Raw genomic sequence first — 57,671 nt, forward strand, 5'->3', positions numbered from 1 at the left:
AAGAGCAACTCTCTCTATTTAAAGCACTGACCAGTGTACTACCGAGTAAAAATCCGGCTTTTGGGATTTTTACGAAAGCAACAATCTATACGAGAACAGTCCTTATTTTTTATTCTACTTCCGTATCCATTTGGCCATGAGCCGTCAAAATAACAGCTTTGCCTCTAATTTTAACGGCAGAAGTATGCTCGGTGAATTGGGCAATCATAACTTCACCCTTGTCAAGTTTTTCTGAATGATGAAATCTTGTATCTGATCCTCTCGTTAATCCGATTACATTGACACCATTTTCCTTTGCTTTAATAACAAAGAAGTCGTTATTAGTTGTTTGCTCTTTCATCGTTAACTCCCCTTCACTCGCGAAGTAGTTTCGTTTACAATCTCTAAAAAAGTTATTGAATTATTGCTTTATAAAAGAGAGTACTTCTGCTCTTGCAGACATGTCATCAGCAAAAACTCCACGAACGGCAGATGTAATGGTAGAAGCACCTGGCTTTTTAACGCCTCTCATTGTCATACACATATGTTCTGCTTCAACAACAACCATTACTCCTAAAGGTTCAAGAGATTCCACAATTGAATCAGCAACTGTAGAAGTTATGCGTTCTTGCAGTTGAGGTCTCTTTGCAACGGCTTCAACGGCTCTTGCTAACTTACTAAGACCTGTTACTTTTCCACCTCTTGGAATGTAAGCTACATGGGCTTTCCCATAGAAGGGTACTAGATGATGCTCGCACATAGAAAAGAACGGAATGTCTTTAACTAGTACAAGCTCTTCATGATCCTCTCCAAAAATGGTTTTAAAATGTTCTTTAGGGTCTTCATTTAGTCCAGAAAATACTTCAGCGTACATTTTAGCCACACGTTTTGGAGTGTCTAATAGTCCCTCACGATTAGGATCTTCTCCAATAGCCTCAAGTATTAATTTCACTGCATGTTGAATTTGTTCATAATTTATATTAGACATGACAGGTTCCTCCTGTTGTTGTATGTATTCTATAAAGCAAATAAACAAGTGCTATGAAAAAATGTAATGTTCATGAGCAGTGTGTTTAAGTATAAAGTCTTATGTAATAATTTAGACAAGATATTTGATTAGAGCCTTGTCTAAGGAGATTTTAGCATAGTCGTGGTATAAAAGGCAAAAAAGAAGAGTCGCACAGTGTGCGACTCTCTCTCCCTAGTATGTAAGGATTATTTTACTGCATCTTTAAGAGCTTTTCCTGGTTTGAATGCAGGAACTTTGCTCGCAGCGATTTCGATTTCTTCACCAGTTTGTGGGTTACGTCCCTTACGAGCTGCACGCTCACGAACTTCAAAGTTACCAAAACCAATTAATTGAACCTTATCACCATTTTTAAGTGCTTCTAAAATTGAATCAAAAACAGCATCAACTGCTTTTGTAGCATCTTTCTTAGAAAGTTCACTAGCTTCTGCTACTGCGTTAATTAGATCTGTCTTGTTCATGCCATTCACCTCCTCCCAAATGGATATTCGGTGCATATAGTCTCACAAGAGATATACGTCACATTCATTTTCGTTTTACAAATGCGATATTACACATAAGTCAGTGATTGTGAAATAAACAACTTACTATCATTACTTCACAATTTTTCAAGTTTCTATACTTGTAAAAGCAAGCAAATCGCCTGCAAGCCTTATATTAAACGATATTTTGACATAATTCAATACATTTCCATAGAAATCTTTCAAATTTAGTCATATTTCTCCATTTAAGGAAACAATTATTTCCCCGCTGTCGTTTATATTATCTTCATTTGCTTGTTGTTTTTCCATAACCGCTGGTAACTTAGGACAATGTTGGATAATTCCCTGTCTTTTGAATTCTTCAGGAATCCAATGACATGTCGTTTTTTTTGAGTAGTTGGAACTCTTCTTGCGGGTTTATTCAGTTTTCTTGCCAGATCGTTATTCATACTTGCGATTTCATCTCACTTTCTTGCCGCAGCTCCATTTACTTGCGACTTCAAACTACATTCTTGCTAGTTTCTCTTTTTTCTTGCAAGTTCGTATTATTTTCTTGCGAATACACCATTCTTTAACATTGTAGTTGTGTTCGTAATCTTGTCTCCACGCAAATAACATCTTTTTAGATACAGTAGCCAAATGCATTCTTCTATACAAACAAAAAAAAGACCCCTTCTCGGAGTCAGGAGCCTATAGGATAATAGCGATTAAACCGCCAGATCCTTCGTTAATTATTCTCTCTAGTGTTTCTTTTAGTTTATATCTTGCATTTTCAGGCATTAGTGAAAGTTTAGCTTGAATACCTTCACGCACAATGGAGCTCAGTGATCTGCCAAAAATATCTGAATTCCAGATTGATAGTGGATCGTCCTCAAAGTCCTGCATGAGGTAACGTACTAACTCCTCACTTTGTTTCTCTGTACCGATAATTGGTGCAAACTCTGATTCAACATCCACCTTGATCATGTGAATAGATGGAGCAACAGCCTTAAGTCTTACACCAAATCGTGAACCTTGTCTGATGATTTCAGGCTCATCTAATGCCATGTCAGATAAAGCTGGAGCTGCAATACCATAACCAGTTTGCTTCACCATTTTTAAGGCATCAGCTACTTGGTCATACTCCGCTTTTGCATATGCAAAGTCTTGCATTAGTTGTAACAAGTGGTCTTTCCCTCGGATTTCTACTCCTACTACCTCTTTTAGGATTTGATCATATAATGCATCAGGTGCATATAGATCAATTTCCGCTACGCCTTGCCCCATTTCAATTCCCGCTAAGCCGGCATTTTCAATGAAGTCATACTCGCTGAATAGACCCACTACACGATCTACATCACGAAGACGTTTAATATCTTTCACTGTATCTTTTACAGCATCTTGGTAGCTTTCACGTAACCAGTGGTTATCACGAAGTACCATTACCCAGCTAGGTAGGTTAACATTAACTTCTAACACTGGGAATTCATAAAGTGCTTCACGAAGTACGTTATATACATCAGATTCTCTCATGCTTTCTACGCTCATCGCTAGAACCGGAATATCATACTGCTCAGACAACTTTTGACGAAGTTGCTCTGTTTCAGGGTGATGAGGGCGGACTGTATTGATAACCATGATGAATGGCTTTCCAACCTCTTTTAGTTCATTAATAACTCTTTCTTCTGATTGAACATAATCGTTACGAGGGATTTCACCAATCGATCCATCCGTCGTGATAACGACTCCAATCGTAGAATGTTCTTGAATTACTTTTCTTGTCCCGATTTCTGCTGCTTCATGGAATGGGATTGGCTCCTCATACCATGGCGTATTAATCATTCTTGGACCATTCTCATCTTCGTAACCTTTTGCACCAGGCACTGTGTATCCCACACAGTCTACTAGACGAATATTTACATCTAATCCATCTGAAACATGTAGCGACACAGCTTGATTCGGTACAAATTTTGGCTCAGTTGTCATAATTGTCTTTCCTGCTGCACTTTGAGGCAACTCATCTTGTGCGCGTGCTTTGTCAGCTTCATTTTGAATATTAGGTAAAACTACTAATTCCATGAACTTTTTAATAAAAGTAGATTTCCCTGTACGAACTGCACCTACAACTCCTAAATATATATCGCCACCAGTGCGCTCAGCGATATCCTTAAAAATATCTACCTTTTCCAAGTGATCCCCTCCCGATCTTCAAACTTCTTCTTGGGATAATAATCTATCCAAAAATGACTAATAATCTAGGACAATATATCTTATGATGTTGTCCTATTTAATTATGACTATTGTTGTAGAAATTTTTTTGAATTCTACTTGAATGTTTTGCTATGTTAAAGCCATCTGTGGAGTAGTAGGCTTACGTTTTTCTTTAACAAAGCATAAGTATAAAAGGGTATTTGCACCTGTAAAATGAAAGAGTCCCATTTTACAATTTGGTAGCTACTCTTGAAAGATTTACCTAGAAAACAAATAGTTTCGTTACTAGGTTCGTCTTTCAATGCAAATAAGAAAGTATTCACTTTCTTACTTACAAAACAAAAACCCTTCTGTAGAGTGTATTCTAATCAGAAGGGTTCATGACAAATTTAGTAAATTTTTTTTAAGAAGTGTTTTCGTATAAATTCTAATTGGCAAAGACTAATGTTTTTTGCTTTATATTTAGAGAGTTGAGATTCAGATAAAGCCATCTATATCGCTTTATACATATTAGTAGCCAATTTCTTACTCCAACTCATCTAAAAACACAGGTTCGTTGTTGTTAATGGTATAAGGTACTGAGAAGGCTGGTACAAATACTGAATCTAGTAAGAGTAGCGGCCGTATATCATCACCAGGCTGAAAATTGTGGTCAGATTCTTGTAGCAACTTATATAAATCTATAGAGTAATCAATATAAATTTCGCCTTCATTGCTCATAATAAACGGTAAGTTTTCACCTGTGAAGGGACTAACCACAAAAGGTGGTTCTTTATAACCTAATTTTTCATAATCAATTGTATAGATATGACTAGCTAACACTTGATCTAATGGAGCATATCCTCCATTTGTTTGTTTAAACATATTGATCCGTGTCTTTAAATCCCTTATTGCATCTGCTAGACGTAAATCAATCAGCTTGACGGTTGGATTTTCCTCCACGTCTACTAATACATACTGATAAATGCCTCCATTTTCATACGCAGTAGAAGGTGGTTCTGCCATATAACGAGGAACAACTTTCCCAAAATCAATCGGGTATTTTTGATAGATAGGTGTAGCCATATCACGATCTTTAATTGGCAATAACCCACCACTGTCCTCTTTAAATTGATTGACGGCAGACTGCACGGAAACAAGTTGTTCTTTATATGGGATTGTGTTTTGTGCTAATCTGTCATCCGGGTATAAACAGCCCGATAGAAGAACAGTACAAAGAATTAAAAGAAATGTATATTTTTTCATCACGATCCGCCTTATCTAAGTTATTTATTATGGCTGTTTTCAGCGGTCTAGGAATAAGACTTAATTACCCATTCACCGGTCCGCTAAATACAACAAATAATATGACAATTCCCGCAATAATCATCATACTATATGCTAATATGGCTGTAATCCACTTCAAAACACCTTTCAATTTATATCGACTTAGCATAATAGTCATAACTGATAAGAACATTAATCCCATAGCACCAAGGGCAAACCACATTTTTATAAGTCCATCTGACATACTCTCACTCCTTCTTAAATCGACAAATATTATACCATAAAACCACATCATTTTTGAAAGCTTATTTCACCTCATCCTATGTACAACCGAAAAATTAACAACAAAAAACTGAAGTAAAGGGGGCATCCTTACTTCAGCACGACTAGATATATCCATACAACAAAGCAGCTCATTACAAAGTTTGCTTCGTAGTATTCTATGCAACTCCTAGTATAATGGCATCAAACGGTAGCCTATTTATACTAAATTATTTTTTGAACATCTTACCGATTGTATTGATATCCATCGGCATGTTGTTATTAATAATAGCTTCCACAATTTTATCTTCTTTCTCTTTCGTAACTGGCTTTCCTGCAAGGGCAGAAACTTGCTTAATTAATTGACGAACTGTTTGTTCATCTTGAAAGTTAGCACCTTTGACAGAGTCAGCTAAACCAAAGATATCTTCTTTTTTTATGTTCGTTTTCTTTTCAATGTTATCAAATAAACTCATAAACAAAAATCCTCCTCCGCATAAGACTCACCATATCGTATGCAGGATAGAGGATTCTGTGATTAAATATTAGGCTTGATCTTAAATTTCGTCTAATTTTCTGCTCGGTCTAAGATTGAAGCAAGGTCTTCCATCTCATGAGTTTTACCACGAGCCATAAGGGTGTCTACAGCTTCTTTTGGTGTCTTGTTGTTGAACAATACATCATACAATGCATTTGTAATCGGCATACTGACTTCCATTTTTTGAGCTAGCTGGTAAGCCGCTTTAGTTGTCCGCACCCCTTCTACTACCATTCCCATGTTATCTAAGACTTCATTTAGGCTATGACCTTTTCCTAAAAGGTTCCCTGCTCTCCAATTTCGACTGTGAACACTTGTACACGTAACAATTAAGTCACCTATACCTGTAAGTCCAGCGAAAGTTAGAGGGTTTGCTCCCATAGCAACGCCAAGCCTTGCAATTTCGGCAAGTCCTCTCGTCATTAATGCCGCTTTTGCATTGTCACCGTATCCTAGTCCATCTGTAATACCAGCAGCAAGAGCAATGATGTTTTTAAGTGCTCCACCAATTTCAACCCCTATGACATCGGGATTCGTATAAACCCTTAAATGCTGATTGATAAACATGTCTTGTATTCTTTCAGCTGATTTCATATTCTCACAAGCAACCGTAACAGTGGTAGGCTGTCTTCTACTTACCTCTTCTGCATGACTTGGTCCAGAAAGTACCACCACATCTGCTAACAGCTCAGACGGCATTTCTTCACTAATGACTTCAGACACCCGTTTAAACGTTTCTGGTTCAATCCCTTTACTTACATGAACAATTGTTACAGGTGTTTGAAGTACACTTCGAATTTGGGCCATTACCTCACGAATCGCTTTTGTTGGTACCGCTAAAATAATAGTATCTATCTCTTGGAGAGCACCTTCTAAAGACGAATATCCCTTTATATTTTCCGGAAGCTCAATGCCCGGCAAATATTTCTCATTCGTTCGTTTCGTATTAATTTCTTCGATCTGTGATTCTTTATGACCCCATAATTGTACTTGGTACCCATTATCAGCAAGAACAATAGCTAATGCTGTTCCCCAGCTTCCGGCACCTACTACAGCTACATTCCCCATATTCATCCTCCCTCTCTTCTTATTTTCTAGCCCTCGCAAAAATCTTAATCGGAGTTCCTTCAAAACCAAAGGCTGCACGGATTTGATTATCTAAGAAGCGTTCATAAGAAAAGTGCATCAGTTCAGGTTCATTAACAAAAACAGCAAAGGTTGGTGGTTTTACAGCAACTTGAGTAGCATAATAAATCTTCAAGCGTTTCCCATTATCTGTCGGTGTTGGATTCATAGCTACAGCATCCATTACAACATCGTTAAGTACATTGGTTTGCACTCGTAAGTTATGATTTTCCGCTGCCATATTGATCATCGGAAGTAATGTATGAGTTCTACGTTTTGTCTTTGCCGATAAAAACACAATTGGTGCATAGTCAAGGAATTGGAAATGAGCTCTAATTTTCTTCTCATATTCCTGCATTGTTTTCTCATCTTTCTCAACAGCATCCCACTTGTTTACAACAATCACAACTGCACGTCCTGCTTCATGCGCATAGCCGGCAATCTTTTTGTCTTGTTCTATAATTCCTTCTTCTCCATCAAGAACGACAAGAACAACGTCTGAACGCTCAATCGCACGTAAAGCACGTAGCACACTATATTTTTCAGTGCTCTCATACACCTTTCCTTTTTTACGCATTCCTGCCGTATCAATAATGACGTAGTCCTGACCATCTTTTGTATAAGGAGTGTCAATAGCATCTCTTGTTGTCCCCGCAATATTACTTACAATTACTCGTTCCTCACCTAGTAGTGCATTAACAAGTGAGGATTTCCCTACATTTGGACGGCCAATTAAAGAGAATAAAATGGTTTCTTCATCATAGTTCTCTTCTTCTCGTTTTGGAAAGTGAGAAGCTGCTACATCTAATAAATCACCAATTCCTAGTCCATGCGAGCCAGAAACAGGAACGGGCTCTCCGAATCCTAAAGCATAAAAATCGTAAATATCTGTTCTCATCTCAGGATTATCTATCTTATTAACAGCAAGAACTACTGGCTTGTCTGAACGATAAAGAATCTTGGCAACCTCTTCATCGGCTGAAGTCACACCTTCTCGACCATTTACCATGAAGATAATGACATCTGCTTCATCAATGGCTACTTCAGCCTGCTGACGAATTTCTGCAAGAAACGGAGCATCTCCAATTTCAATACCACCTGTATCAATTATGTTAAAGTCATGGTTTAGCCATTCTGCTGAACTGTAAATACGATCTCTTGTAATACCAGGAATATCTTCTACTATTGATATTCTTTCTCCGACAATTCTATTAAAAATAGTTGATTTCCCTACATTTGGTCTTCCAACTATTGCTATTACTGGTTTTGGCATTGTTTACTTCCTTTCTATTCTTTCCACATAGGAATTTACACGTATATCAATTTAAGTAAAAGCTAGGAAATCCCTTCCATTTAAATAGAAGGGACTTAACCTGCTAATCCTTTTAATCCTACCAAAAATGTGTAGAGAGAACAATGTTTTCCTTAATGCTTCACCACGATATACACTTCGTCGTTCAATTTATGTGCAATTCCATCTGTGATTGCTTCAATATTTTTAGCAAACTCGTCCATCTCTTCTACTGAATCACATATGAAAATTGCTGTCCCACCAGTAGCTTTTTCCCTATTTGTTGTGATCACAGCTAGAATAAATTTTTCTAAATTCATTTTAATTTTTTCCCCTTTTGATTTGCTTTTGATTCAGTCGGCATTCGAATGGCATTTTCTAATGTTGGTACCTGTCCGATTACCTCAATAGCCTTTTCATAATCTTTTTCCTGTGGTAAGACAAAAACTCCTATACGACCATCATCTAAATCTCGTTTTGCCAAAGGAACTAACGCCGGAGTTCCTGAGTCACGATAAACTCCAAGAGCTGTAGAAACATCATGGAGAATAGCTTGTCTCTGACCTAAGTTTGCAATTGTTGACCTCGCATTAAAGTTTTTTGGCCGCAGAATAAATCCCATTCCATATTTTAGTACTTCTTTTTGACGTTCTGGAATACCGATATTCATAATATAAATGTTATCCACATATAACCCAGCACCATCAAACCTTGGTTCTACGTACTCAATATCCACAATATCTTTTAATTTCCCGCCACTCATAAGCTTCTTTGAAAGTAATAGACCAATTAAACCTGCTACAAGTCCTGCCCATATATTCCAAACAATATATGAAAATGTTGAAATGAAGGATGTAAAAATAACTAAATAGTTTCTCCCTTCGAACGCCACAGCGATTCCTTCTATATATGTATTACCTCTTGAAACGAGTTCAAAATCGTCTAATTGGGCCAGTGTGTTTCTTTCCATATTGCGTACTTCTCTAAATTGAGAGGCAGCTAAGGTTAAAAACGTTATGGCTGTAAAATCTTCCTCCATAATGGAAGGAACTGCGACAGTACCAAGACCTGCAGCAATAAAGCCGAGGGCTATATGAATGATTTTCCCATGTAAGTATGTCGGATATTGACGGTAATCTGTTCGTAACATATATAGACGTGTAAGGGTACCGACAACAACCCCGAACAGGATTGGATAGGTATATTCACTCATTAAATACCAGCCTTTCTCTTGTTTGTTTTTTTTATGCTTTGATTAATTGCAGCAGATAACTTTTCAAAACCGTTCCAACATGAAATACATGTAAGTCCAATCGCCGCAATATCAAAGAAGGATAAAGCTCCAAAAATGACTGGAAATGAAAAGTAGTCCATAATAATTCCATATAATAACTCACCTTGACATAAGCCAAATAGAAATATGATATACCGCTCCTTTTGATTCTTGACTAACAACAATGCTAAATAGGTTAGCAAGACCGCCACCATAAAGGAAGGATGGAACATGACCCAAACAGGATCATAAATTTTGAACAAATGGAAACTGACATAAGAAAACGACATGATGACTGTACTTATAAACAAGTAGAGAAGCTTCATGTAAGAATAATGAATAATGAGTACGAAATTACACGCAAATAAAAAAATGAAACCGATGGAGGCCTCCGTTTGCAAAATGTCAATATTTTTATGAGCGGTAATAATTAAAATAAGTAAACATGCAGTTAGTACTGTTCTCAACTTCCCTTTTGGCCAAAAAAAAGTAAGGATTACCCACCCTATCCAGGCTAGCCAATAAAACCATATACCTTCCAAAACCATCCCTCCTATCATTTCCATTATTGCTTCATTTATTAAAAAATAATCAAAATAACTTACTGAATGTGAATGTTGTCTACTGGAAACGATAAAAAGGAAACTGAGAAGGAGGGATGACAATGGGTAAAGATCGACAAGAAACTAAACTAAGAAAAGAAAAAAGAGTAGAGTCAGATCGTGACCAGAAACTGACATATCCTGGTTCAACTAGAATGGAAGGCCCTGAAGCAGCAAGGGAGCGAAACAGCTAAAATTAAATGTTAATAGAATTTTTTAATTAAACCGCAAAAAAAACAGCCAATGGCTGTTTTTTATTTACTATATAAAGATGTATTAATCCCGCGTTCATGCAACCAGTGGTGAGTCGGTCCTTTAATTACTATGGGAGCCGTTTTCAGATCGTTGAAATTCTCTTTTCCAAGGGCCGTCATAATGAACTTTATCTCGTTATGAAGCTTCTCTACTTCCTCTACAACCCCATTGACACCATTTTGAAGCAAAATCTTCAAAAGATAGCCTGCCATTCCTACACAATTTGCACCAAGCCTCATCGCTTTCACAATATCTAAAGCAGACATAATACCACCAGAAGCAATCACAGACAATTTAGGGATTTGCGTGGTCACTTCAATCAAAGAAGAAACAGTGGGAATTCCCCAATCATTAAAGAACTCAATAGATCGCTCTCTCCTTATGTTCTCTATTTTGGAAAAGTTTGTCCCCCCGAATCCCCCTATATCTACTATGTCCACACCGATTTCGTTTAATATTCTCGCAGTCTCATAGCTCATGCCATAACCGACTTCTTTCACAATTACTGGAACAGAAACGTTGTTTACAATGCTTTCAATTCTCTTCCAGGCGCCTATAAAATTCCGGTCGCCTTCTGGCATTACTAACTCTTGTACTACATTTAAGTGGATTTGAAGAGCATTCGCCTCAATCATATCAATAGCCTTTTGAGCTTGATCAACAGATGCCTCGCTTCCCAAGTTGGCAAATATAATCCCATTTGGGTTTTCTTTTCGAACAATTTCATATGTAGCTTGTTCCGTATGATCTTTAATAGCTGACATTTGAGAACCAACCGCTAAAGCTAAACCACATTCCTTTGCAACAATGGCAAGGCTCTGATTAATCTTTAGTGTTTGCTCGCCTCCACCACCTGTCATCGCATTGATAAGAATAGGCGAACTTAAGGAAAGTTCGCCTAACTTACAATTGTATTCGATGTCACTTACCGATATATTTGGTAAGCTTTGGTGAACAAACTGGAGGTCTTCAAATCCATGAGCACGGAGTTGACCTACTTCGACTGCGTGTTGAATATGATCAATTTTACGTTGTGCTCTTTTCACCGTAATCACCGTTATTTTAATTTTTTAAGTTGATCTCCAATCATATCACCAAGGCTGAATCCTGTTGATTCTTCTTTTTGTTGGTATTCGCGGTAGTCAACCTTGTCTTCTTCTTCTAGAAGCTCGCGAATACTTAAAGAGATACGTTGATCTGCTACATTCACATCAAGCACTTTAACTTTAACTTGTTGTCCCACTTCTAACGCCTCACCTGGTGTAGCAATGTGCTTGTTAGAAATTTGCGAGATATGAACTAGTCCTTCCACTCCAGGGAATAGTTCAACAAATGCTCCGAAAGACACTAATCTTCTAACAGTTCCTTCTAAGACAGAACCTACTTGAACCTTAGTTGCTACTTCATCCCATGGTCCAGCAAGAGTTTCTTTAATTGATAGTGAAATTCTTTCATTTTCAGTATCTACACTTAGGACTTTAACTTTTACTTGTTGTCCTTCTTCTACAACCTCTGATGGCTTACTTACATGCTCATGAGAAAGTTGTGAAATGTGAACTAACCCATCAATTCCACCGATATCTACAAAAGCCCCAAAATCCGTTAAACGTTGTACAGTTCCATCAAGAACTTGCCCAACCTTTAAGCTCGAAATAGTTTCTTTCTTTTTTGAACTTTGCTCCTCTTCTACCACTGCACGGTGAGAAAGGATTACTCGGTTCTTCTCTTTATCAAGTTCTACAACCTTCAGAGTAAGTTCTTTACCTTTGTAGTCAGTGAAATCTTCTACGAAGTGAGCCTCGACTAGAGAAGCTGGAATAAATCCTCTCACCCCAAGATCTACAACTAATCCGCCTTTAACAACGTCTTTCACCTCAGAAGTGAATACTTCACCAGATTGGAACTTTGCTTCTAAGTCTCCCCAAGCTTTATCAGCATCTACTGCTTTTTTAGAAAGAATAACAGCATCATCTTCAATTTTTGTTACTTTTAGTTCTAAAGCGTCTCCTTCAGATACTACTTCACTTGCGTTTTCCACATGTAAGCTTGATAATTCACTAATTGGCACAATTCCTTCAGATTTATAACCAATATTTACGAGAACTTGCTTTTCTTCCACTTTTGTTACTTGACCTGTAACAACACTTCCAACCTCTAAGTTCGCTAGTTCCAATACTTCTTGATTCATTTCTTCCATTTTTAAAGCGCCTCCTTATTCAACACAAGCGACAAACCTGTGCTAAAAATATTTTATTTTGAGTATGTATGAACCTTTTTAAAGAAACTCTTTTTTCTAACTTCTAATAAATACAAATATTTGTCAAGTGATATGATTGTTTATCTAGGTAGTTTTCGCATGGATTGAAGATTTCCTAAAGATCTCAAAAGACGTTTATCTATATTTTTGCAAAAGCTCTGCAATTGTATCCATAATTAAATCTGTTGCATCTTCAGCAGACCCTTTTTGTTCTTTTACCTGTTCGAAATCAATAGGTTTTCCAAATACTACTTTTAGAGGCTTAAATGGTTGATAGGGTCCAACAATGGCGCAAGGTACAACCTTTGCCTCCGTACGAAGAGCAAAGAAACCAGCGCCTGCTAAACCTTTACCAAGCTCTCCAGTTTTACTTCTCGTTCCCTCAGGAAAGAGACCCAACACCTTACCGTCTTTTAATAATTGCAACCCTGTCCGAAGAGCTTGTTTATCACTCATACCTCTTTTGACTGGGAATGCATTTATTTTTGGTAAGATATTTTTTAATACTGGTACTCTAAACAATTCATCCTTTGCCATAAAATGTATCGGTCTTGGAGAAGAAATTCCAACCACCGGTGGATCTAAGTTATCAATATGATTAGAGCATATTAAAACCCCTCCACTTGTAGGAATATTTTCTGCCCCAATAACTTCAATTCTATAGATGGGTTTTAAGACCGTACATATTGCTTTCCCAATATTATAGAGATTCAATTCCATCAATCCTTTCATGAACAATTGTCATGATTGTATCAACTACTTGAGCGATTGATAATGAAGTCGTATCAATTTCAACCGCATCTTGAGCCTTGATCAATGGTGAAACTTCTCGTTCTGAATCTAGTTTGTCACGCTGTGCTATTTCAACCATTAATTGTTCTAAATCGGCTTCAATGCCTTTTTTTATGTTTTCATCATACCTTCTTTTTGCACGTTCCTCTACAGATGCAAGCAAGAAAACCTTCACCTCTGCATGCGGAAGTACCTGGGTTCCAATATCTCTACCATCCATGACTACTCCACCGTGTTCGGCCATGTTCTTTTGCCTTTGTACCATTTCCTCGCGGACAAGACGATGTGAAGCGACATGCGACACATTATTTGTAACCTCATTGGACCTAATCTCATCTGTTACATTGACTCCATCTAGGAATACTAGCTGTCCTTCACTAGAGGGGTGAAGTTCAATAGATGTATCATTTAGCATAGATGAGAGACTCTCTTCATTGTGTACATCTGTATTCCCTTGCAAAGCCTTGTATGTTAGAGAACGATACATAGCACCTGTATCAATATAAATGTATGTTAATTGCTCTGCTATTCTTTTTGCTACCGTACTTTTTCCTGCAGCTGCAGGTCCATCAATGGCAATCGAAATCTTATTCTTCATTCTTCCTCCTGAAAACACAACAAGTTAAATTTTAATTTTTTCTGTAAATATACTAATTAACCAAAGAAAAAAGCAGGCTCTACCTGCTGTTAGTTATGTATGAAATACAGATAGCTACTCTTATTTTATCATAGCTTATTTTACTGGTCGAATGTTTCTACCACTTTACTATAAGAATCCTTTGTTACCCCTTCATATTGGATAACCTTTGATAAATATGGAGAAATTTGATGATTCGTCATCATTACTTGCGCTGCAACTAAGCAAATAATTTGAATGAACACAATTTTGATCAGAATACGCTCTATATTTTTCATAGAAAAATCCCCTCTAATTAGATAGTACTACTAGTTTTAGGGGGATTTGATGTTTTTATACTAGTTAATCCCTTTTCTCTTTAAATTTATTTGACACTCAAAGGAGAAACGGATGAGTAACTGACGATCAGTACCACTTATATCTACAAATTCTATCGGCATTTTATTACGTTCACCATTTTTTCCTGGTATTGTTCGTATGGCCTTAGAACGAAGATTTAAATAATGATAATCTCCGGATTGCATCGGTAACACAACCCAACAGTTAAAAAGCGTGCCTGGCTGTATGTTTGCTTTAACAGGTAAGATTAAAGCAGCTCCGCCAGCACTAACATCACTTGTAATTGTCACAAAAGGTTCAAATTCACCTCGAATAGGATGTGCCGCAACGTCAACTGCTGTGTCCACTCGAACAAACTGCCTTCTTTGAATTTTAACTAGTTGTTCTTCTTCTGGAAAGGAGATGATAATCATCGGGATGTTCTGTTTCGTCCTCCCCTTCACTTCTGTTTCGAACATATAAACCGTGTTATCCTTGCCTACAAAAGAACCCTTCAGCTGAGATCCATCAAGTAAGAATACCGTTCTCCCTGTATCCATACTAACTGGATAATCTATATATAACTGATCACCTTTTTTCTCTACTAGCTTACATCTATATCTCTCATTCACTATAGAATTCTTAGGCTCTAGTATGATGGTGTCTCCGATGTTAATCATGAAAATCCCTCGCTTAATTTCCAAATACTAGTTTTATTATCTCATGGAATGAAAAAAAGGAAAAGCCAAATTGACCTTTCCTTTTCTAAAATAAATTACACTTCGTTTTGGTAAAGCTGTTCAGAAGAATTTAGTTTTTCAACCTTTTCCTCGTAACCTGTTTCTGCATTAATTAAAATTCGGTAGGTATCATCATTAATTGTTCCTAAGAATTCATAACAAAGTACTTCCTCATCTAAATCATTTCTAATGACAGCCAAACGATCTTCCATGACCTCGACACCCGGATTTAGTTTACCTCTTGCTTCTTCTAGTGATAACGATGCTTTTGGTATCTCACGATCATGGTGAGCCATTAAGTAAGCTCTTGCTGTAAAGCCAACAATGTTACCATCATCTAGAGCCACTTTTATGGTGATAGCATCAGGGAAAATGCGAACATTATCTTTTACGGATACAAAAGTGAATACCCCAATATTATCGTATTGAGCACTTTCATACATTTCCAAGTCCTCAAACTGATGATCCTTTAAATAAGTAACGGCATTTTCCATTGCTTCATTCAAACCAATTTTCCGTTCTTTTACATCTCTGCTACGCAATACCCATATTGGATAGCCACCTTTTTTAGTAACATCCATATAGATCTGTGTATCAGCTTTAGGGTCGTCAATTTCTAGACTATAGAACCCAAAATCGGAGCCTTCACCATTTTCACTAACTCGAATTTCTTCGTTCCCTTCAAGTCCAAGAAAATCTTTGGCTATTTCTTTCGCTTCATCTTGACTAATTTGCTTACCTTTTAAGTACTTAAACTCATTTTTCATGTCCATGTTCATACTAGTAAACGTCGGACCGAAATCAGCCTCTGAATATGCCTCAACATTTTTCTCAACAGTCTTAAATCCGTCAATAATTGTATTGTCCTGCTGGTTATCTGTCGCTAATGCCATTTGCACGTCCATCCAGCGAAGATTATTTTCAAGAACTAAATGCTGTACCTTTCTTAGCTCCTGTTGAATGTCACCCGATTTTTCATATAAAGATTGTAATGTTTTATACTCTTCTTCAGACAAAGGTTCATTATCTAAGTCGCGTACAGCTGTCCGATAACTGAATTCACCAATTTTCGCCAAAAATTCTTCCGTTTTATTAAACGGTAAAAGAGTTAAAGGCAATTGTCCTACATCAGAATGAGCTTCTGATGTTATTCTCCAAACTTCAGCTAGGGAAGGAGATAATTGCTGTCTTGAGTTCATTGCTAATGTTGAACCAATTTTATCGTTTAATAAATCAATTTGATACGTTAAATCATGAAAGGCTCTTTGATAATTATTTTCTGCATGAATTAGAATCGCATTTTTCTCAATATGTTCTTGATAACCCCAATAGGCTGTTCCCGTAATAGCTACGGCAAGAACTCCAATGATTATTCCTCTTAACATTCTTTCACCCCTCTATCTACAGAAGATGTGCTTACCAATTCGCTTAATTTGCGGTCTACCCCAAATCCAACCACTAGTAGCTGTGTCAGGATTGAAATAGTAAATTGCATTTTCTGTTGGATCAAAACCGTTAATTGCATCAAGAACAGCCTTTTTGGCCTTTTCATTTGGTGTTAGCCAAATTTGCCCATCCGCTACAGCGGTAAAAGCACGTGGCTCAAAAATAACGCCAGATACTGTATTAGGAAATGTCGGACTGTTTACTCGATTTAAAATTACAGCCGCTACAGCAACCTGACCAATGTATGGTTCGCCTCTTGCTTCTCCGTATACTGCATTTGCCATCAGCTGTATATCATTTTGTGAGAAGCCATTTGGCATATTTACTGCTGTTTCCTTAGGTGCTGGTGCCTCTTCTTGTTCAGGCTTTTCTGCTGGTTGTTCCTGTTGTGTTTCTTGTTGTTCAGCAGGTTGCTGTTGCGCTGGTTGATTTTCTTGTGGGTTAGCGGGTTGCTGTTGCCCCTGTTGATTTCTTTGTGGGTTAGCAGGTTGCTGACCACCTTGTTGATTTCCTTGTTCGTTAGCAGGTTGCTGCGCTTGTTGGTTAGCTGGCTGCTGCGCTTGTTGGTTACCTTGTGGGTTAGCTGGCTGCTGACCACCTTGTTGATTTCCTTGTTCGTTAGCAGGTTGCTGACCTTGTTGGTTAGCTGGCTGCTGCGCTTGTTGGTTTCCTTGTTTATTAGCTGGCTGTTGTGCTTGCCCACCTTGTCGACCCTGGAATTGCTTCATCTGAGTCGCACGTTTTTGTTCAGCTGCTTTTTTTGCCTGTTCAATGACTTGTGGACTTGGAGCTGTTTGTTTGTCTAATGGCATACCACCATAATGTGTAAAACGATTCCCCTGTTCGATTTGCTTATAAACAAAGTCTTTATAATACTTTGTTGCCCTTATTAACATTTCTTTAGTTTTCTGTCCTACAAAACCATCAACCTCGGTTAGACCAAATTCTTTTTGAAAATTTCTAACTGACCAATATGTTGACCAACCAAAAACCCCGTTAATTGGTCCATGATAAAAACCGTTATATTGTAAACGGGCTTGTAGTTCAATTACATCATCTCCAGTTGCTCCTCGTTGGATGATTTGGTCACTAAATGCATAACTTGTTTGAACCGGGATGATTGATACAATTATACTGAAACAAATCATGATGCAAAGAGGAATTCTCCAGATTAATTGGTGCCTCATCTTTTTACCTCCTTAACCATTTTCTTAGGTGTCTAGAAGTATTTTCTGTAGTGTTTTAAATTTTATACAAAAACTTGGATGGATAAGAATATAATAGGGGTTTTCCCATGGAACGAGTTGAGGAAGTATGAGAAAAAAAGGAAGAAGGCGATGCTTGGTGGCAAGAAAAGAGGTGAAATTTGCAAGTAAAAATGAAAAGTTGTAAGAATGTTGCTTATAGTCGCAAGTAAAAAATCTTTACGCAAATATTTTGATCCAAAACGCAAGTAAATTTCTAAAGTCGCAAGAATGTTGCCTGAACCTGCAAGTAAAATGTCTTTCCGCAAGATTTTAACCCCAACTCGCAAGTAAAATCGAAAAGTCGCAAGAATGTTGCCTGAACCCGCAAGTAAAATGTCTTTCCGCAAGTATTTACCGCAAACTCGCAAGTAAAATCGAAAAGTCGCAAGAATTTTGCCTGAACCCGCAAGTAAAATGTCTTTCCTCAAGATTTTAGACCCAGCTCGCAAGTAAATTTAAAAAGTCGCAAGAATTTTGCCTGAACCCGCAAGTAAAATGTCTTTCCGCAAGATTTTAACCCCAACTTGCAAGTAAATTTAAAAAGTCGCAAGAATTTTGCCTGAACCTGCAAGTAAAATGTCTTTCCGTAAGATTTTAGACCCAACTCGCAAGTAAATTTAAAAAGTCGCAAAAATAAGGCCTAAACTCGCAAGTTATCAAGAAGCATGCGCAAGCATACTGCAAGGCACATGTGAACAACACAATGGTTACTCCTTTTCACGAAACACCTACAAGAAAACAGCACAAAAAAACAACTGACTCATTGAGACAGCTGTTTCACACTTGGATTTTGAACGATTCTTGCAAGTCTTGCCTTTCTCAAGCCAAGCCACCACAAAAAAATCATGAACGGAACCATAAAAATAACCCATTTTTCAATAGAATAGATTATAAAGTTGTATGAACCATGAAGTAGAAATGGTACGAAAAGAGAGTATGAAAACAATCTTTTTCTTGTGTTCCCTAAAGAAAATTTTGTTTTCCCGAGGTAATACCCCATTATGACACCGAACAGTGCATGACTAGATACGGGTAAGAGGGCTCTACCAAACGCCACATCCACACCGTGAGCGAATAGATAAAGTATATTCTCTGCACTTGCAAAACCCAGAGAGACGGACGCTCCATAAACAATTCCATCATATATTTCATCAAACTCTACATGCTTATAGGCAACGAAAAAAAGGATAAACCACTTAAAGAACTCCTCAAGTAGTCCTGAAACTAAAAAGGACTTAAGAAGGTTAGATTGAACAATTCCCTCTTCTGTTAATACATATTGAATAAACATAATTGGGAATACGAGGATCGCTCCAAACACAAACGTTCTGAATACCATTGATATAGGTTCTGCTTCATATTGATCTTTTAAGTAAAAATAACTGAGCAAGGCAACACCGGGGGCAATACCCGCTGTAATAATTCCCAGCATCATGTGTTCCTCATTTCTGTTCGACTACTAATAGTCTATATTCTTTAATTACTGCTTTTTGTGAATGTATATTTAATGTTAAAATCTTTAGTAGAACAACCCTTCTTTACATTCATTATTACTTTCTTATCGTAACATGTTAGAAGATAATTGAGAATGAACATTTTATGATCTATGGAGGACTTATGAAGAATATTTTATTACTACATACAGGTGGAACCATTGCAATGAAGGAAGACAAAGAAAGTGGTGCGGTTGGACAAGTAGGAAATCATCCACTTAACGAAGCTCTCTCTTCTCTATCAGAATATGGAAATATTATGACTGAAGATGTATTTAATTTACCATCACCTCACATCACCTCAAAAGAAATGCTTATATTAAAAAATAGAATAGAGAAGGCTGCCAACAATGACAATATTGAGGGCGTCGTCATCACACACGGGACGGATACGCTAGAAGAAACGGCCTACTTTCTCGATCTTACAATCCAATCTACCATACCAGTGGTTTTAACTGGTGCCATGCGATCTAGTAATGAAGTAGGCTCGGATGGTCCTTATAATTTACTCTCTTCAATAAAGGTCGCAGCTAGTGACGATGCTGTTGGTAAGGGCGTTCTTGTAGTTCTTAATGATGAAATACATACTGCTAAGAACGTAACAAAAACCCATACCAGTAATGTTGCAACTTTCCAAAGTCCTCAATATGGGCCAGTAGGAATTGTAACGAAACGTGGGGTATCTTTTCATCACGCTCCGATACATCGTGAAAATTTTGTTATCACAAATGTTTCAAAGAAAGTTATGCTATTAAAAGCTTATGCAGGGATGGATTCCACCCTGTTAACTACTCTTTTGGATATGGATATTGATGGAGTTGTAATTGAAGCACTTGGACAGGGAAATCTCCCACCTGCGATGATTAATGGGATTACAGCTCTCCTAAAGCAGAACATCCCTGTTGTCTTAGTATCACGTTGTTTTAACGGTATTGTACAAGACATATATGGATATGAAGGTGGCGGTCGCCAATTAAAGGATCTCGGTTGTATTTTTTCTAACGGATTAAGTGGACAGAAGGCAAGAATTAAATTAATGATCGCCCTAGAACAAACAGTTGATTTCAAAGAACTTCAAGAAGCTTTTTTAAACTAAGACTTTATTCGTATAATTATTTCTTTCTTAAAAATCCTAGAAGCCATATTTTTACTTACTAGTATAAAGTCATCTACCCTTCATCTAGAAAGCCGCTCTTTTCTATAACAATAAATACATCTTTTATCGTTTAGAATATGCTAATCTCAGATAAAGTAGGCTAAAAAGCAACCCCTAACATTAGTTAGGGGTTTTTCCTACTATAGACGCTGCAATTAATCCACCATGAAAACGTCCATTTTCAATGAAGATTTCATTCGCATTATTACCAGCGGCAATGACTCCGGCAATGTAAACTCCATTGACATTGGTTTCCATCGTAGTAGGATCAAAAAATGGACGCCCTGATGAATCGTCAATGTTCACACCTATTCCCTTCAAGAAGGTATGATCCGGATGATATCCTGTCATCGCAAACACAAAATCATTCTTCATCCTGTATTCTTGACCTTCTTTTTCAAAGAACACTTCATGTTCTGTAATTTTAGTGATGGTTGACTGAAAATGCATCGAAATTTTCTCCTGTCGAACTAAAGATTCAAATTCTGGCAGAATCCAAGGTTTAATACTTGGTGAATACGTTTCGCCACGATAAAGGACAGTCACTCGCGCCCCTACTTTTTCAAGCTCAAGCGCAGCATCAATTGCAGAATTTTTCCCTCCAACTACGACTATATCTTTATCAAAATAGGGGTGTGCTTCTTTAAAATAATGGAACACCTTATCTAGCTTTTCACCCGGAATTTCTAAGAAGTTTGGGTGATCATAATATCCCGTTGCAATAACGACGTACTTTGCTTGATATTCGTTCTTAGCCCCATCATTCTTAATTGATTCTACCGAGAATAAACCTTCTTCTTTAGGATGTACATGAACAACTTGTTCAAATGAATGAATGCGTAGCTCCTTTTTCTGTACGACTCTTCTATAATAAGCTAGAGCCTGACTCCTAACAGGTTTTCGATTCTCGGTGATAAATGAGACATCTCCAATTTCTAGTTTCTCACTTGTACTAAAAAAGGTTTGGTGAGTGGGATAATGGTAAATAGCGTTTACAATATTCCCCTTTTCAATAATTAACGGATTATATCCTTTTTCTTTAATTGCAATGGCAGCTGCCAATCCACAAGGACCACCACCGATAATAATGACATCTTCTTTTAACATTTACTTCCCCCCATTTTTTATAGGGTCAATCGAATATCAACTTGGCTTACTATTTGTTTGAACCCTTAAACTTTAATCATACCTTCATGGAAAGAGCCTCTAAACATATAAAATCCCCTTATCATATGTAATGATAGGGGATTTTATAGGTGTATGCAATCTTTTAGCAAGTGAAAATAAGGATCTTACTTCCACCTAGTATTATTCATGAGTGTTTATTAAATCCAACCTCTAAATCTTGAGGCTTCTGCCATCTTACGCACACCCACCATATAGGCTGCAAGGCGCATATCTACTCGACGTGATTGTGCAGTATCATAAATATTATTAAACGACTTCACCATCACTTTTTCGAGCTTTTCTTCTACTTCTTCTTCAGACCAGTAATAACCTTGGTTATTTTGTACCCACTCAAAGTATGAAACCGTAACTCCACCAGCACTAGCTAAAACATCCGGTACAAGAAGTATTCCACGCTCTGATAAAATTCTTGTTCCTTCAAGAGTTGTTGGTCCATTTGCAGCTTCAACTACAATGCTCGCTCTAATATTATGAGCATTTTCTTCAGTAATTTGATTTTCAATCGCAGCTGGTACAAGAATATCGCAGTCCAGTTCGAGTAATTCTTTATTCGAGATTGTATTGTTAAATAGCTTTGTCACCGTACCAAAGCTGTCTCTACGGTCTAGTAAATAATCAATATCTAATCCTTTTGGATCATATAGTCCACCGTAAGCGTCAGAAATACCTATAACCTTTGCACCTGCATCATGCATAAATTTAGACAGGAAGCTTCCTGCATTTCCAAATCCTTGCACTACTACTCGTGCACCTTCTAAGTTAATGCCACGTTTTTTTGCAGCTTCTCGAATACAAATTGTTACACCCTTTGCAGTTGCAGATTCACGCCCGTGTGATCCGCCCAGTACTAAAGGTTTTCCTGTAATGAATCCAGGGTTATTAAATTCATCAATTCGGCTATATTCATCCATCATCCAGGCCATAATTTGTGAGTTTGTAAATACATCTGGTGCTGGAATGTCTTTCGTTGGTCCAACAATCTGGCTAATTGCGCGTACATACCCACGACTTAAACGCTCTAATTCTCTAAAAGACATTTCACGAGGATCGCAGACAATTCCTCCTTTTCCTCCGCCGTAAGGAAGATCCACAATACCACATTTTAAACTCATCCAAATCGATAAAGCCTTTACTTCTTTCTCTGTTACATTTGGGTGGAATCTAATTCCTCCCTTTGTCGGTCCAACAGCATCATTATGTTGTGCACGATACCCCGTAAAGATTTTGACAGATCCATCGTCCATTCGAACCGGAATTTTTACAGTCATTAATCGAATAGGTTCCTTTAATAACTCATACACTTCTTCAGGGTACCCAAGTTTCTCTAACGCGTTATGTATGACAGTTTGAGTAGATTTTAAGACATCTAATTTATCACTTTCATGAGAGTGCTCTGTGTTCTTTTCGGCTACCATCTGTAAACCTCCCAAAAATTTTACCTTAAGTATTGTTTCCATTCGGTAATTAGTATACACCTTCATTTAGTTTATGCAAATAAGAAAAATAACATTTTCTTGTTTTCACTCGATTTTTTTGAAAACGATTACATATTGTGTTTGTTAATATATTTCTATATCATTTTTCCCGTTAATCCTTACTTTAGACAAAGAATGCCCAATGTTTCTCGTTATAAAAATGAAGAGCCGGTATAGGAATACTCCTATACTGGCTTCTATCTTAGAAATATTCGTTTAACTGTTGTAATGCCTTTTCTGAGATTAGTTGTTTCCCGTATTCCGAAACCCTGTAGGTGGTAACGGTGGCTGGATTACCAAACTCAGCTAACAAGGCAATCATATTATCTACATTTTGCTCTCCAAACTCCGTATCCTCAAATAAGAGGTAGTAGTGGTTTTGGTAGTGGAATAACGAGCCACCCATAATATCTAAATTAAACATTCTCTTAGCTAATGCTAATACATCTTCAAAAGAATGAAACTCATAAAAAATATCGTAACTTTCATCTAGAGTAACTTGCATTTCAATGTACTCATCCAAAAAATCATCTGCGTCATCCGCAAAATTCTGTTCTTTTGTCACAATGACTACCATTCCTTGCGCTTGTAAGGAAAATACTTCTACAGCAATGGGGCCATCTGCTTCAAAACCAAGCTCTAGACTGGCTTCATCCATCATATCCCTAAAAAGCTGTTGCACCTTTGGGGCATCTTGCCAAAGGTCTTCCTTAGTTAAACCGCGTTCAAGGAGGTCATCAAATGTGAGAAATACCTTAATTTTATTATAGGTTAAACGTTCTAAGCGCATATTATGGTAACCTCCTTACCATCAACTCCCACATCCTTGCTATTACTATATGATTGGATCGTAAGATGGTTCATCACATTTTCACTCTCAGTTTACACCTATTTAAAGAAGTAAGACAAGTCATCTATGCTAACCTAGTATCAATCCATGAATCCCATTCTTCTTTTGTATTGCCGAGTAAGTGTGTACCATATTTCTCTTTCTTACTTTCATCCAACAAGTTGAATGCTGGTCCGCCAATTCCAACTTCTAAGTCCGCATGACTCTCCCTTAAGCGGTCAACGAGAGTGAGCGTATCCAGTAAGTTATATACCATTGTGCAAGACAAGAATAAGAATCTAGGATTCACCTCTTTTAGTACAATGTCCATATCATTCGGCTCAATACTTGCCCCTAAGTATATGACTTCAAAGCCTCTCTTGCGAACATAAAGTGTAAAAATGAGTAAACCCAATTCATGCCACTCATTTGGGCCACAAACTGCAAGCACTTTAGGTAAGTATGGATTAGTCGGTAACGTATACATAATGTGTCCGATTCGTGATCTTAAGAAGGATGAAGCAAAATGTTCATGAGCACTGGTGATTTTACCCTTTTCCCACAAATCGCCAATCTCCACTAATACGGTGCCTAAAATATCTATTGCAACCTTATCTAGGGAATACAAGCTAAAGGCATAATTTAAGTACTCATGAGCCTGATTTTCATCAAACTGTAATAAGCTCTTTGTCAATTTATGGGCTAGCTCAAGATCTTGTCCCCCACCGCTAGACGAATAAGATATCGTCTCTGATACTAAGCCACTATTTTCTAATAAATTTATTGCCTGACTAATGGTAAAACCTTTATTTACTTTTTGTATGAGCCAGTTCAAAATCTTAACATGCTCTTCTGTATAGAGACGGTGACCTGCCTCATTTCGTACTGGTGCAATAATTTGATATCTTCTCTCCCACGCTCTTAGCGTTCCGGCCTGAATCCCGAGCATTTGAGAAACGGCTTTTATATTATATTTACCTTCTGGTGAAACCATCTAACATCCTCCATAAAACATTATATCCTCTTAGAATTATAGCCAACAATACCACTTGTTTAAACTTTGTACAAGTTTTGTTATATCATTTTTTTACTTTTTCTTTTTACTTTTTCGAGACGATAATTAGATTAGATTCAGCTGGTGCTCCTAGTCTTAAAGGAAGAAAGGTAGTCCCATACCCATTACTAATGAACACTTTTGCCCCATTCATTGTCTTTAATCCTCCTTTTGGATGAAGTCCCCATTTCCAAAAGCGAATTTGACCTCCATGTGTATGACCACTAAGGACTAACTTAATGCCATGCTGCTCTTTTAATTCCTTCACAATTTCAGGATTATGACTGATCAAAATCTTAAAACTTTCCTCTTCAGCATCAAATAATGCTAAATCTAAACGTGCTCTTTTTGTACCATAGTCATCAACACCTAAAAGACAAAGCTTTTCACCCTGTCCCGATTCAAACGAAACGGCTGTATTATCTAATATCTTAATTCCATAATCTAGTAATATAGAGTCCAGTTCATGATAATCTACTTCGTAATCATTATTTCCCCATACAAAATAGGTGGGACCTAACTCTTTTAAATTTTTTATATTTTCCTTTACTCTTGTGAAAGGGACTCTTTTTTCAGTCAAGTCTCCTCCAATTACAACCAGATCCACTTTTCCTTTTATTGATGAAAGCATGGACGGAGATATGATTCTCCTATGTATATCTGAAATGAAATAAATAGAGATAGTCCCAAAACTCTCAGGAAACTCATCAGGTTTTACCTGTATGGTTTGAACTACATCCCGATGAGCTTCCATAAACATATAAATGACAAGCCCCAATAGTAAAACAAAGCTCCCAATAAGGAAGTAAATAACCAACTTTCTACAACCCCTTCTGTCTATCCAAATATGGTAAATAACGGTTTATTTTTATAGAAATCATACCATAAATAAGGGAAAAACATAAAAAGGCAAAGCCAACTTGTGGATTTAGAAAGAAGTGGATGGCAAAATTAATGATAACTAAATAAGGGATCAACACTTCAATAAGATGAATTCTGGCTCCTTTTACTAAAGCATACGTCTTTTCCATACAATCTCTAATCAGTTTGGCATTTGCAATGAAACCAAAGAAAAAACAAAGCATTCCAAAAAAGAAACCAACTGGATTTAAGATTGTACTAGATAAGAATTGACTTATGTTCATGAAGGGTGTGATTAAGCTTGAAGCCATCAAACCGCCCATGAATCCAATAAATAAACAAACGATTGAAATCATCATAACGAAAAACCCCCTTACCACTCATAGATATGATGGAAAGGGGGTACACATGATTCTCTATTTTATTAATCTTCTGTAATATCTAGAACTCTAAATCCTACACTTTCTAGCTTTTTGACAAACTTATCGATGTTATCATTCTTTTCAACCTTCATAACAATTCGTCTAACTAGCTTATCGGTTTCGTCAAAGGTGGATAGAGAAATAATATTTTCATGATATTGTTTTGCGATTTCTGCTAAACGTGCAATTCTTCCTTCTGTTTCAACTGATGAAAAAGCAATACGAACTCCTGGACGATGCATACCAAATGCACTTTGGAATTGCTCAAGGACGTCATAACGAGTAACAACACCTAGAAAATTCAAGTGTTCATCTACAACCGCTAAGATCGGCATATCCTTTAACATGACTAAGGTTCTCTCAAAGATTTCTTCTCCCTGAAGATATATGTCTTGTCTAGTAGCTATTTCCCCTGCTTTAGTTGTTGTTAAATAAGTCTCTCTGTCACCTGGTCTTTCAAAGAAGCATTCATACACATGGTATCTAGTCACCATGCCGACATATTTACCATTTTTTAGCACCGGAACTCCATCCACTGAGAGATCTTCCAGTTTTTTCAATGTCTCTTGTATGGAGTCATTAAAATCAACTGTGTGACTCTTATGTTTCGGAATCATAATACTCTTAACAAACATTTTAAACACCCCTTTTATTTAGGCTCATTTCTATATCATTGCTGCTTTCAGTCTACTCTAACTATGATGGTCTCTCTTTGTTCCCTATTGAAAAGAGCAACTCTCTAGATAGAAGTAGCCAATTTTATGAAAGCGACAATCTATACGAAAACAGCCTATACTTATACAGAACAAACTGTTTTTTCCCTTTATACTTCCATCCCACTTATTCCATTCATTTATATTCCACAGTTTGGGTTAAAAACCCTCTTATTGTTAGACATTTTTATGAATATTTACTCATATAGTTTTATGAAGCATTCAAAAGATACCAGATTACTACAACTAGATGAACAGGAGGGTGTCTTATGTACACATCAAGAAAGAAATACCATCCGTACGTCAGTCCGTTTGATCCATGTCCACCTATAGTGGTTAAATCCTATTCTACACCGCCACATTTATATATGGGGTTACAACCCTATGGTTTACCTCAATTTTCACCTAAAGAGGCATTATATAGTGGCACCCTATGGCCAGCTTTTTATGATCCTTATTATAATCCACATGAAAAGCCAATGAGGGAGGAGAGCTAAATGAAACAGCTTCCACCAGAGTATTATTCTTTATTAGAAGAACTACAGGCTGTTGACTTTGTTCTTGTAGAGTTGACACTATACTTAGATACTCATCCAAAAGATTACGATGCCATTAGACAATACAATGAGTTTGCTAAACAACGAGGGTTATTGAAGAAGCAAATGGAGTCAAAGTATGGTCCTTTACAACAATATGGAAACAGTTATTCTGGCTACCCATGGAATTGGGATGACGCACCTTGGCCATGGCAGGTTTAATAACATAACCTTTGGAGGGATGTGTTCACATGTGGATTTACGAAAAAAAACTACAGTATCCGGTTAAAGTCAGTACGTGTAACCCTACCCTAGCAAAGTTTTTGATAGAACAATACGGTGGTGCAGACGGAGAATTAGCCGCTGCATTAAGATACTTAAACCAGAGATATACCATTCCTGATAAAGTTGTAGGATTACTTACAGATATTGGAACCGAAGAATTTGCTCATTTAGAAATGATTGCAACGATGATTTACAAATTAACGAAAGATGCGACACCTGATCAGCTAAAGGCAGCAGGCTTAGCACCTCATTATGTTAACCATGACAGTGCACTTTTTTATCATAACGCTGCGGGCAATCCTTTTACGGCGGAATATATTCAAGCTAAAGGTGATCCTATTGCCGATCTATACGAGGATATAGCTGCTGAAGAGAAAGCAAGGGCTACTTACCAATGGATTATTAATATGAGTGATGATCCAGATTTAAATGATTCATTACGATTTTTAAGAGAACGAGAAATCGTTCATTCTCAACGTTTCCGTGAAGCAGTTGAAATTCTAAAAGATGAACGAGATAAAAAGGTGTTTTTTTAAGGGGAAAACCAGATTTTGGAATTTAACGAAATAAACAATTTATACGAAAAGAGTATTTTTTAATCGATTTTTTTATAGAATTCTCTTTTTTCAACATAGAACCACGAGCATCCTCGCTTACTTGCGAGGCCTCGTCAGGTTCTTACGTCCATTTATCGGCTTTCTCCTCCACAATCGTCCTATCGGGATCTACCTATTTATTTTCGTGATACAAATTAATATCCTTCTCCATTTTCATTTTCTGGAATACTTCATTTCTCTGTTCCCAATCGAATGGATATCTCCAAAGTAAATGACTCTTTTGAACAATCTCCTTCCTTAGGTCCTGATATTCTTTTTCATGTTTTTCTTTTTTCTTCTTAAAATGAGAGCCCAATCCTCCTAAGAAAATGAGAAATCCAATTAGAATATAAATAAATCCATCAGCGATGATTGCAGAAAACATGAGGTCAGCACTCGTTCCATACGGCTTAAGAATAAAATAATTGATATAGTAGAATAGAATTAGAAAGAAAAACAATGAACACCAAGTACAGAAAATTAGTTTTTTCTTATAGTTATCAAACTTCACTTTATGTTTATATACATTTTGCAGCATAATCTTAGTTGGTTCATCTGTATGACTTCCAAGCTCTTGAATGAATTTTTCCATTTCATTCTCACCTCTCTCATTTACTACTTGTCTTATTATATTCACGTAAATGGAAGGATAGAAGAATAGAGATCAGAAAAGAGCCTAAGAAAAAGACCAAATTAACTATTTGGCCTCAATCCTAACTTATCTGGTTGATATTAGGTATTACTTAGTAGCATTTGAAAGTTTCAGTGGAATCTCTAAGACTTGTCCTTGTTCCACTTTATTCTCAGAGAGCTTGTTCCACTCTTTAATTAACGCTTCACCATCACGGCTATTATAATAAAGCTGAGAAATGGAATAAAGAGTCTCGCCTTGAAGAACAACATGAATCTTAACGTCTTCACTTGCCTTTGTATCTGACTGTGAAGAAATAGACGTATCTTCAGGTTGTTCCGTCATTTCTTCCGTCTCATCACTAACAATCTCTTCATTTGTATTGTCTTTATCCTCTTCTTCTTGCACGGTGGATTTCTTATTAGAGCCTATGGATATTTTTTCACTATGCGATAATTGTTCCTTTGTAACCTTGCTTGTTGCCGGCATCTGATTATTTTGATGATACGTGTACCCCAAGAATGCTATAGGTAGTAGCACTATTAAGAGGGTTAAAAAACGAAGTAACGGAAACTTCAACTTCAATTTTGTTTTCTTTTTCTCATCTTTTGCTTGATGAATCTTACTACGAGGCGGTAATGAAAGAGCATCTTCTGAGCCTTGCAATTCCTGCTGTTTCACATGCATTTTTTCTCTTAATTGTTGTGCTTGGTCTCGTTGCTCTTGAAAGTCAGACATGCCCTCACCCCTCCTTGCTTTTTTTCCTATAATCTAAGCTTATTTTAATTCCGAACACAAAGTCTATTAAAAAATGGGCAAAAATTGTCACCCAAAGATTTTCTGTCACTTCATACAATATTCCTAACAAGAAGCTTAATGTGGTAACAATGATAAATAACACCCATTTTTTAAGGTAGCGAACATGCAATAGAGCAAACGTTATACTGGCTACCACTATGCCGAAATGTGTCTGGATGACTCCACGAAATAACCACTCTTCAGCAAAGGCGATTAACCAGCACAACACAAAAATGTGAAAAAATGACCTTGATTGAAAAACTCGGTCATTAATTCCTCCGTCGTCAAAGTATCGTTTGGGCAATACCTTCATTAACCATAAATCGAAAAAGATAACCGTAAGCCCCGTTGCACCACCATACAATAGGATCTCCGTTATATCTAACTGCCATATTGACTGAAAGCTATCGGTATCAAAAAGGAAATAAGCCGCAATAGTAGCGACAGTTAATAAAAGAAATTGTGTCAGGTACAGGTGGAAGAGCACCTCCCGATCTGACATTTGTTTAATCAGTTCAGACTGATCCTTCATGGTAAACACTCACTTTATTAGTATCAATTTTAACTCTTGTTGCCAATCCTTTACCTTTATCTCACTTGTTTCACCTTTGTTTTCATACAACTGATAGTCCACTTTGCATAGGTCACAGCATTGGGGAACAGGCTTTGTTAATTTTTCATCAAAGATTGATAGGTATCCTTGTCTTCTACAAGTAGTAGATGTATGCATCCATTGGCTCATTTCTTGAAGTTTTTGATGCTTATAGACTAGGCGCTTTTCAATTAAGGTCTTTATATGTCGTAGAAACTCTTCAGGCAGTATATCTTTTACTAGGCGACCTTCTATTAACCACCCACCGATTTCAAGTTGATATTTAATAAAACGCCAACCTGTTTCATTTATAGTCGAGAATGCAAGTAATTCATCTTCTTTTATAAGCTGATGTAGAGGAACATTGTTTTTGATTGTGGCGACAATATGTTCTAGTTCATCTTTTGATGGAAACTCTTGCTGTATTAATGCTTCCGGCAGTTCCTGATCACTTGGTGAATGAAGCAAAATCCCGATACTAGGTAATCCATCTCTTCCTGCTCGTCCAATTTCTTGAAGGTATGCTTCGATGGTTGTGGGATAGTGAAAATGAATAACATACCGCACATTCGGTTTATTGACCCCCATACCAAAAGCATTTGTACAACAGATAATTTGGAGTTGATCTGATAGAAACTGTTGTTGAATCAACATTCGTTGTTCAGCATCCATCCCCCCGTGATAGTAAGCAACACCCTTAATCCCTGCCTCTACTAACAATGAAGAGATATGTTCAGCCCACCAGCGGCTAGAAAAATAAATCATGCCTGGTCCCTGAAGACGTTGTACCCATTCAATGAGCTTTCTTTTTTTATCGTCAATTGTAGCAACTTTTTCAACATTAATCGAAATATTGGGCCGATCTATGGAATGTAGGTGATAATGAACATCTTTAAGCTTTAAAAAACCAACGATATCCTTTAATACCTGTTTTGTGGCAGTTGCAGTTAGTGCCAAACACGTTGGAGAACCTAATTCCTTCATCACACTACTTAATTTTAGATAATCTGTTCTAAATTCATGTCCCCATTGTGAGATGCAGTGAGCTTCATCTATAACAAATAATGAAACATGAAGTCTTCGTAACTTGTTCATGAAATACGAATTCTGTAACATTTCTGGTGACACAAAGATATATTTATATTTCGCTAGATCTTCTACCACTCTTTTCTTTTCTTCGAATGATAAAAAACTGTTTATGGCCACAGACCTTTTTTCACCAATCATTTGTAGCTGATGAACCTGGTCCTCCATTAAGGATAGTAAAGGAGATACAATGATAACGGCCCCGTCAAGAATATATCCAGGTAGTAAATAACAAATGGATTTACCCGCCCCAGTTGGTAGCATGGCTACCACATTTCTGCCAGCTATTACATCTTCTATGATTTCTTGCTGCCCTTTTCTAAAAGAGGTATATCCAAACCGTTCATGTAAAATGTTACGTAGTTCCATGCGCACCTCCTATTTTGGCTAAAGCCAAGCGGATTTCAAAATAACTAGCTTCTACAGGTAAGTGTTGTTTAATTAGTTTCAATTGGTTTGATTTCACCGTTTGAATACACTCTAAAATAGTTACATACTTTTCCTCATCTAGAAACGGAGAAATATCAAATGAAGGGTTCATTAACGCAATTTCTACAATATGATCTTCTATTGTATTTTTTTTTAGTAATCGAATTGATGCTATTTCCTCTACACTCTTACCAATCATTAGTAACTCTAATGTCTTTGTGGTTGACTGAGTTAATGGAACAGTTTTGTTTGTTATGGTTGTTGCAAGTTGTGCGAGCAATGGAAAATCTGTTGGAAACTTCTCAACTTGATGTAATAATTCATGCAATACCGACTGGAAGTATATCGACACCTGTACAACGTCCATTTCAAGCATATTTGCGATTTGGTCGTTGGTAGATCCTACTCGATTAATACCTGTTAATTTATAGACAAAGATCATTGATTGTTTCTCATCAAGCTTAAATAAAATTGAGTACAATTCATCGTAAAGATGACTCGCTACTTGTTCCCTAGAAACAGCTTGTCTTCTCAGAAATAATTTGACCCACTGAAGGATATTTTGATCACGGTTTATGGGAATAAACCGGGGTTCATGATGAATAAGATAAGACAAGCATTGTATGGTTAAAGAAAGACGTTCCCAAAATACTTTTGTATCCCCTGAAAACCTCCAACCGCTTAAACCTTGTGGGAGAGAGAATGTCTGGAGGTATTCTTTTCCTTTGTTTGTAACAATAAAAGATTCCTTTTCGTTTTGAGCAATCATTGCAGTGTTTGAAAGTTCTTTTATCGCAGCCTCAAGAACGTCTCTTTTAAGTCCGGGTATAACACCAAATAATAATTCAAGTTGGAATAGCTTTGCGTCTTGAATAGTCTGAGATGAACGTTTTCCTTTATACAAGTGATAGATTGAAAAAATAGACCGTTCTCCATTAATTTTTTCTAGTCCGTATAAGATTATGAAATATAGATACTTCATCGGCAGATTCCTTTTCTTATTCTTCCTTATATTTTATCAAATTTTTAAGGAAAGTGGGTTAGTTTATATTTTCTTGGAAAGGGTATTAATATAGGTGAAAACCTTATGTGATAAGCATTCTCAATGAGTTTCTTGTTGAAAAGTTGGCCAAACAGTTTTACAATATGTATGAAGGAATTCGTTTCCACTTTACAAAGTTACTGTACTAATGTAACGATGAGTGGTTTCACCAAAAAGCGCTATTCTAGCATAAACTAATTATGTGTAATTTTATTCAGGAGGTTTTTTCTAATGGCAAAGTATACAATCGTTGACAAAGAAACTTGTATCGCATGTGGAGCATGTGGTGCAGCAGCACCAGACATCTATGATTATGACGATGAGGGAATTGCATTCGTAACACTAGATGACAATGCAGGAATCGTTGAAATTCCAGATGTATTAGTAGAAGATATGATGGATGCATTTGAAGGCTGTCCTACAGACTCCATTAAAGTTGCAGATGAGCCATTTGACGGAGATGCATTAAAATTCGAATAGTACTAGATATTCTCTAGTTACATTTAAAAAACCTCTGTTTGACAGAGGTTTTTTTTATGTTTTTTATAATTAGGAAAAATACTGTTCCCTACTATGAAAAGTGTCACTTAGTTCAATATGATTGAAGTTCATTTTATGCACGGGTGAAAAAGCCTTTCGCGGAGTTAATACGAAAGGCCTTATGCCATAGAGACGACTTGTATCAATTATAAAAGCGCTATAAAAATAAGGTAATGTATTACTCTTGTTGTATTGACAGCTCTTGGCCAATCAGGATTATGTCAGATGATAACTGGTTCCATTCCTTAATGGAAGAAACAGAAACATCATATTTCTCAGCTATGCTCCAAAGTGTCATCCCTTTCACAACTTCAACAACAAGTGGCTCCGCTTTCTGAATAGAGCTTGGTTCTGTTTTATTTTTTTCCAATTCGTCCGATAATTCTTCTGTATGATAGTCCTTAGAAGATACGATGACAGAAGTTGACAGTAACTTCTCTGCTTCTTTTTCTGTTATATTCCAATCAGCAACCTGTTCATTCTGTAAAACGTTTTCTAATAACGCCACTTTTTCCTCATGTTTCTTTTCTGCCATAGCTTGTTTCACTTCACCATCGATTAATACCGATACATCTAGAGCGTGAAGAGGATTAATGGAATTAGTTTTTTCAACGTTCCAATCTCCCATATGTACTTCAAAATGTAAATGAGCACCTCTTGATCTACCCGTATTACCGACCTTACCGATGACTGTACCTTTTTTTACTTCTTCGCCTTCTTCTACAAATCTCTCACTTAAATGTGCATATACCGTTTCAAACCCTGTTGGATGCTTTAAAAAAATCACATGGCCATAAGATGATGAATAATAAGATTTGGAAACAACTCCATCCTCTACAGCAAAAGTATCTGTCCCAGTTGGGGCGGCGATATCAATCCCATGATGATTCCCACCTCTTGTCCCAAAATGATCCGTCAATTCTCCGTAGGTTGGCCACACCCACTCAATGGTCTCTGCTAATATTATAGGGGATTCAATTTCCGTAGCAGCTGCTCTCACGGTCTTTACACTGAGAAACATGCAGGCAATACAAAATCCCATAATTAATACAATTAATAAACGCCTTGATAAATCCAACATACAACTTGTCCTCCTCTAGACTTCTGCTTTTTCTCATTTACTCTCACACTGGGGTGATGTTTAGCAGTTTGGTTTAACTATTTCTTCAGGTTGGAATTTATGAATACTCCTAAGTGGTTACTTTTTCCTTTTTCCAGAAAAATTACTCACACCCTGTAAAGTTTTCCATCAACGTTATAGATTTATGAGGACAAGTTTAAAAATAGACCAAAAAAATAGAGGCAGTTAGCCTCTATTTGGTTAGATTAAAGTTAATATAATTAGGTGCAAGTGGTACTTGGACTGGATTTGGCTGATTCTTTACTTGTAATTCAATCCCATCCATTCGTTCAGGTGTATTTTCAAATGTTACATCCTGATAGCCAAATTCTTTTGCTGTCAAAAGGATCGCTTTTATCATTAAGATATGAGAAGAATCCTCCTGGTTAATGCTGCTTTCTGGAGAAAAAGTAACCAGCAAACTGTCGTTATCAATTTCGGATGTTTCTATAGTAATATTTGATGGTATGGTAGGTTGTAAATGGTTTTCGTTTCCTTTCATTCCTTCAAGAGCTTCTCCAAAGCTACTATATGTTGCATTGGAAGGTACAAGATATGTTGCTCCATTCCCACTAGTAGATGCAAAATAGCCCTTTAGTGTCGACATTGATAAACTAATTGTATCACGCGGACCATATTTTCCAAGCTCTACCTGAGTACCGTCTTTCATTTTCAATATTGCTTCGGTATAACCCATCCATCTTAACGTTTCAATAATACCTTCAAAATAAGCAGTATCCTCAAATCCTTTACTTACAAATCCTTCTGGAAAAATCACTTCAACTTTATTATCTCCAACTTCTTCAAAGTCGAGATTACTTAGAGGTGTCACACCTAAACCAAAGTTTTCATAAGGAAGTTGATCAAGAGCTTGCTCTACTAATTCTAGTCTTGATGTTGCTGCGTCATTCAAAACAAATGTGATTGGAACAACACTCATGTACTGTTCATCAACAACACCAATCGTCACATAATTGTCATCTGCACTTGTTAAAATTTGATTTAACACTGGAGAAGCAACAGTTATTTCCATACTTTTATCCATACTTGCAGCACTGTTCTCCCCTACGATTGAAGTGGATTCTGACTCGCCTTCTTTTATCATTGTCATCTCTTCATTTGCTTCTTCAACACTTGCACTCTCTTCTGAAGAGCCACCAGAATATTGGAGGAAGGAAGGACCAATCACCATAATTAGGAGTACGGCTGCAACCGCGGCTATACTTGGAAGGACCCATGTTTTGACCGTTTTCTTCCGAACTTGTTCTTCCTGCATACGTGCGTTTATTTTGCGGTATAATTCATCTGAACTTTGCCGGTCCTTTATATGAGGCATATGCTGAAGAAATTCCTCTAGCTGCTTATCGCTCCACTCTGATTTTTTCAACTGTACTCCCCTCCTTTCCCATTGATTCTTCCATAATTCCCTTTAACGTTTTAAGTGCACGGTGCTGAGTGGTTTTTACTTTACTCTCTGTCCAATCAAGAGCCTCAGCTGTTTCTGTGATTGATAATGATTGCATGAATCGCAAAATAATCACTGCTCGCTGGTCCACTGTTACTTGATCTAAGCATTGATACATTAATTTTATTTCATCATTTTGTAAGGCAATCTCTTCAGGTAAGGGTTGATGGTCTTTCACTTGTTGCGTGTTCCAATCAAAAGTCTCAAGCAGTCGCTGCTTCCAGCCCTTTTGCTTTCGGAAATGGTCAATGGCTACGTGTCTAGCAATTGAAAATAGCCAAGTTTTCTCGCTACTCTTTCCTTCAAATCGTTCGTATGCTTTTAACACTTTAATATAAACCTCTTGTACCAAATCCTCAGCTTGTTCCCGATTTCTTACCATGTAAAATAGGAACTGAAATAAATCCTGATGGTATTTATCATAAAGCTCTTGGAACACGGTGTTCATGCCTTACCCTCCCCGTTAATGATATAGTCGTATGTAAATGATAAAAAGTTACAGTTTCCAGTAAATTCTTTTCTACTATTATTGTAGCATCTTAGATTCCGGACTATCTATATTATTTTTCCCTCAGGTACTAATAAAAGGGTTTATAATAAGCTTACTTCAGGTAATGTAGTCTAAGTATTAGAAAGGCTGTTTTCGTAAAGATTGTTGCTTTCGTAAAAATCCCAATTGCCGGATTTTTACTCGTTAGTACAACGTCCAGTGATTTAAATAGAGAGAGTTGCTCTTTTCTAACAATTATCACTTTGATTTTGCGTACAAAATAGGGTGGGTTTTAGAAAAATTAGCTTGTAAAACAACAAAGTTTTAGAAAAGAGCCATTAAAAAAGAGCCGCCTACCAAGCAGCTCAGGAACATGTTTGAATTTTGCTTTTTTCTAACAATGGTTACTTCATTAAATAGAGAGGAATAGTAGCTTGAAAAGCAACAGGGTTTCTAACCACCTTATTTCGCAAACTCTGAAAGATGTGAAATTATGTTGAAATCCTTTATAACCCACTTGTCTTGCTCGTACTGGATATGATTCATACATGCGTTTAACAATGGAGTATGTAACTCCAATGCTTCTTCAGATAATAGATCGAATAACTCATGAATGACAGCTCCATGTGCGACAAGTACGACTCTTTTGCCTGCAAATTTTTCATTTATTCTTGTAAGACCTGCTAGAAGTCTGTTATGAAAATCCGTGCTATTTTCTTGATTCGTGTAGCTACGATTTGGGAATATAACTTTTCTTTCTTCTGATGTCATGCCTTCTGCATCGCCAAAAAATTTCTCTTGAAATTCTTCCATTAATACTAATGGAAGTTGTAATGCTTCATTAATGATTTCTGCCGTCTGCCTTGCACGCTTTAAAGGGCTTGAGATGACAACATCCCAATCAAATTGAGTTAAATAATCCCTACATTCTTTAGCTTGTCCTATGCCTCGATTATTTAAAGGGATATCCACTCTGCCCTGAAGTCTACCTGCTGCATTCCAATCGGTTTCTCCGTGCCTAATTATATAGATTGTTGTCAACCTAGTTCCTCCTCATATTGTATGCTGCATCGTTTTAAAAGTTTTAGTCTAATAGAAGTAATACTTCAAGCACTTGTTATATCTTTTATCCTAGTATACTAAAAATCTTAAAAATTTTTAATAGTAAAATGCCCAGAGTATTATACAACTCTGAGCGACAATATAATGATTATTTACCTTATTATTTTTGTATATCTTATCTTCGATTACTTTTTGGATCAAAAGCATCACGTAAGCCATCACCGATAAAGTTTATACACAGTACTGTTATAAGAATGGCTAACCCTGGTGGCACCCAGGCTTCCGGACTGTTTCTGAGTATTCGTAAGCTTTGTGCTTCAGAGATCATATTTCCCCAAGTTGGAGTTGGTTGAGGAATACCAAAACCAATGAAACTTAGACCTGATTCAATAATGATTAAGGTTGCCATCATTAGTGTTGCGTTTACGACAATGGGTCCAATCGCATTCGGTATAAAATGTTTGAAGATTATTCTTATGTCGCTTGCTCCAATTGCTTTTGCACCAAGAACAAACTCTTGTTCACGCAAGGACAAATAGGTCCCTCGTATAATCCTCGTTAAATTAGGCCACGTTGTTAAAGCAATAATAAAGACAAAAATTCCTATCGTTACTTTTTCCAATAAAGCCACAATCGTTAAAACTAGAACAAGAAATGGTAGGACGAGCATCATATCTGCTGCCCGCATGATGATACTATCAATTTTCCCTCCATAATAACCTGCTATGGATCCAAGTGTCACCCCAATAATTAAAGTAAAAATCATTGAGCTAAAACCTACTATAAGCGAGATTCTGCCGCCATATAGTAATCTAGACAAATTATCTCTTCCAGAACTATCGTTACCAAGCGGATGTTCTTCACTTGGAGGACGTTCAATTAAGGTTAGATTGGACTTTGTTGGGTCCTGATCTGTAATCAAAGGAGCAAAAATAACAGACAAGACAATAAAGGTTAAAACAAAAACTCCAATTACTGCTAGCTTATTCTTCATAAACCTTCTAAAAGCAAGCTTAAAGGGACTAGTCCCAGCTTTTTCTTTCGTCATGTTGGTATTGACCGATTCTTGTAAATTAGTTTGCATCATATCACCTCAATCATAACGGATTCGCGGATCGACAATACTGTAAAAAATGTCTGCTAGTAGGTTACCAACAAGTATACAAATACCTAGCAATAAATTAATGGCCAATATGACAGGATAATCTCTATTACCAATTGAATTTAAGAATAATGTCCCAATCCCCGGATATTGGAATACTCCCTCTGTAATAACAGCTCCACTTAAAAGTACACCAATTTCAAATCCTAATAGTGTAATAATCGGGATTAATGCATTTCTAAGTGTATGTTTATAAAGGACCGTTCTCTCTGTCATTCCTTTTGCTTTAGCAGTTCGAATATAGTCACTAGCCAAAACATCGAGTACCTCTGATCTTATATAACGCATATATGCGGCTGTCCCCGCTAAACCAAGTGTAATTCCAGGTAAGATTAAGTGTTTAAGCTTGCTATAGATTAGTTCTATACCTTCTAATCCCGGTTTTGACACTGAACCTTGTGAAGGTAGCCAGCCAAGATGGATTGAAAATATATAAATAGCCACTAATCCAAAGAAGAAGTTTGGAATAGCAAGTCCAAGAAAGCCGAAGGTCGTTGCTCCGTAATCTAACACAGAATACGGTTTTCTAGCGGAGTATATTCCAATAGGAATAGAAATGACTATCGTTATAAAAAGGGAGAATAAACCAAGATATAAAGTGTTTTGTAAGCGGTCACCTATTAACTCAGTAACGGTTCTACCTTTATATACATAAGATTTTCCGAAATCCCCTTGTACGACAGATGATAACCATCTTCCGTATTGAACAGGAATGGGATCATTTAAGCCAAGCGCTTCTTTTTGTTGTTCGAATACTGCTGGATCAATATTAGGATCTAAAAACTTTCCTGATATCGGGTCACCAGGTGCTGCAAGTACAAGTGAAAATACAATCATGGTAAGGGCAATAAGCATTGGAATGAATATAAGAATTCTCCTGATAATATATTTGTACATTGGTTTCCCCTCCATTCGCTAAAACTAATTAGAATAGGCTGTTTTCACGATTGATGCCACGTTAAATTTTCTAGCTAAGATTTAGAATGTTGCTCTTTTCTAAAGATACTATGCGACTTTAACACAACATACCTTTAGAAAAGAGCCTAAGAAAAAGAGCAGCGGCGCTAGACCGCTCGCTCTATCCATGTATGAAATCTCTTACTCTGTTACCGACCATATGTGTGAATCGTTGATAAATGAATATGGTCTTACATCAATACCTTGAATTCGGTTATTATAGGCCCATAAGCTGTTTTGTGCATAAAGGATTAAAGCAGGTAGATCGTCTTGGTACATTACTTGCCAATCGCTATAAACCTTTGTTCGATATGCTTGATCAAATGCATCTGGTGGTGAAAGTGCATCTAGTAATAACTGATCTGCTTCTGGATTGTACCAGCGCCCAAAGTTATAACCAGCTTTTGATGACCATAATCCACTAGGATCTGGATCAGCACTTCCTAGACTCCAACCAAGTAAGTATAGATCCCAATCTTGATTATTCTTATCTAATGCTTCTGCATAGGCTGCAAATTCCATAGGTTGACGAAGGTCAATCTTGATTCCAACAGCTTGAAGATATTCTTGAATGATTGGAGCAGAACGCTCACGGATTTGGTTACCGATTGGATAATTTAACGTTAACACCCATTCGTTCCCATCTGGATCTTCTCTAAAGCCATCTCCATTTACATCTTTGTATCCTGCTTCATCCAATAACTCATTAGACTTATCCGGATCAAATGGATATTGGTTTGGATTTTCTCCATCATATGCCCAGAATTGTGTCGCGATTGGTGCATTAATTACCTCTCCACGTCCATAAAGTAATCCGTCAATTAAACCTTGACGATCAACAGCATAAGCGATTGCATGGCGGACTCTCTTATCTGAAAGCTTTTTATTTGGTACGAAGTTTTCAGGATTAATCGTTCCTGCCTCAGCATCTTCTTTTGTACGGTGGTTAATGTTCATCCCCATTAACTGATAGCCGAAATCTGGCTGTTCGATAATTGAAATATGTTCCATCGCACTCACTGTTTCAAAATCTGCCGCTTGGAATCCATTTGGATCGGCTACAAAATCAATCTCTCCGTTTTCAAGAAGTCCTAAAATTACGGCTTGATCCACAACCCTCCAAACAACACTATCCAGCTTCGGTTCACCTTGCCAATAGTCAGCATTCTTTTCTAACACATATTGCTCTCCTTCAATAGCTTCTGCGTACTTAAATGGACCAGTACCAATTACTTCACCAGGATTTAAAGTAGCACCCGCTTCAGGAATTTCTGCAACCGGAATGTCCTTGAAGACGTGTTCTGGGATGATTGAGAAACTAGCATCCTTTAACGCTGTTACGTTAGGTTGTGTAAAGTTAAACTTAACCGTATAATCATCAACTTTTACAACACCTTGGAAGTCAGTTGTTTTTCCTGTAGAGAAATCCTCGTAACCTAGTAATCTAACTACAAAATCAGTACGAACTCCACCAGCTTCAACATATCCTGGACTTGCCATTGTTTTATAAGTGAAGACAACATCATCTGCTGTAAACTCTTCACCATCATGCCACTTTACACCTTGCTCTAACGTAAACGTAGCTTCTGTTTGATCATCATTGAACTCCCATTTAGAAGCTAAATTTGGAACAAAGTTTAATTCATTATCTTGTGTAACGAGTGCTTCATGTGTAAAAGATAGAATGTTAGCTTCATAGGCTTCTGTATAGAATATTGGATTAAAGACCCCAGTCGGTGCCGTATCCATGGCGCCAATGATCGTACCACCAGATACTTCCTCAGTTGGTGTTTGATCATCGTCTTTTGGATCCTTTTCTTCACTTGTTGTTTCACCATTTCCACCTGAACAAGCAACTAGCATGGAAAACAAAATACCAAAAATGATTACATGAAACCAATTCTTTTTCTTCAAACTCTTCACCTCTCAATTTTATTTAGATAGCTTTTTGTGACAACGCCAGAAGTACACCCTTTCCTTTACACAACCACCCCCTTAAAAGCGACCTTCTTCCCTTTAGTTATATAAGTGACATGCCACAAAATGCCCATTATTTACTTCAAGAAGCTCAGGTCGTTCGATCGAACATTTTTCATGAGCTTTTGGACATCTCGTTCGAAATGCACAGCCAGATGGTGGGTTGGAAGGACTCGGTAGATCCCCACTCAGAATAATTTTTTCTCGTCTTTGTTTTCGGTTGGTTGTCGGTATCGCAGATAGAAGTGCATTTGTATATGGATGTAGTGGGGTGTCGTATAGAGCTTGTTTAGGAGCTAATTCAGCAATTCTTCCTAAATACATGACGGCTACTCGATCACTAATATGTTTAACAACACTTAAATCGTGGGATATAAATAAATAGGTTAAGTCAAATTCATCCTGTAGGTCACACATTAAGTTTAATACTTGTGCTTGAATGGACACATCCAAGGCTGATACAGGTTCATCACATATGACAAATTTAGGTTGCAAAGCAAGAGCCCTAGCAATTGAGATACGTTGACGTTGACCACCCGAAAATTCGTGAGGATATTTTAGTCGGTCTTCTGCACGTAATCCGACTTTTTCAAGTAAATGAATGGCTTTATCATTCCGTTCAGATTTACTCATCTTTGTTTGAACAACAAGTGGTTCCTCTATTAACTCAGCAACACTCATTTTTGAGTTTAAGGATGCAAAAGGATCCTGAAAAACAATCTGCATATCACGTCTATACGGACGGAGCTTACGATTGCCAAGCTTTGAGATATCATCATCCTCAAAGAAGATCGTTCCTTCTGTAGGTTCTAATAGACGTAATAACACTCTTCCTAAAGTTGACTTTCCAGACCCAGACTCTCCAACAATCCCTAGAGTTTCCCCTCTTATAACTTGTAATGACACATCATCTACTGCCTTGACGTGACCAATTGTGTGCCTTAAAATACCACCTTTTATTGGGAAGTATTTTTTTATGTTATGAGCTTCTAGAATGAAATCTTGGTTCTGTGCTGAATCCTTTCCCTTTTCAATTACTGTCACTAGTACCCCCCCTTAGTCATATAGGTAACACCTTACGAAATGGTCTGTTTCATGTTCAATAAGCTCTGGGTTTTGTTCTTTACATGTATCCATTGCATGTGGACATCGATCGTAAAACCGGCAACCCTCAGGAAAGCTGTACGAAGGTGGCACCGATCCTTTTATCGCACCAAGTCTAGTAACATCTTTATCTATGTCCGGTAAGCTTTCTAGTAGTCCAGTTGTGTAAGGATGCTTAGGATTCTCAAACAGCTCTTCTACACTTGTCTTCTCTACAATTTGTCCCCCATACATAACGAATACTTGATCTGCATATTCGGCCACCACACCTAAATCATGTGTGATAAGTAAAATAGCCATATTAAATTTTCGCTTCATTTCATTTAATAAATCTAAAATTTGGGCCTGAATGGTTACATCTAATGCAGTTGTGGGCTCGTCCGCAATCAGCAACTTAGGATCACAGGAGATCGCAATTGCTATCATGGCTCTTTGTCGCATGCCTCCTGATAACTGATGTGGATACTCCTTCATTGTTTCTTCTGCTCTTGGAAAACCAACAATCTTCAATAGTTCAATTGCCTTCTCGTAAGCTAGCTTTTTATGTATTTTTTTATGCTTAACAATCGTTTCAACAATTTGTTCCCCAATGGTGAAAACAGGGTTTAATGCTGTCATAGGCTCCTGAAATATCATAGCAATATCATTTCCTCTAATTCTTGCCATTTGTTTTTCAGACATGTTTAACAGGTCTTTATCACCGAACAAGATAGATCCTTCTTTAATTTTCCCTGGCTTACTAACAAGTTTCATAATGGATAGAGAAGTGATACTCTTCCCACTACCTGATTCTCCAACAAGTGCTACAGTTTCCCCAGGTTTAATCGTAAAATCTACTCCATCTACAGCCTTAGCTACTTTTTTGCTATCTAAATAAAAATATGTTCTTAATCCTTTTACGTGTAATAACTCAGGTTGCGACATTTAATCACCCTCAATCTTACAATTTGATTACAAATGTTTAAGCCTGTGAACAATTTATGACAAACCCAAAACAAATATGTACATCTTTTTAGAAAATAATGAATAATACGAAAATATATGTATATTACGATATTTCGCTTATAGAAATGTTTATATTCCAAAGCATAAAAAAAGCCTGAGGAATCACTCCTCAAGCCTACTAATATGGATTTATAAAGAAAATAAAGTTATCTTAGTGATAATTTTTCATATCAGTAATTATTGTAATTTTTTGTGAAGTTTGATTAAATATGGGGCTGTTTCCATAAGGATAGAAGAGAATAATTTTAATCATAGCTGATTAACACACAAGTAGAAGGTCCAGAAACGGAATTTTAATTGCTGATGCTACTGCACTAATCGTCAAAGATAGAATCATCATTATCTTTTTCCTATGCGAACTCATTTTTCTTTCCTTTTCCCATCTCGAAACACAATCGCACTTCTTTCATACCCCACATCTTTTACTCCCTCTGGTCTTAGAAGCGATGGTTGTAAATATTAAAATGGCTTCTATGATTATGCCAACATAATTAATGAATTTGATAGGCGCTCTTTATGAATATAATAGTTAGGATGAATGGTAGAAAAACTGCAACAAAAGCAAATAATGTTCCCTTTATGATGCGGCAGTTTCCTTTGTTTAAACGTACTTCCAATCTATTGATCATCCAGCCCATCCTTCGAACTGGATGCGGTAACATCTTGGATCACTCATTAATGCATCTAAAAGCAAGGCTAAGATGACTACTACAATATGTTTAATCACGCGTTTAGTCCTTTTCTGTTTAGATAGTTCATAATGGCTTGATGGGTGGCACTAGCTACCATTTTCCCCACTTGTCTTCCGATAGGAGTTAACGGTCCTCCGTATTCAAAACCAATACCTGTTTGACTAGCTGCGATACAAATACTGTCTGTTGAGGTCCCTGTAGCCATTGTGCCTGTAATGGGGTCCATAATTTTTAGAGTTGAAAGTGCTCTCGTCTTGGCTTCTGTTGCAGTAGATAAAACCTGAACAAAAGCAGCCTCCGTTAGTTTTGCTTCGATTAATATAAACGTGTTAATCGTTCCTGGTTGAAGATTAGGTAGCTCATGCTGCCAGGCATTCGATGCATCAATGGCATTACCAGTTCCTGCTGTTACCATAACCATAAAAGCTCCCGCTTGCGTTTCTGTCTGTTCAATGACTACATCTTGCAATTGAACGGCAGTCATCATGCCTACAGTATTTGTAACATCCAAGCCATTTGTTTTAAGGTAGGTCTTCATTTCTTCCTTAGCGTCATCACATTGATAATGTAAATCTACATGACGATTCACAAATGTATGTGACCAACCAAAACCATCTCCAATTACCGCAGAAGATAGTGTCTTAAATTCGTGATCCGATTGAATGACAATATGTGATGACTGGTGTTCAATCTGTAAACGATCTATAACAGATTGTCTAGAAGACTTCTCAATTTCTGGAAGCAACCCAATCATAGGTTTGGCCAATTCTGGATGTTCTTTTCTAATAATAGCCGTGTCATATATACGTTCTAACAAATTAGATTGCATGATTTGTTTTGGAGTTCCTAGTGAGACTAGTTTCCCTTCGTGAAGAAGTAAAACACGGTCACAATAAAGACTTGCCAAGTTTAGATCGTGAAATATTGAAATAACTGTCAACTTTTTTTCTCTTCTCAGTCTCATTAATCCATCTAGTAAACCAATTTGATAAGAGATATCTAAATGATTGGTAGGTTCATCTAGTAACAATAAGTCTGGTTGCTGAGCTAATGCTCTTGCTAGAAAGACTCGTTGTTGCTCTCCACCACTAAGTTCCCCTATTCCTTTATCCTGTAAATGTATAAGCGATGTTTCTTCTAACACTTCTTGAACAATATTTTCATCATGTTGAGACCAATTGGAAAAGAGTCCTGTTTGATGAGCATATCGTCCCATCTGCACGGTTTCCTTTACAGAGTATGAGAAGGCTGTATCTGTCACTTGTGGCAAGACAGCGACGGTTTTGGCAAACTCTTTATTTGAAAAATCTGATATGGACCGGTGATTAATTGTAATACACCCACCAGATGGGCTAAGTGTTCGAGATAACAGCTTCAATAGCGTTGTCTTCCCACTACCATTTGGTCCGAGTATGCCAAAAAACTCACCTTTTTCAATAGAAAAGCTAATAGGTTTTATCGTTTGATCATGATGATAGGAAAACGTAAGACCCTCAATGTTAATCATGTTTTCACATCCTTGCTTTCTTACGATAATATAATATCACTGCAAACACAGGTGCTCCTACAAGTGCAGTAATAACACCTATTGGTAGTTCTCTTGGTGCAATAATTGTTCTGGCCGTTAAATCGGCAAGAACTAAGAAAACTCCACCGTGAAGCATAGAAATTGGCAGTAACGTAACATGATTGGGTCCCCATAGAATTCGAGTTAGATGTGGAATGACTAATCCGACAAACCCAATGGTTCCTGATACAGCAACAGAGGCTCCGGTTAATAAAGAGGCACTACATAAAATAATAAATTTTCTAAATTGAACATTAACACCTAGCTGTTGAGCTGATTCTTCACCAAACGAAAGGACATTCAGTTCCTTCGTTTGTGTTAATAGAAGGACCACACCTATTATGAAAAAAGGAAGCATAAGGTTAATATATTCAAAGCCCCTCATGGATACACTTCCTAGTAACCACGAAATGATTTGCCTTAGCTCGTCTCCTGTTAAAGCAATCATTAATGAAATAAACGATCCTAAGAAAGAACTAAATATAATTCCAGTTAAAATAATGGTTTCCACTGTCATTCGCTTTTCAACCAACTTGGCAAAAGCTAACACAATAATAAGGGTGATAAAAGCGGACCCGATACTAAAAACGGGAAGTGTGTACATACCTAGGAAAGGAATTTGTATATTGAAGAATAGGACCATAACTGCCCCAACAGAAGCCCCAGAAGAAACACCAAGAGTATAGGGATCTGCCAGTGGATTTTTTAATAGTCCTTGAAAAGCTGCTCCCGCCAAAGAAAGTGATGCACCTACTAAGAAGGCTAGTATCACCCGAGGTAACCTAATTTCCATCACAATATTGACAAGCATTGGTTCTATTGGTGAAGATAATGTAACCCCAACTATTTCTTGAAGAAAAATGGAGATAATAGTAGAAAAGGGAATCGATAGAGTACCTATCGAAATCCCTAATAGAACGGCGATGAAACAAGTAGTACCGCCAATGATATATGGAATCAAACGATTATTCTGTAAATACTTCCGGATAAACGACTTTTGCAAGTTCCTCTACTCCTTCAATTAAACGAGGGCCAGGTCGTGTTACTAAATCTGAATTAATGTCATAGACACGTTCATTTTGTATAGCAGGGACCTCATTCCATGCTTCTCTCGCTAAAACATTTGCTTTTACATTTGGATCGTAGCTTCCGTAAGTTGTTACGACAACGTCTGGATTTAAAGCAACGATTTCTTCTTCTGTCATCATAATCCAACCTTCTTGTTCCCCAGCTGCATTTGTTGCGTTGATAACTTCTAACATTTCATGCATGAATGTACCTTTACCAGTTGTATAAATTTCAGGTGCACCTGAAACCTCAACCCAAACAGTAGCTTTCTCTGTAATGCTTGTGGCCTTTGCTTGAATGTTAGCAAGATCTGTTTTCATTCCTTCAATCAATTCATCCGCTTTTTCAGTTGTTCCTGTAACTTGTCCAAGTAAATGAATCGTATCGTAGACCGTTTCAAAAGAATCAGCATTAGGAATCACCACAACTGTAATACCTGCATTACGCAATTGTTCTAAGCCACTCTCTGAACTTTGAGCACTAGATTCGTGAGCTAATACTAAATCAGGTTGAAGAGATATGACCTTTTCAACATTAATTACCATGTCACCAATTTTCTCAACTGATGCAACTTCCTCTGGAAAATTATCAAATTCAGTAACACCAACAACTGTATCCCCCATGCCCAAAGCATAAACAATCTCAGTATTACTTGGTATTAGAGAAACAATCTTTTCAGGTTGTGCTTCAATCGTAACTTCATTGTCAGAAGCATCAGTAACCGTTATTGGAAAACTACTTCCTTCAGACGCTTCGGTATTCTCTTCTTCTTGCTCCACGTTACTTGTTGTTGGTTCTTCTGTACCTCCACATGCAGCCATTGTAAAGACTGTGAAGAGAGCTAGAAGAAGTATAAGTAGATTTTGCTTTAATTTCATTGTGCTTGACCCCTTTATTCCTAGAGATTTTTGTATGTAAGTGCCCATAGGCTCATTACCAATTATGACAAGTCAGGTTCTAAAGGGGGTATAAACGAAAAAAGCTTCCCCATATTCATGGGCAAGCAAAAACGATCAGTATCATAACTACCATTGACCGTTCCTTCTTCTCAACCCCCGAAGATTCATGAACATTCCGTTTAAGGCAGGTCTACTGACTTGTGCTTCTTCCTACTTTGAAGCCTTCCCATAGGAAAAGATCTCTATCTCTTCTTACAGTGGCTAGTTTCATTTCGTCTGCACTTACAGTTGCGGGGACAGCTCTGGATTTTCACCAGATTCCCTTTTAAGTCAATGAATCATTGAGCACCTTAAACTTACAAAATATTTAATTGTAATTTCCAATTTTTATCTTACACGAAGCCTATCAATCAGACAAGTACTTTTTATCTGCCATTTTGATTGGGATTATATTCACAAATGTTTCTTATGAAACAAGAATCTTCGTCAATACCTGTGAAAATACACCTATTTTCGTGGTAAAAAGAAGGAAAATGTCGTACCTTCGTTTATTTTGCTATGAACAGATATTTGACCGTGGTGTGCTTCAATAATATTTTTTACAATGGCTAACCCTAATCCTGTTCCACCTTTACTTCTTGTACGAGCTTTGTCCGCTTTATAGAATCGTTCAAACACGAATGGCAAATCTTCATTCGGTATACCAGAACCGGAGTCTTGTACATCCACCTTGATACCATTATCCAGCATTGTCGCTTTAACCGTGACATTTCCTGTTGGATCGGTATGTCGAATGGCATTATCAATTAAATTAGTAAATACTTGTTCAATTCGGTCTGGATCAAATGATACTTCCTCTTGATTACATTGTTCACAAGTGTAGGAAAGGTGAATTGACTTTTCTTTAGCTAAGCCTTGAAACTTTTTAACCACCCGTTCCAAGAACTCTTGAAAGTTGGTCGGTTCTTCTTGTAATTCAATATGTCCTGCTTCCATTCGAGCAATATCTAACAGCTCATTTACCAATCTGCCCATACGAAGAGATTCCTCATAAATGACTTCGGCAATCTCTCTTTTTTCTTGCTCTGTTGCCGCAATATCATCAATAATCGCTTCACTATATCCTTGTAACATGGAAATGGGTGTTCTTAGTTCATGCGATACATTAGCAATAAAATCTTTTCTCAGTTTATCTAGTCGTCTCTCTTCTGTCATATCTCTAATAACAGCAACCGCACCCCTTATACTATCATCGTTATAAAGGGGGCTCATGACTACTACCCAGCTTCTTCCTTGAAAGGTCATCTCAATAAGTTGTTCCCTTTCAAGCGAAACAACCCGACTAAAAAGCTCTTTCATCTCTAAGGGGATATCCTTTTCCAAGTCTTCATCCATTCCGGATTCATAATACCAAGCCTGTAAAAATCGTTCAGCTGGTGGATTAGAGATTTGCATCATGCCATTACGATTTAAGGTAATGACACCGTCAGCCATACTGCTTAAAATACTGGACAGCTGTTCTTTTTCTTGCCTTAGTGCATCAATGTTTAACTTTAATTGCTTTCCCATTTTATTAAAGGCAACTCCAAGGCTTCCAATCTCATCATGAGTCAAGACTGGTAAACGTGTTTCAAACTTTCCCTTGGCGATTTCAAAAGCTGCCTCTCTCATTTTTATTAATGGTGATGTAATACGGGAGGATAAGAAAAAGGCAAAAAAAGTAGTTAGCATAAACGCAATCCCAGCAGCCATGAAAATAAGTCTTGTTGTTTGTTCAGTCGTTTGCTCGACAGCATCTAAAGATTGATACAGAAACACAGCACTCTGCTTGTCGTTTTGTGAAGTAAATGGAACACCCACAATAATGATTTCATTCGTATCGGTAGAATCTGTCAGGATGGAAGAGTATTCGGTTTCTTTTATAACCATTTTTTGTTCCGCCATGACTTTAGATAATTCTTCATCCTTAATGATGGAGGATAAGGGAATATCAATCATTTGTCCATTAGCCGGTGAGTACCAATAATGTTGGTCATCTTGAGCAATTAAGACCTTAGTAGAGGAATCCACTATTTCCCATGAGATGGAACGAGCAAGTCCCTGATCTTCATGAGACTCCATGACTCTCGCGATCTTACTTGCCACCTGAGATAGCTCGTCCTCAGCTTTTTCAACATGATACTGTTCAAAAAATTCTAGTAGCATAAAGGTAAGTATAGATAAGACAAAAGAAACTAACAGCAATATGGTTATCCATAACTTACCAACTACACTTCTCCACAGTTTCATTCTTCTACAACCTCAAACTTATAACCTACTCCCCAAACGGTAATAATCATCTTTGCAGCGTTCTCAGAAACCTTATTTAGTTTTTCTCTTAATCGCTTAACATGAGTATCAACTGTTCTCAAGTCCCCAAAGAACTCATAGTGCCAAACCTCTTTTAACAATTGTTCCCGGTCGTACACTTTATCCGGTGATTTGGCAAGGAAGTAAAGAAGTTCGTATTCTTTGGGAGTTAATCCTACTTCTTTCCCATCAGCTGTGACACGATGAGCATCGTTATCAATTGTTAAGTGTGGAAACACGAGAACATCCTTTGTAATGGGTTCTGTATGTATAAATGATGTTTGGGAAGATCTTCTCAATAACGCCTTGACCCTTAGAACCACTTCACGGGGACTGAAAGGTTTTACGATATAATCGTCAGTACCCACCTCAAATCCTTGGACTCGATTCACTTCTTCCCCCTTAGCGGTTAGCATAATAATCGGAGTCGCTTTAAATTCTCTTAATTCTTTACAAACTTCAATACCATCTTTTCCAGGCATCATCACATCTAGAAGAATAAGGTCGTAATCCTTGCTCATTGCCTTTTCAAAAGCTTCAATTCCATCTTCAGCTTCTTCGGTTTGATACCCTTCTCTTTCTAAGTACATTTTTAAAAGCCTTCTGATTCTTTCCTCATCATCAACAATTAATATATTTAATGCTTGATTCATTTCATTCACCTCTGTTTATATGTTTATTTGCTATCATACAGACGCGTAAAACTTTTTAAAAAAGCCTTCACAATAAAGGTGAAGGCTTTCTTTTTTCTATACATGGTACCATTATATCGTATGACTAGTTATTACGCATAGGAATGTAAGCCCGCAATGACTAGGTTGACTACAATTAGGTTAAACATGATGATAACAAATCCTAAAACCGCTAACCAAGCTGATTTTTCACCGTGCCATCCTTGAGAAAGGCGAAGGTGTAAAAAGGCAGCATAAAACAGGAAAGTGATTAGAGCCCAAACTTCCTTAGGGTCCCATCCCCAAAATCTCGTCCATGCGATTTGTGCCCAAATCATTGCAAATATTAATGCTCCCAACGTAAAGATTGGGAAACCAATTGCTACTGAGCGGTACGTAATTTCGTCTACAACTTGTGGATTTACATTCTTCGTTAATGGTTTTAAAGCCGCTGCGATTCGTTTTCTTAAGATTAATCTTAGCGCCCCATACAGAAGAAGTCCTACTCCCAATGACCAGACTAGTGTATTGAACTTTTTAGGAGCTTGCTCCCCCTTCATCCAAGAAGGTGCATTAAAAATTGGATGCATTGTGTCCGTACTAATTTCCGTTCCGTTAGCTGGACCGACAATAGGAGGTAATGTGTAATCTAATTGTACCTCTTGATTAATATTAGGGTCCATCCACGTGAAAGTAGCTTCGTAGTTTGATAATGAAAAACCAACGGTTGCAATAATGAAGCCTATAACACTTAGTATGCTATACATAATAATTTCTAGCCATAATGTACTCTTACTCTTTACTGTTTGATCGACAACACGAATCAAATAGATAAGCCCTGAAGCAAAGCTAACGGCAAGAACAGCTTCTCCAAGCGCAGCAGTAGTAACATGGATATGCAGCCAATCACTTTGTAGCGCAGGAATTAATGGAGCCACATCACGTGGAAACATACTAGCATACGCAATGATTAATATTGCAACGGGTAAAGTAAATAATCCTAACGCACTACTTTTGTACATAAAGTAAAGAACAATAAATGCTAACACCAACATCATTCCAAAAAATGTGGTGAATTCAAATAGGTTACTGACAGGTGCATGGCCCGAGGCAATCCACCTTATAATAAAGTAACCCAACTGAGCTAGAAATCCAATTACGGTTACGAAAATACCTATTTTACTCCATTTATTAATTTTCACTTCACTTTGCTTATCACGAATTGCCCCTCCAAAAAAGAAGGTCGCTACTAAATAAAGTACAAATGCAATATAAAGTAAGTTACTACTTAAACCAACCATTTTTATCCCCCTTCCTTAGGCAGGCTTTTCTGTATTCGACTGATCAATCGGTACAGGTATATCTGTTCCTGCTAGAACTAATTCTAATTCTTTTTTAACCCCAAACCAATTTTTGTTCGTATGAGCAGCAATCCATATCTCTTGTCCCTTTTGATGAACCCAGATACGACGGTGATTCCAGTACATTCCTTGGATGACACCAATCATGAAAATAGCTCCTCCAACAGCGAGAATCCATAACGTATAATCTCGTCTAACAGTAAGACCAGAAACGTTTTTCACTTCCAGTCCGGCAAATTCAAGTTTATATTTATTTTCACCTAATGGCTCAAGATTCTCTTGAATTGCTACAAAACTCACTTCGCCATCAGGGGTAGAAGGGGTAAACATATTAAAAACAAAAGCAGGGTTATTAGGAACTTTAGATTTAGATGCAGGATTTTGATCGTCATCAAAGTAGAAATCCGCAAAGTAACTCATTAGTTCAACCCGATATCCATTACCTAAGTCATAATCTGTTGCTGGGTCCAATAAATTTACTTTAAACGGACCTACCTTCTCTCCCGTTGCTTTATCTACTAGATTAAAAGACATCGAGTTAAACTCGTTTAATTTATAATCTACTTGATAAAGGGCATAGCCATCATGCTTCAACGGCTCGTTTACACGAATATCATGTTCTTTTATTTCTTTTAGCTCAGGCTCTGCGCCATGAACAATTTCACCCATCCGCTCATATAGAATGGTATCTGTTTGATAATTTTTCACAACAGATCCCACACGTTCAAGTGCAGCATCAAATACTTCTGGCTCTTTTTCCCGGTCATACAGTTCTACTTTAAAGGATTCACTTTCTAAGTAGTATTTCCCTTCAGTACCAGGAATTACTTTTGTTTCGCCTTCTCGAATCCAAAGCACTTCATCAATATACATCTGTGGTACGAAACGAAGCATACACCCTATAAGGAATATAATAAGTCCTACGTGATTGACGTAAGGGCCCCATCTCGAAAACCTATTCTTTTCTGCTAATAAGCTACCTTTTTCTGTTCTAACGTGGTACTTGCGTTTTTTTAGATTTTCCTTAATATTTTTAAACACTTCGTCTTGTTTTTGTTCTACGCTAGCTATCCCAAATATTCGTTGACGCTTTAAAAAACCTTCATGTCGAACAACACCTTGTTTTTTTAGGGCACGATATAACGGAACAACACGATCAATTGAACAAATTACTAAGGATATCCCAATAGATGCAATCATAATGAGGAACCACCAAGATCCATATAAATCATGGAAGCCAAGGTCATAATATAACTGTCCTGACCAACCATATTGGTCTTTATAGAATTCACTTGGAGAAACATTAGGTGGGATATACATCTCTTGAGGATAGATTGTCCCAAGAGCTGATGCAACTAATGTTATAACAATTAACCAAACCCCTACTTTAACAGAAGAGAAAAAGTTCCAGATCTTATCGACCATTGTCTTTTTATAGACTTGTGAACGTCTGGCACTTCCGTCATACCTCATATCTAAGAGCTTTTCTGGTTCTTTATCTTCAAGTGGTTTCCCACATGACTCACATAACACCGTACCATGTGGATTCACATGACCACATTCACATTTTACGTTCTCCATTCTCCTCACCTACTTGTCTGTTACGGTTTAATCATATTCATATAGTCATAAACCATTTTTTCTGTCATGGATCCTGTAATAATCTCAACTACTTTCCCATCTTTGTCTATAAGAAATGTGGATGGAATAGGTCCAACACCATATGCATTTAGTACTTGAGAACCTTTATCTATAGGAACTGGAAAAGTTAGATTATACCTCTTTATAAAATTGTCAATTACAATAGGTGCCTCATCAACATTTATTGCTAATATTTCAACCCCTTGATCCTTAAAATGCTGGTATTGGTTCTCCATATACGGCATCTCTCTTTCACAAGGCTTACAATAAGTTCCCCAGAAGTTTAAAAATACTCCCTTTCCGCGGTAGCTTTCTAGTTCGTATTCATTCCCTTCAAGATCCTTAAGTACGAAGTTAGGAGCGACACTTCCTACTTGTACTCTTTCTTTACTCGTAAAGAAATTAGCATATAATGTATAGCCTAATGCAGCAGCTAAAACAAGTAATATTAAAGTCCTAATCATCAGTCGATTCTTCTTCATCGTACTCTCTCTCCTTTTCCCCTTAGAGACTAAATTAGTTACTACTATTCAGTCGGCTAAGTACAATCTTAATAAGGAAAAGCACCTTTTATCTTGGCTCATTTCTAGTACTTTGTTACTTTCTAATCTACTTTAGCTGAAGTAATCTAGATAAAAGTAGATGCTTGAAACTAGTAAGTAAAAATCCGGCTTTTGGGATTTTTACGAAAGCAACAATCTATACAAAAAGGGCCTTTATCTTTATTTGTTCCTGTCTCATAGAAATTGTAAATTTCATCTATAACTCAGATGGACACAGGTGTCTCTATTATAGCATTCTAACGAAGAATAGCCGAATTTAGAATATGAATCTTATGTGACAAAATGGTCGTCTGTTTTTACCTTCTACTCTTAACTTGCGATTGAGCTCGAAGCTGTTTGACCTCATGTGGTGTCAATTCTCTTGATTCACCTGGTCTTAAGTTATGAAGAGTCATAATTCCATACTGCTCTCTCTTCAGTTTCAATACAGGACAACCAATCGCCTCAAACATTCTTCTCACCTGTCTGTTTCTTCCTTCATGAATGATAATCTGTATGATTGATGTATTTTTCTTCCGATCAGAAGATATTAATTTAGTCTTCGCAGGGGCAGTTAGGCCATCTTCTAGTTTAATCCCGTTCGCAAGTAGACGTAGTTGTTCTCTTGTTGGGATGCCTTTCACTTTTGCTATATACACTTTATCCACTTCATGCTTAGGATGCATAAGCGTGTTGGCGAAGTCTCCATCATTTGTTAGTAGCAATACACCTGATGTATCGTAATCTAATCTTCCAATTGGATAGATTCTCTCCTTTAGATGTGGAAAGAAGTCCGTAACTACTTTTCTCCCTTTATCATCCGAAACACTGGAAATTACACCAGTAGGTTTATATAGTAAAAAATAGACAGGTTGCTCACGTTCAACCGGTATCCCACTTACCTCTATTTTGTCATTGGAAGAAACCTTAGTACCAAGCTCCTTCACTACTTTCCCATTAACCGTTACTGTTCCTTGTTGTATTAACTCTTCTGCTTTTCTTCTAGATGCAATCCCGGCTTGGGCAATTACTTTTTGCAAACGTTCCATGTTTTTTCACCTCATTCTACATATTAGCTTGTCCATGTCGAATAAACAAGAAGCATGTTTATTAATTGAATCTTTTCGTATGGCTCTTTTCTAAAATTGTGTTTCTTTCTAGCCTATTTCATCTGAAGTAAAACTCACTTTTAATAATGAATTGCCGTATTTATTGAAAGAGCAACTGTCTAGATGAATAGGAGATGACATTGAACTAGATCGAAATCAACGAAATGGTAGAAAAGAGCCTTAATCATTTGCTACCAATTTAGTTTTGGTATATAACAAGACTCTATACGTGCAGAATGTCTTAACATAAGTAGTTGAGTCTTTAAAAAGGAAAAGACACCTCATATTTAAGGTGTCAACAAATTATCCTCTATCCGAAGACAATGGTAACTACAACAATTGCCGCAATAATTCCCACAAGGTCTGCAAGGAGACCTATTTTAAGGGCGTCACCCATTTTCTTAATGCCTACTGCTCCGAAATAGACAGTCAAGACATAGAAGGTTGTATCTGTACTTCCTTGTAACGTGGAAGCAAGCCTACCTAAAAATGAGTCAGGTCCATAGGTACTAATAATATCACTAGTCATCCCAAGAGCCGCTGTCCCGGAGATTGGACGGATTAATGATAATGGAACAATTTCAACTGGGATTCCCATCATATCAAAGAGTGGTTTAATAAAACTAGTGAAATACTCCATGGCGCCTGATGCTCGAAATACTGATATAGCGACGAGCATACCAACTAAATAGGGGATAATGGAAAAAGCAATCGTAAGACCTTCTTTTCCCCCATCTACAAAACTCTCATATGTCGGAACTTTTTTAAAGGTTCCATATAATAGGATGAATCCAATAATTAAAGGAATAAGCCATAGAGAAACCGTTGAGATGATGCTCATTTTCGAATTTCTCCTTTCCTCACTCTGCGATAATGGAAGTAACGATCAATTAGGACAGCTCCTACTGTTGATAAAAAGGTTGCTACTAAGGTGGTACCTACGATTTCTGTTGGGTTGGCAGAGTCATATTGCATTCGAATCGCAATAACAGTTGTTGGAATTAACGTTAAGCTTGAGGTGTTAATAGCCAAAAAAGTAATCATCGAACGACTGGCACTATCTTTTCCCCCATTAAGTTCCTTCAATTGTTCCATCGCTTTAATCCCCATAGGTGTAGCAGCATTGCCTAATCCAAACATATTGGCAATCATGTTCGATAGAATATACCCCATGGCAGGGTGTTTAAGTGGTACCTCTGGAAACAATCGTCTTACAATTGGTTGAAACAGCTTTGCTAATGCTTCCAATAACCCTGCATTTTGTGCGATTCTCATAAGACCTAACCAGAACACAAGTATACTGATGAAACCAATGCAAATCGTAACCGCCTCTTTTGCACCAGTAAAAACCGCTTCATTTACTTGCTCCATTGTTCCATTTATCATTGCAAACACTATTCCAATTACTGTTAATAGCATCCAAATGATATTAACCATAAAAATCTGCACCTAAGAAGGAGAAGAATAGACTTTTAAATAAGTCAAAAATTGATTTTTTAGGTGCTGGCATACTTTCCGTTTCAAAGAATATAGCCTGTTCCCCAATCACATCTTCACCTAAATAGACAATCGCTTTTCCTACTGGAACCGGAATATCTTCAGGAGATTTCCACTTTGAAGGATCAGGTTTCAATAACTTTAACTCCACCTGAAACTGCTCTCTTTCTTTTCCTTGAACAGGGTAAACAAAGTCATGGTTGTAATAGACCTTGTCTTTATAAAAAGAATCTTCTAGTTTTGACAATGTTCCTTGCTTTAGTATCTTTACTAAATCAAAATGATCAAATCCAAACTCAAACATGGCGATATGGTCATTCCAATCACTAGGAGCGTTTAACGTAACTGCAATAAGATTCATCTCATCTTTTGATGCCGTCGAGACAAGCGTTCGCTTTGCACGTTTGGTATAGCCTGTTTTTCCGCCCGTCGAATTGGAATATAGTCCAGTAAGGAGCTTATTTTTATTTTTCCATACGCG

Annotated in this window: 59 protein-coding genes, 2 pseudogenes and 1 riboswitch (1 of these 62 only partly in view); of the genes and pseudogenes, 6 read left to right on the forward strand and 55 right to left on the reverse strand. The window is 37.2% G+C overall.

Annotated features, from left to right (window positions below; all coding sequences use genetic code 11):
* Nucleotides 1–109: 109 nt before the first annotated feature.
* The 12 genes from mtrB to LT143_RS08400 all read right to left on the reverse strand — a co-directional run bounded on the left by mtrB (nt 110) and on the right by LT143_RS08400 (nt 9,974).
* Nucleotides 110–340 carry a trp RNA-binding attenuation protein MtrB gene (gene mtrB / locus LT143_RS08345; protein ID WP_246942206.1) on the reverse strand — a complete coding sequence of 77 codons (231 nt, stop codon included), beginning with the start codon at nt 338–340 and terminating at the stop codon, nt 110–112.
* Between the two features lie 60 nt (nt 341–400).
* Nucleotides 401–967: a GTP cyclohydrolase I FolE gene (gene folE / locus LT143_RS08350; protein ID WP_246942208.1), complete on the reverse strand. Its 567-nt coding sequence runs from the start codon at nt 965–967 to the stop codon at nt 401–403.
* A 227-nt stretch (nt 968–1,194) separates the two neighbouring features.
* Nucleotides 1,195–1,467, reverse strand: a complete 273-nt coding sequence (locus LT143_RS08355) for an HU family DNA-binding protein (RefSeq protein WP_246942210.1) — start codon at nt 1,465–1,467, stop codon at nt 1,195–1,197.
* Nucleotides 1,468–2,178: 711 nt separating this feature from the next.
* Entirely contained in the window at nt 2,179–3,657 is a 1,479-nt protein-coding gene (gene spoIVA, locus LT143_RS08360) for a stage IV sporulation protein A (protein WP_246942212.1), read from the reverse strand.
* Between the two features lie 546 nt (nt 3,658–4,203).
* Nucleotides 4,204–4,923 (reverse strand): hypothetical protein, encoded by a 720-nt coding sequence (locus LT143_RS08365; RefSeq protein WP_246942214.1) that lies wholly within the window; start codon nt 4,921–4,923, stop codon nt 4,204–4,206.
* A 64-nt stretch (nt 4,924–4,987) separates the two neighbouring features.
* Nucleotides 4,988–5,188 carry a DUF2768 domain-containing protein gene (locus LT143_RS08370; protein ID WP_246942216.1) on the reverse strand — a complete coding sequence of 67 codons (201 nt, stop codon included), beginning with the start codon at nt 5,186–5,188 and terminating at the stop codon, nt 4,988–4,990.
* A 247-nt stretch (nt 5,189–5,435) separates the two neighbouring features.
* A complete protein-coding gene (locus LT143_RS08375; protein ID WP_418909815.1) occupies nt 5,436–5,681 on the reverse strand; it encodes a stage VI sporulation protein F in 246 nt (81 codons plus the stop codon).
* 92 nt (nt 5,682–5,773) lie between these two features.
* The gene (locus LT143_RS08380; protein WP_246942221.1) at nt 5,774–6,811 is read right to left on the reverse strand and encodes an NAD(P)H-dependent glycerol-3-phosphate dehydrogenase; all 1,038 of its coding nucleotides are present in this window, start codon (nt 6,809–6,811) and stop codon (nt 5,774–5,776) included.
* A gap of 19 nt (nt 6,812–6,830) precedes the next feature.
* A complete protein-coding gene (der, locus tag LT143_RS08385; RefSeq protein ID WP_246942223.1) occupies nt 6,831–8,141 on the reverse strand; it encodes a ribosome biogenesis GTPase Der in 1,311 nt (436 codons plus the stop codon).
* A 152-nt stretch (nt 8,142–8,293) separates the two neighbouring features.
* Nucleotides 8,294–8,479 (reverse strand): capping complex subunit for YIEGIA, encoded by a 186-nt coding sequence (locus LT143_RS08390; RefSeq protein ID WP_246942225.1) that lies wholly within the window; start codon nt 8,477–8,479, stop codon nt 8,294–8,296.
* Complete coding sequence (locus LT143_RS08395) at nt 8,476–9,372, reverse strand: YIEGIA family protein (protein ID WP_246942228.1); 897 nt, start codon at nt 9,370–9,372, stop codon at nt 8,476–8,478. Before LT143_RS08395 ends, LT143_RS08390 begins: the two co-directional genes overlap by 4 nt.
* Nucleotides 9,372–9,974, reverse strand: a complete 603-nt coding sequence (locus LT143_RS08400) for a YphA family membrane protein (protein WP_246942230.1) — start codon at nt 9,972–9,974, stop codon at nt 9,372–9,374. The genes LT143_RS08395 and LT143_RS08400 overlap by 1 nt, the downstream gene beginning before the upstream one ends.
* 122 nt (nt 9,975–10,096) lie before the next feature.
* Here LT143_RS08400 and LT143_RS08405 point away from each other — a divergent pair, with 122 nt between their 5' ends.
* Nucleotides 10,097–10,228: a YpzI family protein gene (locus tag LT143_RS08405; protein WP_246942232.1), complete on the forward strand. Its 132-nt coding sequence runs from the start codon at nt 10,097–10,099 to the stop codon at nt 10,226–10,228.
* A 60-nt stretch (nt 10,229–10,288) separates the two neighbouring features.
* Here LT143_RS08405 and fni read toward each other — a convergent pair whose 3' ends face one another.
* The 10 genes and pseudogenes from fni to prsW form a co-directional block, all read right to left on the reverse strand.
* Complete coding sequence (gene fni, locus LT143_RS08410) at nt 10,289–11,335, reverse strand: type 2 isopentenyl-diphosphate Delta-isomerase (RefSeq protein WP_246942487.1); 1,047 nt, start codon at nt 11,333–11,335, stop codon at nt 10,289–10,291.
* 11 nt (nt 11,336–11,346) lie between these two features.
* A complete protein-coding gene (gene rpsA, locus LT143_RS08415) occupies nt 11,347–12,486 on the reverse strand; it encodes a 30S ribosomal protein S1 (protein ID WP_246942234.1) in 1,140 nt (379 codons plus the stop codon).
* Nucleotides 12,487–12,681: 195 nt separating this feature from the next.
* The gene (locus LT143_RS08420) at nt 12,682–13,278 is read right to left on the reverse strand and encodes a lysophospholipid acyltransferase family protein (RefSeq protein ID WP_418909816.1); all 597 of its coding nucleotides are present in this window, start codon (nt 13,276–13,278) and stop codon (nt 12,682–12,684) included.
* Nucleotides 13,247–13,936, reverse strand: coding sequence for a (d)CMP kinase (cmk, locus tag LT143_RS08425; protein ID WP_246942236.1), 690 nt, complete (start codon nt 13,934–13,936; stop codon nt 13,247–13,249). Before cmk ends, LT143_RS08420 begins: the two co-directional genes overlap by 32 nt.
* Before the next feature lie 140 nt (nt 13,937–14,076).
* Nucleotides 14,077–14,253, reverse strand: coding sequence for a YpfB family protein (locus LT143_RS08430; RefSeq protein ID WP_246942238.1), 177 nt, complete (start codon nt 14,251–14,253; stop codon nt 14,077–14,079).
* A 60-nt stretch (nt 14,254–14,313) separates the two neighbouring features.
* The gene (locus LT143_RS08435; protein WP_246942240.1) at nt 14,314–14,973 is read right to left on the reverse strand and encodes a flagellar brake protein; all 660 of its coding nucleotides are present in this window, start codon (nt 14,971–14,973) and stop codon (nt 14,314–14,316) included.
* A 95-nt stretch (nt 14,974–15,068) separates the two neighbouring features.
* Nucleotides 15,069–16,418, reverse strand: coding sequence for a germination protein YpeB (gene ypeB, locus LT143_RS08440; protein WP_246942243.1), 1,350 nt, complete (start codon nt 16,416–16,418; stop codon nt 15,069–15,071).
* Nucleotides 16,419–16,430: 12 nt separating this feature from the next.
* A pseudogene (locus LT143_RS20725) lies at nt 16,431–16,874 on the reverse strand (cell wall hydrolase); the annotation flags it as partial.
* A 507-nt stretch (nt 16,875–17,381) separates the two neighbouring features.
* Nucleotides 17,382–17,666 (reverse strand): annotated as a pseudogene (locus LT143_RS20730) (peptidoglycan-binding protein); the annotation flags it as partial.
* Between the two features lie 820 nt (nt 17,667–18,486).
* Nucleotides 18,487–19,158: a glutamic-type intramembrane protease PrsW gene (gene prsW, locus LT143_RS08450; RefSeq protein ID WP_246942490.1), complete on the reverse strand. Its 672-nt coding sequence runs from the start codon at nt 19,156–19,158 to the stop codon at nt 18,487–18,489.
* 185 nt (nt 19,159–19,343) lie between these two features.
* Between prsW and LT143_RS08455 the strand changes: the two genes are divergently transcribed.
* The gene (locus LT143_RS08455; protein WP_246942247.1) at nt 19,344–20,315 is read left to right on the forward strand and encodes an asparaginase; all 972 of its coding nucleotides are present in this window, start codon (nt 19,344–19,346) and stop codon (nt 20,313–20,315) included.
* A 180-nt stretch (nt 20,316–20,495) separates the two neighbouring features.
* On the opposite strand, the gene LT143_RS08460 is transcribed toward LT143_RS08455, so the two are convergent.
* From LT143_RS08460 to LT143_RS08490, 7 genes are all read right to left on the reverse strand, one after another.
* Complete coding sequence (locus LT143_RS08460; protein ID WP_246942249.1) at nt 20,496–21,482, reverse strand: YpdA family putative bacillithiol disulfide reductase; 987 nt, start codon at nt 21,480–21,482, stop codon at nt 20,496–20,498.
* Between the two features lie 218 nt (nt 21,483–21,700).
* Nucleotides 21,701–22,978: a Glu/Leu/Phe/Val family dehydrogenase gene (locus tag LT143_RS08465; protein WP_246942251.1), complete on the reverse strand. Its 1,278-nt coding sequence runs from the start codon at nt 22,976–22,978 to the stop codon at nt 21,701–21,703.
* A gap of 262 nt (nt 22,979–23,240) precedes the next feature.
* Nucleotides 23,241–23,828 carry a genetic competence negative regulator gene (locus tag LT143_RS08470; RefSeq protein ID WP_246942253.1) on the reverse strand — a complete coding sequence of 196 codons (588 nt, stop codon included), beginning with the start codon at nt 23,826–23,828 and terminating at the stop codon, nt 23,241–23,243.
* 124 nt (nt 23,829–23,952) lie between these two features.
* Nucleotides 23,953–24,861, reverse strand: a complete 909-nt coding sequence (locus tag LT143_RS08475; RefSeq protein ID WP_246942255.1) for a MerR family transcriptional regulator — start codon at nt 24,859–24,861, stop codon at nt 23,953–23,955.
* Between the two features lie 106 nt (nt 24,862–24,967).
* On the reverse strand, nt 24,968–25,732 hold the full coding sequence (locus LT143_RS08480) for a metallophosphoesterase (protein ID WP_246942492.1): 765 nt from the start codon (nt 25,730–25,732) through the stop codon (nt 24,968–24,970).
* Between the two features lie 10 nt (nt 25,733–25,742).
* Nucleotides 25,743–26,141 carry a hypothetical protein gene (locus LT143_RS08485; RefSeq protein WP_246942258.1) on the reverse strand — a complete coding sequence of 133 codons (399 nt, stop codon included), beginning with the start codon at nt 26,139–26,141 and terminating at the stop codon, nt 25,743–25,745.
* Between the two features lie 65 nt (nt 26,142–26,206).
* The gene (locus LT143_RS08490) at nt 26,207–26,839 is read right to left on the reverse strand and encodes a CBS domain-containing protein (RefSeq protein WP_246942260.1); all 633 of its coding nucleotides are present in this window, start codon (nt 26,837–26,839) and stop codon (nt 26,207–26,209) included.
* A gap of 347 nt (nt 26,840–27,186) precedes the next feature.
* Here LT143_RS08490 and LT143_RS08495 point away from each other — a divergent pair, with 347 nt between their 5' ends.
* Genes LT143_RS08495 through cotJC form a run of 3 tightly spaced genes read left to right on the forward strand, consistent with a single transcriptional unit; the run spans nt 27,187 to nt 28,274 of the window.
* Nucleotides 27,187–27,414: a spore coat associated protein CotJA gene (locus LT143_RS08495; protein WP_246942262.1), complete on the forward strand. Its 228-nt coding sequence runs from the start codon at nt 27,187–27,189 to the stop codon at nt 27,412–27,414.
* Entirely contained in the window at nt 27,415–27,675 is a 261-nt protein-coding gene (locus LT143_RS08500; protein ID WP_246942263.1) for a spore coat protein CotJB, read from the forward strand.
* Between the two features lie 29 nt (nt 27,676–27,704).
* On the forward strand, nt 27,705–28,274 hold the full coding sequence (gene cotJC / locus LT143_RS08505) for a spore coat protein CotJC (protein WP_246942266.1): 570 nt from the start codon (nt 27,705–27,707) through the stop codon (nt 28,272–28,274).
* 193 nt (nt 28,275–28,467) lie between these two features.
* Here cotJC and LT143_RS08510 read toward each other — a convergent pair whose 3' ends face one another.
* The 5 genes from LT143_RS08510 to LT143_RS08530 all read right to left on the reverse strand — a co-directional run bounded on the left by LT143_RS08510 (nt 28,468) and on the right by LT143_RS08530 (nt 32,852).
* A complete protein-coding gene (locus LT143_RS08510; RefSeq protein WP_246942267.1) occupies nt 28,468–28,926 on the reverse strand; it encodes a DUF2663 family protein in 459 nt (152 codons plus the stop codon).
* A 147-nt stretch (nt 28,927–29,073) separates the two neighbouring features.
* Nucleotides 29,074–29,703, reverse strand: coding sequence for a LysM peptidoglycan-binding domain-containing protein (locus LT143_RS08515; RefSeq protein ID WP_246942269.1), 630 nt, complete (start codon nt 29,701–29,703; stop codon nt 29,074–29,076).
* Between the two features lie 4 nt (nt 29,704–29,707).
* The gene (locus tag LT143_RS08520; RefSeq protein WP_246942494.1) at nt 29,708–30,295 is read right to left on the reverse strand and encodes a CPBP family intramembrane glutamic endopeptidase; all 588 of its coding nucleotides are present in this window, start codon (nt 30,293–30,295) and stop codon (nt 29,708–29,710) included.
* A gap of 9 nt (nt 30,296–30,304) precedes the next feature.
* Entirely contained in the window at nt 30,305–31,810 is a 1,506-nt protein-coding gene (locus tag LT143_RS08525; protein ID WP_246942271.1) for a RecQ family ATP-dependent DNA helicase, read from the reverse strand.
* Nucleotides 31,797–32,852, reverse strand: coding sequence for a YpbB family protein (locus LT143_RS08530; RefSeq protein ID WP_246942273.1), 1,056 nt, complete (start codon nt 32,850–32,852; stop codon nt 31,797–31,799). The genes LT143_RS08525 and LT143_RS08530 overlap by 14 nt, the downstream gene beginning before the upstream one ends.
* A 291-nt stretch (nt 32,853–33,143) precedes the next feature.
* Between LT143_RS08530 and LT143_RS08535 the strand changes: the two genes are divergently transcribed.
* Nucleotides 33,144–33,392, forward strand: coding sequence for a ferredoxin (locus tag LT143_RS08535; RefSeq protein WP_149217864.1), 249 nt, complete (start codon nt 33,144–33,146; stop codon nt 33,390–33,392).
* 238 nt (nt 33,393–33,630) lie between these two features.
* On the opposite strand, the gene LT143_RS08540 is transcribed toward LT143_RS08535, so the two are convergent.
* From LT143_RS08540 to LT143_RS08640, 21 genes are all read right to left on the reverse strand, one after another.
* Nucleotides 33,631–34,533 carry a peptidoglycan DD-metalloendopeptidase family protein gene (locus LT143_RS08540; protein WP_246942275.1) on the reverse strand — a complete coding sequence of 301 codons (903 nt, stop codon included), beginning with the start codon at nt 34,531–34,533 and terminating at the stop codon, nt 33,631–33,633.
* A gap of 232 nt (nt 34,534–34,765) precedes the next feature.
* Nucleotides 34,766–35,959: a GerMN domain-containing protein gene (locus LT143_RS08545; RefSeq protein WP_246942277.1), complete on the reverse strand. Its 1,194-nt coding sequence runs from the start codon at nt 35,957–35,959 to the stop codon at nt 34,766–34,768.
* Complete coding sequence (sigX, locus tag LT143_RS08550) at nt 35,934–36,485, reverse strand: RNA polymerase sigma factor SigX (protein ID WP_246942279.1); 552 nt, start codon at nt 36,483–36,485, stop codon at nt 35,934–35,936. Before sigX ends, LT143_RS08545 begins: the two co-directional genes overlap by 26 nt.
* Nucleotides 36,486–36,989: 504 nt before the next feature.
* Complete coding sequence (locus LT143_RS08555; protein ID WP_246942281.1) at nt 36,990–37,568, reverse strand: histidine phosphatase family protein; 579 nt, start codon at nt 37,566–37,568, stop codon at nt 36,990–36,992.
* Nucleotides 37,569–37,764: 196 nt separating this feature from the next.
* Nucleotides 37,765–38,673, reverse strand: coding sequence for an oligopeptide ABC transporter permease (gene opp4C, locus LT143_RS08560; protein ID WP_246942283.1), 909 nt, complete (start codon nt 38,671–38,673; stop codon nt 37,765–37,767).
* Between the two features lie 9 nt (nt 38,674–38,682).
* On the reverse strand, nt 38,683–39,648 hold the full coding sequence (locus tag LT143_RS08565) for an ABC transporter permease (RefSeq protein WP_246942285.1): 966 nt from the start codon (nt 39,646–39,648) through the stop codon (nt 38,683–38,685).
* A gap of 201 nt (nt 39,649–39,849) precedes the next feature.
* Nucleotides 39,850–41,622 (reverse strand): peptide-binding protein, encoded by a 1,773-nt coding sequence (locus tag LT143_RS08570; RefSeq protein ID WP_418909817.1) that lies wholly within the window; start codon nt 41,620–41,622, stop codon nt 39,850–39,852.
* 102 nt (nt 41,623–41,724) lie between these two features.
* Nucleotides 41,725–42,720 (reverse strand): ABC transporter ATP-binding protein, encoded by a 996-nt coding sequence (locus LT143_RS08575; RefSeq protein ID WP_246942498.1) that lies wholly within the window; start codon nt 42,718–42,720, stop codon nt 41,725–41,727.
* A gap of 21 nt (nt 42,721–42,741) precedes the next feature.
* Nucleotides 42,742–43,713 carry an ABC transporter ATP-binding protein gene (locus tag LT143_RS08580; protein ID WP_246942287.1) on the reverse strand — a complete coding sequence of 324 codons (972 nt, stop codon included), beginning with the start codon at nt 43,711–43,713 and terminating at the stop codon, nt 42,742–42,744.
* 804 nt (nt 43,714–44,517) lie between these two features.
* Nucleotides 44,518–45,993 (reverse strand): adenosylcobinamide amidohydrolase, encoded by a 1,476-nt coding sequence (locus LT143_RS08585; protein WP_246942289.1) that lies wholly within the window; start codon nt 45,991–45,993, stop codon nt 44,518–44,520.
* Between the two features lie 4 nt (nt 45,994–45,997).
* On the reverse strand, nt 45,998–47,056 hold the full coding sequence (locus LT143_RS08590) for a FecCD family ABC transporter permease (protein ID WP_246942291.1): 1,059 nt from the start codon (nt 47,054–47,056) through the stop codon (nt 45,998–46,000).
* Nucleotides 47,019–47,999 (reverse strand): ABC transporter substrate-binding protein, encoded by a 981-nt coding sequence (locus tag LT143_RS08595; RefSeq protein ID WP_246942294.1) that lies wholly within the window; start codon nt 47,997–47,999, stop codon nt 47,019–47,021. The genes LT143_RS08590 and LT143_RS08595 overlap by 38 nt, the downstream gene beginning before the upstream one ends.
* A 187-nt stretch (nt 48,000–48,186) precedes the next feature.
* A riboswitch (cobalamin riboswitch) is annotated at nt 48,187–48,388 on the reverse strand.
* A gap of 139 nt (nt 48,389–48,527) precedes the next feature.
* Nucleotides 48,528–50,309: an ATP-binding protein gene (locus LT143_RS08600; protein WP_246942296.1), complete on the reverse strand. Its 1,782-nt coding sequence runs from the start codon at nt 50,307–50,309 to the stop codon at nt 48,528–48,530.
* Nucleotides 50,306–51,022: a response regulator transcription factor gene (locus tag LT143_RS08605; RefSeq protein ID WP_272495733.1), complete on the reverse strand. Its 717-nt coding sequence runs from the start codon at nt 51,020–51,022 to the stop codon at nt 50,306–50,308. Before LT143_RS08605 ends, LT143_RS08600 begins: the two co-directional genes overlap by 4 nt.
* 131 nt (nt 51,023–51,153) lie before the next feature.
* The gene (gene ccsB, locus LT143_RS08610; RefSeq protein WP_246942300.1) at nt 51,154–52,341 is read right to left on the reverse strand and encodes a c-type cytochrome biogenesis protein CcsB; all 1,188 of its coding nucleotides are present in this window, start codon (nt 52,339–52,341) and stop codon (nt 51,154–51,156) included.
* 15 nt (nt 52,342–52,356) lie between these two features.
* Nucleotides 52,357–53,982, reverse strand: a complete 1,626-nt coding sequence (gene resB, locus LT143_RS08615; RefSeq protein ID WP_246942302.1) for a cytochrome c biogenesis protein ResB — start codon at nt 53,980–53,982, stop codon at nt 52,357–52,359.
* Between the two features lie 20 nt (nt 53,983–54,002).
* Entirely contained in the window at nt 54,003–54,524 is a 522-nt protein-coding gene (gene resA, locus LT143_RS08620) for a thiol-disulfide oxidoreductase ResA (RefSeq protein WP_246942304.1), read from the reverse strand.
* A 377-nt stretch (nt 54,525–54,901) separates the two neighbouring features.
* A complete protein-coding gene (locus tag LT143_RS08625; RefSeq protein WP_246942306.1) occupies nt 54,902–55,633 on the reverse strand; it encodes a pseudouridine synthase in 732 nt (243 codons plus the stop codon).
* A 370-nt stretch (nt 55,634–56,003) separates the two neighbouring features.
* Nucleotides 56,004–56,534 carry a spore maturation protein gene (locus tag LT143_RS08630; protein WP_246942308.1) on the reverse strand — a complete coding sequence of 177 codons (531 nt, stop codon included), beginning with the start codon at nt 56,532–56,534 and terminating at the stop codon, nt 56,004–56,006.
* Nucleotides 56,531–57,130 (reverse strand): nucleoside recognition domain-containing protein, encoded by a 600-nt coding sequence (locus LT143_RS08635; protein ID WP_246942310.1) that lies wholly within the window; start codon nt 57,128–57,130, stop codon nt 56,531–56,533. The genes LT143_RS08630 and LT143_RS08635 overlap by 4 nt, the downstream gene beginning before the upstream one ends.
* On the reverse strand, nt 57,123–57,671 hold the 3' end of the coding sequence (locus tag LT143_RS08640; protein ID WP_246942312.1) for a D-alanyl-D-alanine carboxypeptidase family protein. 609 nt of this gene lie beyond the right edge of the window; 549 of the gene's 1,158 nt are visible here — the last part of the coding sequence; its start codon lies beyond the right edge, outside the window — the gene reads right to left on this strand; the stop codon is at nt 57,123–57,125. Before LT143_RS08640 ends, LT143_RS08635 begins: the two co-directional genes overlap by 8 nt.

The organism is Bacillus pinisoli (genome assembly GCF_023036475.1).
In the GTDB taxonomy this organism is placed as follows: Bacteria; Bacillota; Bacilli; order Bacillales; family SA4; genus Bacillus_BS; species Bacillus_BS pinisoli.

Coding starts and splice junctions, on each gene's coding strand:
- LT143_RS08370 (WP_246942216.1), bottom strand. CDS start 5,188: ATGTCAGATGGACTTATAAAAATGTGGTTTGCCCTTGGTGCTATGGGA.
- LT143_RS08455 (WP_246942247.1), top strand. CDS start 19,344: ATGAAGAATATTTTATTACTACATACAGGTGGAACCATTGCAATGAAG.
- LT143_RS08600 (WP_246942296.1), bottom strand. CDS start 50,309: ATGAAACTGTGGAGAAGTGTAGTTGGTAAGTTATGGATAACCATATTG.
- ypeB (WP_246942243.1), bottom strand. CDS start 16,418: ATGTTAAGAGGAATAATCATTGGAGTTCTTGCCGTAGCTATTACGGGA.
- LT143_RS08525 (WP_246942271.1), bottom strand. CDS start 31,810: ATGGAACTACGTAACATTTTACATGAACGGTTTGGATATACCTCTTTT.
- LT143_RS08375 (WP_418909815.1), bottom strand. CDS start 5,681: ATGAGTTTATTTGATAACATTGAAAAGAAAACGAACATAAAAAAAGAA.
- LT143_RS08485 (WP_246942258.1), bottom strand. CDS start 26,141: ATGATGATTTCAATCGTTTGTTTATTTATTGGATTCATGGGCGGTTTG.
- resB (WP_246942302.1), bottom strand. CDS start 53,982: ATGGAGAACGTAAAATGTGAATGTGGTCATGTGAATCCACATGGTACG.
- LT143_RS08470 (WP_246942253.1), bottom strand. CDS start 23,828: ATGCGCTTAGAACGTTTAACCTATAATAAAATTAAGGTATTTCTCACA.
- LT143_RS08380 (WP_246942221.1), bottom strand. CDS start 6,811: ATGGGGAATGTAGCTGTAGTAGGTGCCGGAAGCTGGGGAACAGCATTA.
- sigX (WP_246942279.1), bottom strand. CDS start 36,485: ATGAACACCGTGTTCCAAGAGCTTTATGATAAATACCATCAGGATTTA.
- LT143_RS08500 (WP_246942263.1), top strand. CDS start 27,415: ATGAAACAGCTTCCACCAGAGTATTATTCTTTATTAGAAGAACTACAG.
- LT143_RS08475 (WP_246942255.1), bottom strand. CDS start 24,861: ATGGTTTCACCAGAAGGTAAATATAATATAAAAGCCGTTTCTCAAATG.
- LT143_RS08390 (WP_246942225.1), bottom strand. CDS start 8,479: ATGAATTTAGAAAAATTTATTCTAGCTGTGATCACAACAAATAGGGAA.
- LT143_RS08435 (WP_246942240.1), bottom strand. CDS start 14,973: ATGATTAACATCGGAGACACCATCATACTAGAGCCTAAGAATTCTATA.
- LT143_RS08565 (WP_246942285.1), bottom strand. CDS start 39,648: ATGTACAAATATATTATCAGGAGAATTCTTATATTCATTCCAATGCTT.
- LT143_RS08515 (WP_246942269.1), bottom strand. CDS start 29,703: ATGTCTGACTTTCAAGAGCAACGAGACCAAGCACAACAATTAAGAGAA.
- LT143_RS08365 (WP_246942214.1), bottom strand. CDS start 4,923: ATGAAAAAATATACATTTCTTTTAATTCTTTGTACTGTTCTTCTATCG.
- LT143_RS08605 (WP_272495733.1), bottom strand. CDS start 51,022: ATGAATCAAGCATTAAATATATTAATTGTTGATGATGAGGAAAGAATC.
- LT143_RS08580 (WP_246942287.1), bottom strand. CDS start 43,713: ATGTCGCAACCTGAGTTATTACACGTAAAAGGATTAAGAACATATTTT.
- LT143_RS08535 (WP_149217864.1), top strand. CDS start 33,144: ATGGCAAAGTATACAATCGTTGACAAAGAAACTTGTATCGCATGTGGA.
- der (WP_246942223.1), bottom strand. CDS start 8,141: ATGCCAAAACCAGTAATAGCAATAGTTGGAAGACCAAATGTAGGGAAA.
- LT143_RS08430 (WP_246942238.1), bottom strand. CDS start 14,253: ATGAAAAATATAGAGCGTATTCTGATCAAAATTGTGTTCATTCAAATT.
- LT143_RS08465 (WP_246942251.1), bottom strand. CDS start 22,978: ATGGTAGCCGAAAAGAACACAGAGCACTCTCATGAAAGTGATAAATTA.
- LT143_RS08520 (WP_246942494.1), bottom strand. CDS start 30,295: ATGAAGGATCAGTCTGAACTGATTAAACAAATGTCAGATCGGGAGGTG.
- ccsB (WP_246942300.1), bottom strand. CDS start 52,341: ATGGTTGGTTTAAGTAGTAACTTACTTTATATTGCATTTGTACTTTAT.
- LT143_RS08490 (WP_246942260.1), bottom strand. CDS start 26,839: ATGTTTGTTAAGAGTATTATGATTCCGAAACATAAGAGTCACACAGTT.
- LT143_RS08495 (WP_246942262.1), top strand. CDS start 27,187: ATGTACACATCAAGAAAGAAATACCATCCGTACGTCAGTCCGTTTGAT.
- LT143_RS08420 (WP_418909816.1), bottom strand. CDS start 13,278: ATGAAAGGATTGATGGAATTGAATCTCTATAATATTGGGAAAGCAATA.
- LT143_RS08585 (WP_246942289.1), bottom strand. CDS start 45,993: ATGATTAACATTGAGGGTCTTACGTTTTCCTATCATCATGATCAAACG.
- LT143_RS08395 (WP_246942228.1), bottom strand. CDS start 9,372: ATGAGTGAATATACCTATCCAATCCTGTTCGGGGTTGTTGTCGGTACC.
- cmk (WP_246942236.1), bottom strand. CDS start 13,936: ATGAAGAATAAGATTTCGATTGCCATTGATGGACCTGCAGCTGCAGGA.
- cotJC (WP_246942266.1), top strand. CDS start 27,705: ATGTGGATTTACGAAAAAAAACTACAGTATCCGGTTAAAGTCAGTACG.
- prsW (WP_246942490.1), bottom strand. CDS start 19,158: ATGCTGGGAATTATTACAGCGGGTATTGCCCCCGGTGTTGCCTTGCTC.
- LT143_RS08510 (WP_246942267.1), bottom strand. CDS start 28,926: ATGGAAAAATTCATTCAAGAGCTTGGAAGTCATACAGATGAACCAACT.
- opp4C (WP_246942283.1), bottom strand. CDS start 38,673: ATGCAAACTAATTTACAAGAATCGGTCAATACCAACATGACGAAAGAA.
- LT143_RS08540 (WP_246942275.1), bottom strand. CDS start 34,533: ATGTTGGATTTATCAAGGCGTTTATTAATTGTATTAATTATGGGATTT.
- mtrB (WP_246942206.1), bottom strand. CDS start 340: ATGAAAGAGCAAACAACTAATAACGACTTCTTTGTTATTAAAGCAAAG.
- LT143_RS08595 (WP_246942294.1), bottom strand. CDS start 47,999: ATGAAATTAAAGCAAAATCTACTTATACTTCTTCTAGCTCTCTTCACA.
- resA (WP_246942304.1), bottom strand. CDS start 54,524: ATGAAGAAGAATCGACTGATGATTAGGACTTTAATATTACTTGTTTTA.
- LT143_RS08635 (WP_246942310.1), bottom strand. CDS start 57,130: ATGGTTAATATCATTTGGATGCTATTAACAGTAATTGGAATAGTGTTT.
- LT143_RS08405 (WP_246942232.1), top strand. CDS start 10,097: ATGGGTAAAGATCGACAAGAAACTAAACTAAGAAAAGAAAAAAGAGTA.
- LT143_RS08625 (WP_246942306.1), bottom strand. CDS start 55,633: ATGGAACGTTTGCAAAAAGTAATTGCCCAAGCCGGGATTGCATCTAGA.
- LT143_RS08355 (WP_246942210.1), bottom strand. CDS start 1,467: ATGAACAAGACAGATCTAATTAACGCAGTAGCAGAAGCTAGTGAACTT.
- LT143_RS08530 (WP_246942273.1), bottom strand. CDS start 32,852: ATGAAGTATCTATATTTCATAATCTTATACGGACTAGAAAAAATTAAT.
- rpsA (WP_246942234.1), bottom strand. CDS start 12,486: ATGGAAGAAATGAATCAAGAAGTATTGGAACTAGCGAACTTAGAGGTT.
- LT143_RS08630 (WP_246942308.1), bottom strand. CDS start 56,534: ATGAGCATCATCTCAACGGTTTCTCTATGGCTTATTCCTTTAATTATT.
- LT143_RS08460 (WP_246942249.1), bottom strand. CDS start 21,482: ATGTTAAAAGAAGATGTCATTATTATCGGTGGTGGTCCTTGTGGATTG.
- folE (WP_246942208.1), bottom strand. CDS start 967: ATGTCTAATATAAATTATGAACAAATTCAACATGCAGTGAAATTAATA.